Here is a 54352-nt window from a genome sequence, read left to right as displayed (position 1 = left end):
AGTCGGTATTGATTTAGGTTTGACTGACCTTGTTATTGCCTCCAACGGTTTCAAGTCTGGAAATCCCCGTCACACCAAGCGTTACGCTAGTAAACTAGCTAAGACTCAACGTGTGCTATCGAAGAAGAAGAAAGGTTCTTCTAACTTCCACAAAGCCAGAAAGAAAGTCGCTCGCGTTCAAGCAAAGATTGCTGATTGTCGTCACGACTTCACCCACAAACTGACTTCCCAATTGATAAACGATAATCAAGTGATTAGCTGTGAAAGTCTGAGCGTAAAAAACATGGTCAAGAATCGAAAACTTGCTAAAGCAATTAGCGATGCCAANAAACGATAATCAAGTGATTAGCTGTGAAAGTCTGAGCGTAAAAAACATGGTCAAGAATCGAAAACTTGCTAAAGCAATTAGCGATGCCAACTGGGGCGAGTTCGTGCGCCAACTTACCTACAAAGCTGAGTGGTACGGTCGAACTGTAGTTAAGATTGATAAGTGGTATCCAAGCTCTAAACGCTGTAATTGCTGCGGTCACGTTGTCGATTCCTTGCCGTTACATATCCGTAAATGGTCGTGTCCTCAATGCTCTAGCGAGCTAGACCGCGACATAAATGCGGCACTGAATATTAAAGCTGTCGGGCAGACAGTGTTAGCCTGTGGAGCGTAAGTAAGACTTTAGATTCTTTTGAATTTAAAGCGATACGCTATGAAACAGGAATCCCCCTCCTTTCCCGACTTGTCGGGCGCGAAGCGAGGTGGGGGAGGATGTCAATAAGCTGGTCTAAAACGATGGAAGTGGGAAAAAACGCTGCCGAAGACTGTGTTAAAGAAACACGCCAAACACAAGAAGTAGTTTCTCAGGTTCATCTTTCTATTAGCGATATTTCAGATATCACGAGCCAAATATCTACAGCTGCCGAAGAACAAAGCATGGTATCGCAAGAGATTAGCCGTAACATTTACAATATTAGTGAAACCTCAAGCGAAAACCTAACTCAAGCACAATTAGTAGAAGTTGAATCAGACTCTATTGATAAACGCTCAAAAATGCTTGCATCATTAGGGCTATCTTTCAAAGTAGATTAAAGGGCGGGTTAAAATTAGGATAGGAGCAGGTTTCAGGTATGAGGTATTAGGCAGAGATTAAGCCAAGCCCGGTGTTTAGGTTGTCCGTAGGGGGCTTTATGCCGCGCTTTGTAAAATAAAAAAGCTGCGCGAGGTAAACTCCCGCCTACAAGTTTAAGAGCAGGTTTTTGCCTTTAGATTTCAGGTAGAGATTAAACCAAGCTCGGTGTTTAGGCTGCCCGTAGGTGGGGTTTTATGCCGCGCTGGTTAAAATTAAAAACATTGCACAAGGTAAACACCTGCTTACAAGTTTAAGGGCATACTTTTGGCGTAACATGTCGGGTTTTAGGCAGAAATTAAACCAAACGCGATGTTTAAATTACTAACAGACGTGGCTTTATGTAGCGCTTGATAAAATTAAAGAAGCGCGGAGTGAGTTTTCGACTACAAGTTCGGTATTTTTTGTTTGTTTAGTATGGGTTTTAAAAGCGTAAAATGTTGAGAAACAACCTAAGGAATTTAAATGTTTTCTTGAGGAAAGAAAAATTGGGGCGATTGACGGGGCTTGAACCCGCGACAACCGGAATCACAATCCGGGGCTCTACCAACTGAGCTACAACCGCCACAACACACCTTGGTTGGTGTGAGGCGCATAATACATAAAGTATTAAAAGTTGTGAAGCAAAAAAGTGAAAAAAATTAAAAAAAGAGCGAAATAGCATGTTTAGTGTGTGTTTTGCACGAAAAGCAGTCAAGTTAACTAATGTTTTAATAAGTAACTGGATTAAAACTTATTTATGCAAACCCATTATGTAGTGAATCTAAAATGTAAATAATATATAATTTGCCAATAAAATCAGATGAACGACTTTCAGGGACCACAAAATGGAATCGGTACTCAATTGGCTTAATGAAAACTCAGGCCTAATCTTACACTATGGAATACAAGCGGTAATAGCGCTGGTTATCTTTTTATTAGGTGGGCGAATTGCAAAATTTTGTGCAAACTTAACCGAAAAAGCATTCGACAAAAAGAAAGTAGACAAAGCAGTAGGCTCATTTGTTTCTAGTATTGTATTTGCCATAGTATTTATGGCGACCGTTTTAATGGCGCTGTCGCAAATAGGGATCGAAACAACCTCATTTATTGCTATTTTAGGTGCTGCTGGTTTAGCTGTAGGTTTAGCACTACAAGGCTCGCTTTCTAACTTTGCATCAGGCGTGCTGATTATTTTACTACGCCCTTTTAAATCGGGTGACTACGTAGAGGCAGGTAATAAAGCCGGCACTATTAAAAAAATCGAAATATTTTCAACAGAGCTGCGCACCCCAGATAACAAAGTTATCATAATGCCAAATTCAAAAATCATGTCAGATGCAATCGTTAATTACTCACGAGAGTCAACACGCCGTATAGATTTAGTAATTCGTGTAGATTACGATGCCGATTTACGCAAAGCGAAAGAAGTGCTTAAATCAATACTCGATAGCGAGTCACGCATTTTAAAAGATCCGGCTTATAACGTATCAGTATCTGAGCTTGCTGAATCAAGCGTAAACTTTATAGTTCGCCCGTGGGTTGAGTCAGCCGATTATTGGCCTACGTACTGGAGTTTACTCGAAGAAATTAAAATTATATTTGATGAGCAAGGGATCAATATTCCAGCTCCTCAGATGGATGTACATTTACGCAAACAAGATTAATTTACTTACAGCTATACAAAGGTTATTTTTAAATGAAACTAAAGCTTTTATCAATTTTAGTTGCAGCAACAGCAGCAACTAACGCATTTGCAGACGACGCTGAGCAAAAAACCTGGGAAGTTACCAGTGAGCTAGGCGCTATTATTACCAGCGGTAACACCGAAACCACCACACTTAAAGGTGGTATTAAGGTATTGCATCATCTAGAACGTTGGAATAATGAGTACAAAATCGACGGTATTTATAAAGAAGACGAAGTAGAAAACGACGATGGTACAAAAGACAAACAGCGTACTAACGAAAAATACGCTATTTCTGCACAAGGCAATTACAAATTAAATGAAAAACACTCGCACCTATTCATTTATGGTTCACACGTTTCAGACTATTTTGGTGCCTATAGAAGTGAATCGGTAGTTTCTGCTGGTTATGGTTTACGTTTATTAAACGAAAAAACCATGTGGTTAAGTGCCGAAATTGGTCCTGGTTATAAGTACTTTAAGTATCCAGATGTAAGCACAGAAGTTGACGAAAATGGTAATTCACTTGCTGGTGAATACGAAGGCGAAATTATTGCCTTAGGTAAATTAGATTACAACTGGAAGATTTCTGATAACGCTCGTTTTACGCAATTAGTAACAGTAGAGTATGGTGACACCAACACCAAAACACGCTCAGAAACTGCACTACTTGCTAAAATAAATGGTTCATTACAAATGAAGGTTGCTTACAATATTATTAACAACTCAGATGTTGCTGATGACAAAGAAAGCACCGATACAGAGACCTCGCTAACACTGGTTTACAGTTTTTAACCAATAATACCAAGTTAATGACATTTAAATGACTAAAGGGGCAAAAGTCCCTTTTTTATTTGTTCAATAGTAATGTAGAATACACAGCAATTCTTGTTGTAGACCTAGGGAAATACCTACTCGTGAGCCTTTTTAAACACTTATTTAGTGCTTTAGTATTAATATGTAGCTTTAGTGCATTAGCATTCACCCCGAGTGCGTCGCAAATAGAGCAATTTAAAAAACTACCAAAGTCTCAGCAGCAGGCATTGGCAAAGCAGTACGGTGTTGACCTATCGGTAATAACTGGGTCAAGCCAATCAAGTAATCAACCTCAAGTTGAAGAACCCACAATCGGTCCTCGTTTAGTACAACAAGAGCAAGCAGCAAAAGCAGAACCAGCAAAACAAAACCCTAATACAGTTAAGCCATTTGGTTATGAACTTTTTGCCGGTGAACCGACTACATTTATGCCTAGCGAAACCGCAGCAGTGCCCGACACCTACTTAGTAGGGCGTGGCGATCAGCTACTAATTAACTTTTATGGTAAAGAAAGCGATAGATTTGAAGTGATCGTTGATCGCGAAGGGCGCATTAGCATCCCTAACTTAAGCCCAGTACAAGTTGCAGGTTTAACCTTCGCTGAGGTTAAAGAATTAATAAAAGTTAAAGTAGAACAAGAAATTATTGGCGTTAAAGTATTTGTGTCGCTTGGTCAGTTACGCAGCATGCGTATTTTAGTACTTGGCGAAGCATACAAGCCTGGTAGTTATAATGTATCGTCTTTAACTACTGTGTCGCATGCATTATTTGTAAGTGGTGGTGTATCTGATATTGCTTCATTGCGTAACATTCAAGTAAAGCGTGCGGGTAAAGTAGTTGCTAATTTTGATTTGTACGACTTACTTATTCATGGTGATAGCAGTAACGATATAACTTTAAAGCCCGGTGACGCCGTATTTGTACCTTCAGTTGGTGCACAAGTAAAAGTAGAAGGCTTAGTGAAACGCCCAGCTATATTCGAACTTAAAAAAGGCGAAACGGCGAAAGAATTACTAGCTATGGCTGGCGGCTTAAAACCAGGTGCCTATACAAAAAATGCAGTGGTAGAGCGTTTTAACAACAATCGTAAAGAAGTACTTACCGTAGACTTTTCTGCTAATAGCATAAACTATATTCCCCAAGACGGCGACCGCGTACGCTTTAATACCATAAGCTCACAATATAAAAATTCAGTTAATTTAGTCGGTGCCGTAGTACGCCCTGGTAGCTATCAATGGCACCAAGGTAAACGTATTTCCGATGTTCTAAAGTCGGTACGTGGCGATCTACTTCCCCAAGCTGATTTAAGCTATGGCTTATTAGTACGCGAAATAAACATAAATGGTGACATAGAAGTGCATCAGTTTGATGTAGCTTTAGCTATTATTAAAAATAGCGAAAACGACCTAGCCTTAAACGCCAACGACAAAATACTTGTATTTAGTGAGTTTGAAGAAAAACAAGATGAAAAGTTAACGTTAGCGGCAACTGGCTCAGGTACTAAAAAAGATACATCAATTGAGCAAGCTGCAACACAAGGTGAAAATAGTAACCAATTAAGTGCAGCAAGTTATACACCTTATAGCCGTAACAATTTATTAGCGCCAATCATTAAAAAGCTTAAACGCCAAGCATCGACCGAGCAAGCTATTCAGCTAGTAGAAGTTAACGGCAGTGTTACTTACCCAGGTGTTTACCCATTAACGATAGGTGGCGAAGTTGCTGACCTTGTGACGGCAGCGGGTGGCTTACTTGAATCGGCTTATACCAAACAAGCCGAAATTACCCGTATGGTTGATGGTGATGCTTCAAAAGTAGAGCATATAAAAATAGACTTTGATCAAGTAGTAAATGGTAATGAACAAAACCGTATTGCTTTACAAAGTAAAGACAGCCTGAATATTTTTGCAATTCCAAACTGGCAAGAAAACGTAAAAGTAACCTTAAAGGGGGAGCTATTATTCCCGGGAACTTACACAATTCGCCGTGGCGAAACATTAACTAATTTGTTAGAGCGCGCAGGTGGTTTTTCAGATTTTGCTGAGCAAAAGGCAGCGGTATTTATTCGCCAGTCAGTTAAGCAGCAAGAGCAACAGCAGTTAGCACGTTTGACTAACGAATTACGCCGCGATGTGGCATCTAAAAGCTTTCAAGACTCTATAAACAGCAGCACGCTTTCGTACGACGAAATGAACAAACTACTAAACGACCTAGCCGATGTAGAAGCAGTTGGGCGCTTAGTTATCGACCTGCCTTTAATTGTAAATAATCAGCAAAACTTAGTGCTACAAGATGGTGATACACTTTACGTGCCTAGTAAGCGCGACTCTATCAGCGTAGTGGGAGAGGTTAATTATGCAACTACTCACTTATATAAGGCGGGTATAAGCGTAGACGACTACCTTAAGCTAAGTGGAGGCCTTAAAGAGCGTGCCGATGACGACCGTATTTATATAATTAAAGCCAATGGCTCGGTAAAAATACCTAATACGGGTAGTTGGTTTGCAGTTAATAACTCAGAGCAACTAGAAGCAGGCGACACCATAGTAGTACCTATGGACACAGGGCACATGGATAAGCTAACGCTGTGGAGCACCGCAACACAAATACTGTATCAATTAGGTGTAGCAGTAGCTGCAATCGGTAGCCTTTAAGTAAAGTAATAAATTAAAAACTAAAACCAAAGTAATCCTTTGGTTTTAGTTAACATGTACAAAATAGTAAAAACAAAAATTAGCAATTAAATCAGTACGTAGGAACTGCAACCTAGGGGCGGAAGCGTGTCTGAATGACTTGAAAGTAAATGGTTTTACTTCCAAGTTGAAGCAAGACACCTCTGCGACGAACCGGACCGCAAGCCTGGCTGCAAGACTAATAAATAGCTTTAGCTATCAACCGAGATTTATATGAACAATAACCAAGCAAATATAAAAGAGAATAACGAATACGTGCAAAGCCATAACAATAACATCGCTGACGACGAAATCGATTTACGTGAGCTGTTTGCTGTAATTTGGCAAGGAAAATGGCTAATAATAGCAATTACAGCACTGTTCGCAGTTGCATCAGTTGTTTATGCAATTAACCAGCCTAATATCTATAAGTCAGAAGCATTGTTAGCGCCTGCAGAGCAAGAAGGTTCTGGTGGTTTGGCGGGCTTAGCTGGGCAGTTTGGTGGTTTAGCCAGCTTGGCGGGTGTTAATTTAGGTGGTGGTTCAAGTAATAAGGCACAATTAGCCATTGAGGTTTTAAAGTCACGCCAGTTTACCAGCGACTTTATTCAAAAGCATAATATCTTACCAGACTTAATGGCTGCTAAAACGTGGGATATGCAAACGAATACTGTTGTATATGATAGCGAAATGTACGATGCTCAAAACAATAAATGGATACGAGAGGTTAAAGCGCCTTTTAAGCCAGAGCCATCTATGCAGGAAGCGTTTAAGGTTTTTAGCAAAATAATAAGTGCAAGTACTGATAAAGAAAGCGGTATGGTTACCGTGTCGGTAGAGCATGTATCTCCTAGTGTTGCTCAGCAATGGGTTAGCTGGCTGATTGAAGATATAAATAAAAGCATGAAAGAACGAGATGTTTTAGAGGCAGTAAAAAGCACTGACTTTTTAACTCAGCAGCTAGAGCAAACTAAAATTGCTGATATACGTGCGGTACTTTACAAATTAGTTGAAGAGCAAACTAAAACAATTATGTTTGCAAAAGTACGCGACGAATATGTATTTAAAACGATTGATGCGGCATTAGTGCCAGAAGAAAAATTCAAGCCAAAACGCGCACTAATTGCAATACTTGGTACAATGCTAGGTGGTATGTTGAGTGTGATGCTTGTATTAGTTCGAAACTATATGAAATAGGTGGCCTATTGGGCACTTTTAAATAAAAGTATAAAAACAAGCAATTACAATGAGATAGTCTAAATTGACTGTCTCAATTTAGAAAAAAGTGTCTCTGTGGGTTGTAATAAAGCTGAGATACAAAATTGTAAAAATGCAATTAAGTCTTATTGTGTTGTCTGCAGATTTAGTGAGTTATGAAACTTTTTTATTTTTAATTTACGTGCACTTTTCTCTTGAGAAGGCTTAAAATAAAAAATTAAAGCACACTGGTAAAGGTGGCAGTTGAATAAGGTTATGATGTAATACTTACTTATGTACTAGCTATTACAGTTTGCTCAGAGGGTTGTGTCTTTAAATCATCTATATCAGTAGGTGGTGCATATATTTTTAAATTTAGATGAATATGGAAATAACATGTTAAACAATAAAACAGTTTTAATCACTGGTGGTACAGGTTCATTTGGTAAAAAGTTTATCGAAACTATTTTAGATAGATACCCAGATGTAAAAAAAATAATTATCTATTCTCGAGATGAGCTAAAACAATCTGTTATTAAACAGAAATATCCAGCGTACGATTTTCCTCAACTTCGCTTTTTTATAGGTGATGTACGTGATAAAGACCGCATGACACAAGCCTGTGAAGGTGTTGATGTTATTATTCATGCTGCTGCAATTAAACAAGTAGATACAGCTGAATACAATCCGACGGAATGTATTCGCACAAATATTGATGGTGCTGAAAATGTTATTCATGCTGCGCTTGCTTGTGGAGTTAAGGATGTTGTCGCATTATCAACAGATAAAGCATGTGCGCCAATTAATTTATATGGCGCAACAAAGCTAGCATCAGATAAATTATTTGCTGCTGCTAACAATATTCGCGGCTTTAAAGATATTAAATTTAGTGTTGTTCGTTATGGTAATGTAATGGGCTCTCGTGGCTCTGTTATTCCTTTCTTTTTAGAAAAACGAAAAGAAGGTATTTTACCAATCACACACAATGAAATGACTCGCTTTAATATATCGCTTCAAGACGGCGTTAATCTAGTCATGTTTGCCTTGGGCAACCATCTAGGTGGTGAGATATTTATCCCTAAAATACCGTCTTACAAAATATTAGATATTGCAGAAGCAGTTGCGCCTGAATGTAAAACGCGTGATGTAGGCATTCGCCCAGGTGAAAAGCTTCATGAAGAAATGATTACAGATACTGATTCATTAAATACGATTGATTTGGGTCCTTATTATGCAATTTTACCGTCTGTATCGTATACATATACTGAAGAAGAATATATTGCACACCACAAGGCTGTAAAAGTACCGTTCGGCTTTAAATATAACTCAGGAACAAATACTGAGTGGGAAACAATAGAAGGGTTACGTCAGCTTATAGTTGAACATGTTGATCCATCATTTGAAGTATAGAGATAATTAAATGATACCGTATGGAAAGCAAGATATAACCCAAGCAGATATTGATGCTGTAGTTAATGTATTAAAGTCAGACTTTTTAACGCAAGGGCCACAGGTCCCGGCGTTTGAGCATGCGCTTATGGATGCAACTAATGCCAATTATGCATTGGCGGTTAATAGTGCAACGTCAGCCTTACATATTGCCTGTTTGGCACTTGGGTTAGGTCAAGGTGACACGTTATGGACAACGCCTATAACATTCGTAGCTTCTGCGAACTGTGGATTATATTGCGGCGCATCAGTGGACTTTGTTGATATAGACCCAGCAACCTATAATCTATGCCCAATTGCATTAAAAGAAAAGCTAATACAGGCTAAACAACAAGGTACTTTACCTAAGGTCTTAGTGGCCGTGCATTTATGTGGCCAGCCGTGTGACATGAAAGTAATCCATGCGTTATCAATAGAATATGGATTTAAAGTCATTGAAGATGCCTCACATGCAATAGGCGGACGTTATTTAGAACAGCCTATTGGCTCATGTGAATACAGTGACATTACCGTATTTAGTTTCCACCCGGTTAAAATTGTTACCACTGCAGAAGGTGGCGCGGCATTAACTAATAGCAAAGACTTTGCTGATAGAATGGCACTTTACCGTAGTCACGGAATTACGCGTGATGAAGCATTAATGGAAAATGCATCGCATGGTGGTTGGTATTATGAGCAAGTGGATTTAGGCTTTAACTACCGCATGACAGAGCTGCAAGCCGCACTGGGTGTTTCGCAAATGAGCCGTTTGAGTGAGTTTGTATTTGCACGCCATGAATTAGCAGTACGTTATTATGACAAGCTTGCTAGTTTACCGATTATACTGCCTTATCAGTTACCTAATACTTATTCTGGCTTACATTTATATGTTATTCGTCTAAACCTAAATGAAATTAGCAGAACGCATAAAGAAGTGTTTGACGAGCTAAGAGAAAACGGTATTGGTGTAAACCTGCATTATATTCCTGTGCACCTACAGCCTTATTACCAAAAAATGGGCTTTAAACAAGGTGACTTTCCAAATGCAGAAAGTTATTACAGCAATGCTATTTCATTACCGATGTTTCATGGTATGACCCATGAGCAGCAAGACGAAGTTATCAGTAAGCTAACACAAATATTAGAAGCCTAATCATGAATATAGCAATCATCCCTGCACGTGGTGGAAGTAAGCGCATACCTCGCAAAAATATCAAAGAGTTTCACGGTAAGCCAATGATTGCTTATTCGATTGAGGCGGCTTTAGACAGCAAGTGTTTTGATAAAGTAATTGTCTCTACAGATGATGCTGAAATAGCAGATATTGCAATACAATATGGAGCAGAAGTACCATTTATGCGCCCTGCTAATATTGCGGATGATTATGCAACTACACTTGATGTAATAAAGCATGCTGTTGAGTATACCGAGTTACAGGAATGGGGTGTTGAAAATGTATGTTGTATATATGCAACCGCTCCTTTTTTAATACCTGAGTTTATCCAGCGCGGATTTATAGAGCTAACATCGAGTAATATAGATTATGCCTTCAGTGCAACAAGTTTTCCTTTTCCAATTCAAAGAGCTTTAAAGCTTAATAGTGCGCACTGTGTTGAAATGTTTCAGCCAGAACATTTAAATACTCGTTCGCAAGATCTCGAAGAAGCATATCATGATGCTGGACAGTTTTATTGGGGCACTGCCAAGGCATTTATAACAAAAAAAGCTATTTTTGGAACAAGGTCAAAGGCAGTTTTGTTACCACGTAAACGCGTTCAAGACATAGATACACCTGAAGATTGGGATTTGGCTGAAGCTTTATACCGAGCGATTGAATGTTAAAGGTTATAATTAGGGCCGATGCCTCTTCCTATATAGGTAGCGGACACATCATGCGTTGCTTAGTGTTGGCTGATGCGCTAAAGCGTTGTGGTCATGACGTTTTATTTGCTACTCGTCCGCAAAACGGTGATTTAGTTGCACTCATAAAGCAGCGTGGCTTTTCTATTTATGCATTGCAGCAGCCTGTGGATTGGTTAGTGCCAAGCACGACTGCTGACTATGCAGCTTGGTTGCAAGTCAGTGAGTATGATGATGCACAAGAGTGCGCAACTGCATTTGATAGCCCGGATTTAGTCATTACAGACCATTATGGTATTGGCGCGCAGTGGCATAAAGTAGTAAAAAAAGCATACAACTGTAAAATTATTGCAATCGACGACCTAGTAAGAGAGCACACTGCAGACTTAGTTATAGATCAAACGTTACTAAGAGAGTCAAGCGAGTATCATTTATTAAATCCTAAGACGACTGCCTTAACAGGTACGCAATACGCTATTGTAAATACTCATTTTTCACATCGTCATTCATTGCAGTTGGCAACTCTAAATACATTGGCGAATACACCGCGCGTATTATTGTCTATGGGAGGCATAGATGCCCCCAATGCAACGTTACACGTGCTTAACGTTTTAAAGAAAAGGGCTAACCCGCCAATAACAACCGTGTTGCTTAGCCCTAGAGCACCTCACTACAAAAGTGTTGCAGAGTTTGCTGCAGAGCATAGTGCGTGGTTGACTCATATTGATTTTGTAGATGACATGGCTGGTCTCATGTGTGAGCATGATATTGCCATAGGTGCGCCAGGCTCAACGTCATGGGAGCGTGCTTGTGTCGGGTTACCGAGTATTGTTATTGCACTTGCTGATAACCAGCAGACTATTTGTAAGAATTTAGAAGCCGTTGGTGCTGCAATTAGCGTTGAGTTAGAGGCGGTTGGTGAAAAGTTAATGAAGGTGTATGAGCAGTTAATTACAGACTATTCAAAAATGCGAAAAATAAACCTGCAGTTATGTGATGGGCAAGGTGTTAAGCGAATAATGAAGCATATTACTCAATTATTTAGCGGTTCACTAACCCTAAGGTTAGCGACACAGCTTGATGTTGAACAGGTGTACGCTTGGCAATGTAAACCCGAAACACGTCGTTATGCACTTAATAAAGACGTTCCGAGTTTGGCTGAGCATCGGGCTTGGATGACTAAAAAGCTAGCAAGTAAAAATGACTACTTTTATGTCATTGAGCTAACCAATAGCACAGATGAAAAAACGACTCCTGTAGGTGTGGTCAGGTTAGATATGACAGCCGTAGACACGTATACCATTTCCATCTTTATAGCACCAGAGCACTTTGGTAAAGGGGTTGCGAAACTCGCTTTAAAACAAGTAGATATATTACATCCTACAAAAGTTATACATGCTGTTGTACTAAAAGAAAATGCAGCATCACAAGCTTTGTTTAGCCGAGCTGGCTACCAACGAATTAATGAAGAGCAATTTACTCGACAACCTGTGGAGTGAGGGATTTATGAATAAATTTATTACTATCGATAACAGAAAAATTGGCCCTGACTATGCGCCGTATATCATTGCTGAAATGTCAGCGAATCATAACGGTGATATCGAAAATGCCTACAAAATAATGGAAATGGCAAAAGAGTGTGGTGCAGATGCAATGAAGCTGCAAACTTATCGCCCTGATACCATAACAATGAAAAGCGATAACCCTGAATTCTTAATTAAAGGTGGGTTGTGGGATGGTAAAACACTGTATGACTTATATGAAGAAGCGCACATGCCGTGGGAATGGCATAAACCTTTATTTGAAAAAGCCAAAGAGTTAGGTATCACTATTTTTAGCTCGCCGTTTGACTTTACTGCCGTTGATTTACTCGAAGAGCTTGATGCTCCTGCGTACAAAATAGCGTCATTTGAAGCCATCGATTTACCATTAATCGAGTATGTTGCGAAGACTGGTAAGCCAATGATTATCTCAACGGGCATGGCAAATGAAGAAGAAATTCGTGAAGCCGTAGAAACGGCTAAAAATGCTGGGTGTAGAGAGTTGGTCGTGCTTCACTGTGTAAGTGGTTACCCCGCACCTGCGAGTGACTATAACTTAAAAACGATTCCAGATATGGCAGAGCGTTTTAATGTACTTACGGGACTTTCTGATCACACTATCGACAATACGACTGCAATCACATCAGTATCACTGGGTGCATGTTTGATAGAGAAGCATGTCACGCTTGATAGAAATGGTGGTGGACCGGATGACAGCTTTTCGTTAGAAGAGCCCGAGTTAAAGCAGCTGTGTCAAGATAGTAAAACAGCATGGGCAGCGACAGGTAAAGTGAACTATGAGCGCAAAGAAAGCGAAAAAGGAAACATGATTTTCAGGCGTTCGCTTTATGTTGTCAAAGATATTGTAGAAGGGGAAGAGTTTACCCATGAGAATGTGCGGAGTATTAGACCTGGTTATGGACTTGCACCAAAATTTTTAAACGATGTACTTTCTCAGTGTGCAGTAGAAAATATATCTAAAGGTACAGCACTTACATTAGAACATTTTAATAAGCAAAACTAATGAAAATAAGAGACTTAATTACAAGTAATCCCGCATTCCGGACTTCAATTCAGGACTTTGAGTTATGTGTATACGGAAAAGTTTTTACTAACCGCTTGGAAAAAGAGGTTTTAGAAGACATTTCTTTATTTATTTCATCACCAGAATCATTTATTAAAGGTGACTTCTGTTTTTCATTAATTCACCATGATCTTGTATACTTGGGAAGTAGTAGGAGTGCAACTCATCCAATTTATTTCAGGAGGTTAGATGATAAATTAATATTTTCATTAAAGTTTAATGATGTTGTTGAATCTTCAAAGCATAATACTCTATCAGAAGAAGCTTCGTATCAGTTTTTGACTTATGAGTATGTGGCTGATCCATTAACTCTTGTCGATAATGTATATAAAGTACCATCAGCAAATGTATTAGTTGTCCAAAGTGATTTATCATTTTCACTAAAAGAGTTTGAACCCCAAATATCCTCTTGTAAAGAAACAGATGAAAGCCTAACTGTTTTTAAAGAATCTGTTTATAATGCGCATGAAAATAGAATCAGTAATACAAGTACAAATACTTTACTTTTAAGTGGCGGGGTTGATTCATGTGTAAGTGCTATTGTTTTAAAAGATGTTGTAAAAAATAGTAATGTAGATTGTTTTACATTTTCAACATTACATGCTGAGCAAGATGAGTTTTCTGAAGCTAAATTTACAGCCGATTATTTAGGTTTAAATGTCGAAAGAGTTATAGTAGATCCAAACCAAGCTGTTGATTTAGAAGAGCTTATTTATAACTCTAACTTTTTTTACCCTGGCGCAATTATGATTTCAGCTATTGCGCAACAGGCTGGTAGTAATACAAACTTTTTTGCCTGTCAAGATACTCGCTTGCATACACCTGCACTAAATCCGCTAGATAAGTTAGTATTTTCTTCATCGACATTTGAGCGTAATATTTTTTCAAAATTAATGAGCCTTTTTTCAAATAATATATCTTCTAATCCGATTGTGAATAAGGTTGTTACGAGAGGTAAGTTTTCCAATGATTTACCTAAGTATATAACTGAACTTTTTTTCCATAAACACGAATTAAATTTAGGCGATTATAAGAAAGACTTGAACTTTTCGACAGCACTAGATACATGTATACAAGATGTCTTTACCGGTTTTAAAGGTAACTCACGTCAGATCTATAATGAAATTGTAAAGCTGGCTTGGCATAGACAGTACTCCGACGATATCCAGTATTTAGTATCGACAACATCTCAGTTTAACTCTAAATGCCAAATGCCATGGTATGACGAAGAACTTGCATTTATTTCTGCGCAACTGCCGATGAGTCAGGCAACTAAATTCGTTAAAGGTCGTGCAGGGCATTCTAAAAAAAGTAAGAAAGTTAACAAATATATATTACGTAAAGCATTTGATGGCCAATTACCTAACGAAATTTTATTTAGGGATAAAGCTGTATGTGTTACTAATCACCTTTTTTTAAAAGGCGTCTACAAGCCCTATATTGAAGGAATGAGAATTAATTCATTACTATTCAATACGCGCGCAGGTCAACAATTATTACTTAAGAACTTATTTGAATCTCATTATAGTAATTATCAAAATTATCAAATTGCTGATTATAATGCTGTTGTTGAGATGCAAAACATAGTTGCACTTGAACTATATTGCAAAGTTTATAACTTAAGTTAAGGGACAAATTATGCAACTTAAAGTTTATTTAGAGCCTTTTACAGAATTACTGTTAACAAAAAGCAAGTTTAAATTTAAAATGATGAGATTTTTTGGTCGTTTTTCATTCATCAGAAAGCTCGGTTTTGATAAAAGCTATTTTGAAAATATATCAAATATAACTTTTTCTGAATTAGAGACAAAACTTTCAGCTAGTAAAATTGTAGATAATATTGAGGTAGACGGTTTTTGTGCTGGTATTCAAGCGAATAAGGAATTATTGACCTATTTGACTGAGATTGCTCAAAGCAATGACTTTATTGATCGGAAAACAGGTAAAGGTGCTCATAGATTTGATCTTAGCAACCTAAAAAATCCAAGTAATGGTTACATTTATAGTTTACTAAACCCTCATCAAACCAATGATAGGCTAATGTCGTTTGCCCTTAATGAAATAAAGCCTATTGCCGATGCTTATTTAGGGACTGATGCAATCATACATAACACTCAAATTTGGATCACTTTTCCTGATGAAGGCAATGCCTATAACCCTGATTTTGGTTTTCACTATGACTTAGACGATTATCGTTTTTTGAAATTATTTATTTATTTGACTGATATAGATGAAAATTCAGGCCCTCATCAAATAATAAAACAAAGTCATAAGTTTAATGGCTTTTATCGTTTCTTTAACCGACGATTACCTGACAATATTCCAAAAAAATATGAGCAAAATGTTCAAACGATGCTAGCTGAAAAAGGTGAAGGTTTTTTTGAAGACACTATGTGTTACCACAAAGGGACACGACCAATTAAACCCAGAGCAATTTTTCAATTACAATTTGCTATTACAAAATAAGTTACTTGTACCTAATGAAAATTTTCCCACTAATTACATTGTTTTTTCCGCCATCTAAACTAAAGAATAGACTGCTAAATTTATTTCCTAATGTATATGTAGATAAATCAGCCTATGTTGGTTTTTCTTATATTCGAGCTAAAAAAATAACAATACAAGCCAATGCTAAAATTAAACATTTTGTTAGAATCAAAGGTGTTCAGGAACTCTTGTTAAAAGAAAAAAGCTATATAGGTAATTTTAACTCATTATATTGCAACGAAGCTTTAGGGGATAAAGGGAACTTTGTTTTGGGGGAAATGAGTGAATTGGTCAGACAAAATGCTTTAGATTTAACCAATGATATTACTATTGGTGATAATGTGGTTATTGGAGGTTTTGGCTCACAATTTTGGACTCATGGTTTTGATGTTTACCGCAATCGAATTGAAGGCGAAATAGTTATTGCCAATAATGTATATATAGGCAGCAGTACTATTTTTAATTTAGGCATAACTATTTGTGATGATGTGATTGTTGGTGCTGGCTCTTTAGTGAGTCGAAATATTAAACAGACCGGCTTCTATGCAGGCTCACCAATTTCGAAGAAGGCCGACTATTGTGAGCTTTCTGCTTCAAACCGCACGAGTTTAAAATGCGAAAAGTTTGGTAGAAAATTTTATGTTAAGGAATTAGGCCTTGAATAAGCAAGTATGTTTTATCAGTAATTTTTATTTAACTGATTTTTACCTTGAAATTGCACGTTATTTAGCAAAAAAAAATATTGATATATATTGGATATGCCCGAATGTAGACGATTATCAGCGTTTAAAAAGTGAATGGGGTACTGCACGAGTACTTTATATCGGACTTACGGCTGTAATAGACGCAGATGTTAAAAAAGAAGATTTCCCTGCTGATTTAGAGTCTATTAAATCTAATGACCTGTTGATCCGTGATCGAATATTAAAGTTTAATGCCGTACAAGGTAGTGCGTATCTTACCAAGCTAAAATACGTGATATATAACTTTTTTCAGTCTAATAATATCACTCATGTTTTTGGTGAACTTACTTGGAGTCATGAGGTTGTTATTAATCGTATCTGTCGTTTTGTTGAGAGTTGTAATACTTCCTCTTATAATCCGCATACCTTAAGAATACCCCAGCAAACGTTTGGTTTTTTTCTAGATGAATTTCAAAGTAATCTGACTAAGCATAAGTCAGAATCTGATATAACAACATCGATCAAAGAGCGTTATGCAGCCTCAATGCTAGACAGCGACAAAGATATACCATTACCTGATTATCTTAAGCTAAATGATAAAATTATTGCAAAAAGCAATAAACTGGTCACCAAAATCACTCGCTTAATTAATGTTTTTTGGGGGCGTGTTGACAATGAAGACCCAACATTGGAAACATCAAAATTTCGCAGGATAACTGCAGGTATCAAAGTGTTTATCAATGCCAAATTTTATAGCATGGTTACTAAAGTATCATTAGAAAGTGTCGAGAAATTGCCTTTTTACCTATACCCTCTTCACAAACAACCTGAAGCATCAATTGATGTGATTGGTAAATATTATGACGATCAGCTTTTAAACATCAGGAATATTGCATCGCAATTAAAAGATGATGAATGTTTACTGGTTAAAGAGCATTCAAATGCCATAGGAGATAGAGGTTACAAGTTTTATAAGCAACTTAATCGCTACCCACGAGTGTTACTAGTTGATGAAAAAGTAAATACTAAAGTCTTGATGGAACTGAGCCTAGGTGTTTTTACGGTATCTGGAACCGCGGCGCTAGAAGCATCTTTAAAAGGTATTAACAGTTATTGTTTTTCAGCTGTTTATTTTAGGCATCTTAAGTTTTGTAACGTAGTAACGTTGAACGATTTTAACGAACAATCAAATTGTTTAAATAGGCAAACCGATGATACAACACGCTTATCCAACGAGCAATTTGTCAATACTATGCTGAAATCTGCCTGTGATGGCATTATTAGTAATCCAAGAAGCGATAGCCGTTGTGTTTCAGCTGATAATATAGTGTCTGTTGCTAGTGAATTTTATGACCTTATCAAACGATAAAGTGAATAATAGGTTGTGGTCAGTATATATATACTTATTTAGCATTTGTTACATTTCCGTATATATAGATTATCAATTAAGTCCTATTTTTGTATGGCCAATACTTTTTATATCATATTACTTGATTATTTTTAAAGGAAGGGTAGAGCCTGTTCTTTTTTTAATTCTAGGTTCAAAATTTATTACTGGTTTTGCTGTGCCAACTAATAATAATGCATTTGTTGTAGTGAATGTTTTAGTTAATTATTTACCCGTTATTATTGTATTGTCCCTACATACGTTAAGGGGACAGCATATAAATGTAATAAAAAAATATAAGTTCACTATATGCTATTTACTCTTAGCACTTGGTTATTCGTTACCATACCCAGAATTAGCACTCCAAATGATGGTAAAAGAGTACATACCCATTCTGTTCTTTCTATTGACTGCAGGGGTGTTCTATAAAAAAATGGATTATTCATTAATTATACCTTTTATTCGGGCGCTTTTAATCTCGAGCCTAGTCGTTTATTTAATACCTGAGCGCTTTGAAACTAATATAGTTTTAAACACTTTACCGCTGTTAAATCGCGTACCCTCGATAGAAACAATAGATTTTATTAGTCTTGACGTATTTAGGAATGCAGGTTTTTTTTGGGATACTCGTATTACGGGAATTATTTGTTACGTATTTATTTATATATGTTTGATTAAAAATGTACGGAATTTTAAATTTAATTTATTTATTGGCACGTTAGTTCTTCTATCAACATTATCAAGAGGGGCTATTGGTGTTGGTGTTCTTCTGCTACTCACTTACGTTTTTATAGGCATCATTAAAGGCCGTTTTTTGAACACTGTACTTTTGGGAGCAATAATTTCTTTTGTTGCTGTGGGCAGTGTGCTGTTTGAGTTTGTTGAGGTAGAAGACCATTTCTTTGATTCATTCTTATTAACCTCTGACAATAATGCGCTATCGCAACGTTCTGGCTTTAGGGAGTATTCATTAGATAACTTTTTTAATCATCCGTTTGGTACGGGAGTTGGTTCTCTTAAGGGAATTGGGCCAGTTAGAGATATAGCAATTAAAGGGGCCCATGTTCATACTGTTGGCGATTCATTTTTATTTTCTAAATTAGGTGAAATGGGCGTGGTAGGGTTTCTTTTATTTGTTTTATCACTAAGTGAAATTATTTTAAGTAGAAACTTGTATTCTTTAATATTTATGTTTGGGGTTTTTATACAATTAACGGGTACTGATCTACCTGATATGAAACAGTTTTATTTTATATTTTTAATATTAATATCAAATTTGAATTTAAAAAAAGATAAGCTTCATGCTAATAAAGTTTAAGGGAAAGATGAAAAAAATTAGAATTCTAGTTGATGGCCATGTACTCGATGGTAAGCATCAAGGAACCAGTTCCTATATCGCAGGTTTATATGCAGAGCTTGCTAAAAAAGAACAATGTGAAATTTTTGTTGCAACAGCAAAGCAAGAAAGTATCGTTAAATACTTTGGCAGTGACTCAAACATTCATTGGGTGCCATTAACTTCTACAAGTAAATATAAGCGCTTAGCGGTTGAGTTTGACCAAATTACTAAAGATATAAAACCAGATTATTCGCACTTTCAATACATCACCCCGTTGAGAAAGCGCAATAAGTGGATTAATACCATTCATGATATTTTGTTTTTAGACTTCCCTGAAGACTTTCCGTTAAGTTATCGTATTAAAAATTATTTATTGTTTAGGTTAGGGGCTATACGCAGTGATGTGTTACTCACAGTATCGCAATACTCAAAACAGCGTATCGGACATCATTTTAAAATTGCTAAAGAAGCTATCCTTGTAACACCCAATGCGATTGACGATATTGTTGCGGTAGAAGACAGCCCAATTAAACAATTAGAAAATAAAAAGTATTTTGTATATGTCAGCAGGTTTGAACCGAGGAAAAACCAACATAAATTGATTGAAGCTTTTTATCAAGCCAATTTAGGTGATGACATTAAATTAGTATTAGTTGGCGCACCTGCATTGACATATCCTGAACTTGACGCGCAATTAAAAAGTAACTGTAATAATCAATTACTGCATTTGCAAGGCATCGAAAAATCGGAACTGGTTTGGTTGTACAAAAATGCAGTGGCGGCGTTTTATCCATCAAAATGCGAGGGGTTTGGTATTCCACCCCTAGAAGCTGTTGCGCTTGGTTGTCCTTCGTATTGTGCCGATAATACCGCGTTGTCTGAATTAAAACAGTATGTCTCAGGAACCTTTGATAACGAGGTCAAAGCAATGTCTCAGTTAATGGAAAAAGTATTCTCTGAAATGGATAGTTTGGTAAAGCCTAACGCAGTTTTAAATTATTTTAATTGGAGCAATAGTGCTGATATATTGCTCGAGAAATTGCTAAAGGAAAATTAAAGTGGAATTAATTAACGGTTGGCATACATCTCTGATGGCTAGTATTTATATCGTATAGTCTTTGCTTTTTAATTGTAATTAGTCGCATTTATTTGTGATGTTTTGTATTAATATTTTGATAGGTTTAAAAATAAAATGGGATTTAGGTTAGATATAAATGGACTGAGAGCCATTGCTGTCATCGCAGTAGTTTTATTTCACTTTAATGAAAGTTGGTTACCAGGTGGTTATGCTGGCGTTGATGTTTTTTTCGTGATCTCAGGCTATTTAATGACCGGAATTGTTTTTAGCCGTTTACAAAAAAACAACTTATCCCTGATTGGGTTTTATGCTGCAAGAGCAAGGAGAATACTGCCAACACTTTCTATTTTATGCTTAGTACTACTTTTGTTAGCTTGGTTTTTTTTAAGTCCTCCAGATTATGAAACACTTGGTTTGCATGTTGCAAGCAGTGCCACATTTATTTCTAATGTGATCTTTTGGCGAGAATCTGGCTATTTTGATGCGGCAGCTCATGAAAAATGGCTATTACATACTTGGTCACTATCAGTCGAGTGGCAATTTTATATGCTCTATCCCATTATTTTACTTTTGTTCAGCAAAATTTTCAACTTAAAACAAATAAGTAGAATCGTTGCGGTAGGAACATTGTTGGGTTTTGTATTTTGTGTTTTTGCTAGCTACTATTGGCCAAATCCGTCGTTTTATTTATTACCCACTCGAGCTTGGGAAATGTTATTAGGGGGACTGGCTTTTCTATATCCCTTAAGTACTACTGATAGTAGAAAGAGCATTTTGGCTTGGTGTGGCTTTATTTTAATTATACTAAGTTACTTATTAATAGCGGACGGTGTAACTTGGCCAGGCTACTTAGCTCTATTTCCAGTGGCTGGTGCATTTTTAATCATTGTAGCGAATAAGCAGGATTTTATTGTAACTAATAATCTGCCATTTCAGTATATCGGCAAGGCATCATATTCAATTTACCTTTGGCATTGGCCAATTGTTGTATTTATTAATTATACGGGTGGATCTGGGAGTATATCTTTTGCACTCATTGGGATTGTTACTTCAATAGCTGTTGGTTTTATCAGTTACTATCTGATTGAAAACAACCTAAGTAAACTTAATTCTAAATATGTCAATAGAATCGTTTTTGTGCTGTTCAGTATTGTACTCAGCTCCTCTTTATTTATTAATGCCAATAAAGGTATCACTAATCGAGTTGATGATTCATATTTTCAGTTGATGGATAAATTGGTGATGCCCACGAGAGACAATGGCTATTGTTTCTATAGTTTTTTAATAAGCGAAGAAGTAGTAGGTGAAACAGAAGGTACTTCTTGTTTACTTGGTAATAAAAAAGCTAGTGCTAATACTATTTTGTTCGGTGATTCTTTTGGTGGGCATTATGAACCTTTTTGGGATGTTATTTTTTCTAAAAATAATTTATCAATAAAATCAATTACCACAAATTGGTGTTTCCCTTCATTGGAAAAATCATTTCCTGGCCCAGTTAATCATCCTGCGTATCATCAGTGTCAGATTAATAGAGCATATGTTGCCAGCAACATGGCTAGCTATAAAAATATTATCCTAGCGGGGTCATGGCGAAATATTTATGAAGAAGGATATACAAACGAAGTAATTGAATTTGCAAATTATTCAGTAGCTCAAGGGGCCAATGTTTTTATCATGGCCAGTCCAACAAGTTATGACACAAATGTACTCAAGCGGTTTTCTAATTCTTTATTTAACGAACAATTTGCATTTGATTTATCTCAGATGCCTAAATCTAAAGATATCTTAACCAGAGAAGTAAATTTTTTGCTAGCTGATTATGCCACTAGAACAAATCATGTATATTTTATCAAAAGACAGGAAATGTTTGAATCATCGGATTCTTTTGCTTTAAACGGAATGACAATACCTTACAGTCTTGATGGCGGGCATATTTCTCTTGAGGGTGCAAAGCAGGCGGCTAAATTATTTATGAGTAATAATACGGATGTATACCTTCAACTGCTGAAAGAAACGAAATAGAAGTGGCTGTTATTTATATGTATGAAGTGCTATATGCCTTTGATGATTTATAGAGTGAACTGTATTGAAAAAATTATTTAATTATTCATTTTTTTTATTTTTAGACAAAGGTTTAGCCTTTATTCTACCTTTGAGTATTTTGTATTTAACGAAAGATGAAGGCTTGTATGTAAATCTAGAAGCAGCATTGGCGTTTTCGATAATTTTGATCCCACTGCTTGATATGGGCATTAAGTATTATGTAGGTTATATGTATACCCGTAAAGGCAATGATTGCTTTGAGCAATTTGACTTGTTGTCCTTACAGCTATTAATTGTAAGTTTGATCATTGCTGTTCCTCTCTATTTTTACAGTGATTTTCTCTTTATTTATGTTATGGCTATTCTGCGTACATTGCATATTAACTTGTTCCAATATGTACAAATTAAAGGGCGACTAACTGAGAAGCTAATAACGCCGCTAATTATCAGTATTATCGCATCCGTTATTTCTATACTCTTAGCGATTGGTTTATTTTATCTTGGTGTTTCCAATAATACTGTTTTACTAGGTTATTTTATATTACCGCCCAGCATATTTTTGCTTTATCATTTAAGCCAATATAAACCTGCTAGCAGTAAACTACTGAGAGTCAATTTTCGCGACCCGTTTTATTACTCGATGCTAAAATTTTCAATTCCTGTAATCATGAATAGTTTATTGGTTGTAGGATTTGCTAATTTAACTAAAATTTATGTGCTTAACTCATTTGGCCAAACAGAAATGGTAAAGTATTCGTTTGATTTTAGAGTTGCTATGGGCATACAACTTATTCATATGGCGATAGTTGGTTATTTAACGAAATTTTTTTTAATATCACATGATTTCGTAAAAATGATCAAAATTTATTTTTATTATATTGGCTCGTTAGTTGGTTGTGCAGTATTAACGTTAATATTAATTCATTTCTTTGGCGCATTAATAGATCCTAAACTACTTGTTGTTGACTCGTTAATATTAATTATTTTCGGTTATGTTATTTTATGGTGTTTCTCTGCTTTTTTTGATGTGCTTTATATGAGAATGAATAAGACCTCTTTAGTGTTAATTAACTCTACTGTGTTTTTTAGTAGTTATGTTCTCTTTTATTTTTTTCATGGTATTGCAAGCTCGGTTGATGCGGCATTAGGGTTGTTATGTTCTGCTGGAATGATGCTAGCATCTAACATTTTTTTAATTTTTTATAATTTTAAGTATTTAAAGGTAAGCGAAGTAAATGATTAGTATTATTGGAACAGTAGGTGTTCCTGCTTGTTATGGCGGTTTTGAAACGTTAGTTGAAAATTTACTAGACGAAAATGATACGCATTATGACATCACTGTATATTGTTCATCTAAGAGTTACTCTGAACAGCCTTACAAATATAAAAATGCTGTTTTGAAATATATTCCACTAAATGCAAATGGCGCTCAAAGCGTATTTTATGATATATGGTCTTTATTTCATGCAGTATATAAACGCACCGACACTATTTTACTTTTAGGTGTTTCCGGTGCTATTTGCCTTCCTTTTATACGACTTTTTAGTAAAGCAAAGATAGTGACTAATATCGATGGTTTGGAATGGCGTAGAGATAAGTGGGGGAAATTAGCTAAAAAGTTTTTAAAGTTTTCTGAAAAAATTGCCGTAAAGTATTCCGACGTAGTTGTGGCTGACAATAAAGGCATAGCAGATTATGTGCTTGAAGAATATGACCTGGAAGCTGAAGTTATTGCTTATGGTGGTGATCATGCTGTAATTGACTCTTTATCACCTTCTGATGATGGTTATGCTTTGGCGTTATGTCGTATAGAACCTGAAAATAATGTAGAAATGATTCTAGAGAGTTTTAGCAAAACCAATAAGAGGCTTAAATTTATTGGTAATTGGGATAACAGCGAATTTGGTTGTCGTATGAAAGCTACATATGAAGGATATGAAAATATTGAAATAATGGCACCTGTGTATGAACTTAGCGTGTTATTTTTAATTCGACAGAAGTGTTCTTTTTATGTACATGGTCATTCAGCTGGAGGAACGAACCCTTCATTAGTTGAAATGATGCACTTTAATAAAAATATTTTAGCTTTCGACTGTAATTATAATAGAGCTTCTACAGAAGACCGTGCTGAATATTTTGTAAATTCTAATGAGTTAGTTAACCATATAGAAAATGCGTCAATATTGAATAATTCGGATAAAATGACGGAGATTGCTAAGCGTTGCTACACATGGAAAGTCGTTAAACAGCAATATTTTGATTTGTTTTAAACTTTCTTTTTATTAACACTTATACATTTTTTTATTAGTAGGCCTTTATGATATTACCTATAATTATGGCTGGCGGATCTGGTTCGCGTTTATGGCCTTTATCTCGTCAACAATTTCCTAAGCAGTTTTTAACCTTACATGGTGAAAGCTCAATGTTGCAAGCAACAGCTTTAAGGTTGTCTGGTCTAGATCACCAAGCTCCTATGGTTATTTGCAATGAAGAGCATCGCTTTGCTGTCGCAGAACAATTCAGAGCTAATAAAATAGCTAATAGCGGTATTATTCTAGAACCCGTTGGTCGTAATACGGCCCCTGCAATTGCACTAGCAGCATTTAAAGCATTACAAGAAGGCAGTGATCCGATGCTGTTAGTATTAGCTGCTGATCATGTAATTCAAGACGAAGTATCATTTTGCCAATCGGTTAATTTGGCTAGTGAACATGCCAACACAGGAAAATTAGTGACCTTTGGTATTGTTCCAACAGCGCCAGAAACCGGTTATGGTTATATTAAGCGCGGTGAGTTGATAAATGATACCGGGTTTACTGTTGCAGACTTTGTTGAGAAACCCGATTTAGCTACGGCGGAAAACTATCTTGAAAGTGGAAATTATTACTGGAATAGCGGTATGTTTTTATTTAAAGCGAGCCGTTATCTAGATGAGTTAAAATCACATCAGCCTGATATTTATCACGCTTGTGAGAGAGCTATGGCCGATATTCAATCTGATGTTGATTTTGTTCGGGTAAATAAAGCAGCGTTTGAACTTTGTCCTGACGACTCTATCGATTATGCAGTGATGGAGAAAACCGCTCAAGCGGTGGTTGTACCTATGGATTGTGGTTGGAGTGATGTAGGTAGCTGGTCGGCACTTTGGGAAATAGAAAATAAAGATGCAAGTGGCAATGTATGTAGAGGCGATGTAATCAGTATTGATACTTCTAATTCATATATTAACGCTCAAGAAAAATTAGTGGCTGTTATAGGCTTAGCTGACGTAGTTGTGGTTGAAACTAAAGATGCTATTTTAGTGTCGAAAAAGTCGGATGTGCAAAAGGTAAAAGATATTGTTAACCAGCTAAAAACCGAAGATAGAAGCGAATTCAAGTCTCACCGTGAAGTCTATCGCCCTTGGGGGAAATACGACTCTGTTGATAGTGGTGAGCGTTTTCAAGTTAAGCGCATCACGGTAAAACCTGGCGCTAAGTTATCAGTACAAATGCATCATCACCGTGCAGAGCATTGGGTGGTTGTTTCAGGTACAGCAAAAGTGACCAATGGCGATAAAACTATTTTATTAACTGAAAACCAGTCCACTTATATTCCTATTGGTGTAATACATGCACTAGAAAACCCAGGGAAAGTAGAGTTAGAGTTAATTGAAGTTCAGTCTGGTTCTTATTTGGGGGAGGACGATATTGTTCGCTTCGAAGATAAGTACGGGAGAGCTTAACAATGCCAGCAACTATAAGCAGTAGTAAAGCTAAGCTTACTTGTTTCAAAGCTTATGATATTCGAGGGCAATTGGGCGAAGAATTAAATAATGATATCGCCTATCGTATTGGCCGCGCTTATGGTGAGTTTTTGCATAGCGATGAAAGTAAAGCCAAAACGGTCGTCGTTGGTGGTGATATTCGTTTAACTTCAGAAGAGCTAAAACTTGCCTTAGCTGATGGTCTGATGGATGCAGGTGTAAATGTTATTGATTTAGGGATGACAGGTACCGAAGAAATTTACTTTGCTACATCGCATTTGAGTGTTGATGGCGGTGTTGAAGTTACCGCTAGCCACAATCCTATGGATTATAATGGTATGAAGTTGGTGAAGAACGAATCAAAACCAATTAGCGGTGATAGCGGCTTATTTGATATTCAAACACTTGCTGAAACTCAAGCTTTTACTGAAAAAGCATTATTAAGGGGCACTTACAAATTAAGTTCTACTCTCGATGCTTATGTGCAACATTTATTAACTTACATTAATGTAAATAATATTAAGCCTTTAAAGTTAGTGGTTAATTCAGGTAACGGAGCTGCTGGGCATGTTATTGATGCCCTTGAAGCACAATTTACTAAGCTGAATGTTCCTGTTGAGTTTATTAAGGTTAATCATGAGGCTGATGGTCATTTTCCTAATGGTATTCCTAATCCGCTGTTAACTGAAAGTAGACAAGATACGATAGATGCAGTATTAGCAAACAATGCGGATATGGGCATAGCATGGGATGGTGACTTTGACCGTTGTTTCTTGTTTGATGAAAAAGGCCAATTTGTAGAAGGTTACTACATTGTAGGTTTATTAGCTGAAGCATTTTTGCAAAAAAATGCCGGAGCTAAAATTATTCATGATCCTCGTTTAACCTGGAATACCATTGATGTAGTTAACGCAGCGGGAGGTAAACCTGTAGTATGCAAAACAGGACATGCTTTTATAAAAGAGCGTATGCGTAGCGAAGATGCTGTTTACGGTGGTGAAATGTCTGCCCATCATTATTTTCGTGATTTTATGTATTGTGATTCAGGAATGATCCCTTGGTTGTTAGTTGCTGAGTTGCTCTGTGTTAAAAAATTAAAGTTGTCAGATGCAGTTTCACGACGAATTGCCGCTTATCCATCTTCTGGTGAGATTAATTCTAAACTAGAAAATCCTCAATTAGCGATTACACGGGTGTTAGAAAAATATCAAGCTGATGCTGTGTTGGTTGATCATACTGATGGTATATCACTTGAGTTTAGCGATGCTAACGGGGAGTGGCGTTTTAATTTGCGTAGTTCAAATACTGAGCCTGTCGTTAGATTAAATGTTGAATCTAAAATGAACATATCTTTAATGAAAACTAAAACTGATGAGATACTTGCAATACTGAATGCATAGTATTTCATAGATATAAATTATTAAAAAGGTCGTTTTGAATGAGAAAAGGAATTATTTTAGCCGGTGGAAGCGGTACCCGTTTATACCCATTAACAAAAGTAGTAAGTAAGCAGTTGATGCCAGTTTACGATAAACCAATGGTTTATTATCCACTTGCAACATTAATGCAGACAGGTATCAGGGAGATACTTATTATATCTACCCCAGAAGAAATTCATCGTTTTGAAAACTTACTTGGTAATGGCGAAAACTTTGGTATATCTATTTCTTATAAAGTACAACCTAGCCCAGACGGTTTAGCACAAGCATTTATACTGGCAGAAGAGTTTTTAAATGGCGCCCCTGCAGCATTAATACTCGGTGATAACATGTTTTATGGTCATGATTTAGTGAAGTCACTAAAGGCAGCAAATGCACAACAAAGTGGTGGTACGGTTTTCGGTTATCATGTTGCAAACCCTAATGCCTATGGTGTAGTTGAATTTGATGATTCAGGCACTGCTATATCTATCGAAGAAAAGCCAGTTGAACCAAAATCTAATTATGCTGTGCCAGGTTTATACTTTTTTGACTCACGTGTGGTTGAATTTGCTAAAAATGTTAAACCATCCCCTCGTGGTGAGTTAGAAATAACAGATGTTATTGACCAATATTTGCAAGCCGGAGAATTAAAAGTTGAAATAATGGGCCGTGGTACCGCGTGGCTTGATACAGGTACACATGATGATTTACTCGCAGCAGCGCAATTTATTGCCACTATTGATAAGCGCCAAGGCTTAAAAGTCAACTGCCCTGAAGAGGTTGCTTACCGTAATGGCTGGTTGAGTGAGGCGAAGCTGCGTGAAATAGCGCAACCTTTACTCAAAAGTGGTTATGGTGAATACTTGATCAAATTAATTGAAGAGCGAGTTTTTTAATGCGCTATATTGATACAGCTATCCCTGACGTAAAAACTATTGAACCAAAAGTATTTGGTGATGAGCGCGGTTTTTTTATGGAAACCTTTCGTGATGATTGGTTTCGTGAACATGTTGCTGATGTAACCTTTGTGCAAGATAACCACAGTAAATCAGGCCAGGGTATTTTACGCGGACTGCATTACCAAACCCAACAAACACAAGGCAAGCTTGTGCGTGTAATAGCCGGTGAAGTTTACGATGTTGCGGTTGATATGCGTAAAGACAGTCCTACTTTTGGTCAGCATGTTGGTGTATTACTCAGTGATGATAATAAGCGTCAACTTTGGGTGCCAGCAGGCTTTGCTCATGGTTTTTATGTGACCAGTGACAGTGCTGAATTTGTGTATAAGTGCACAGACTATTATGCACCACAGTTTGAGCAAAGCGTGTTGTGGAATGACCCTGCATTAAATATTCAGTGGCCTCTTGTTGACGGTAAATTACCGTTATTATCAGCGAAAGATAAAGCTGGTTTATTACATGCCGATGCACCCGCTTTTTAAGAGAGTAAAATAATGAGTAAAACAATATTTTTAACAGGTGGAGCAGGGTTTATTGGCTCGGCCTTAGTGCGTTTTCTAATTAATGAAACAGAGCACACCGTGGTTAATTTTGATAAATTGACCTATGCAGGCAACCAGGAGTCATTGCGTTCAGTTGAAAATTCAGCTCGTTATCATTTTATACAAGGCGATATTTGCGACCGTGAGGCGGTATCAGCTGTATTCGCTCAGTATCAGCCTGATTTTATTATGCACTTAGCGGCAGAGAGCCATGTTGACCGCTCAATTGATGGCCCCGGTGAATTTATTCAAACAAACGTGGTAGGTACATACGAATTATTAGAGGCCGCACGTTGTTATTATGCAACCCTTGCTGATGATAAAAAAGTAGGCTTTCGCTTCCATCATATTTCAACCGATGAAGTGTATGGTGACTTAGGCGAAACTGGGTTGTTTACTGAAGAAACACCGTACGAGCCAAGTTCTCCTTATTCAGCCTCAAAAGCGGCATCAGACCATCTAGTGCGTGCATGGCATCGTACTTATCAATTGCCAGTGGTCTTAACTAACTGCTCAAATAATTATGGGCCGTATCATTTCCCTGAAAAACTTATTCCACTTATTATTTTAAATGCTCTTGAAGGTAAACAGTTGCCTGTTTATGGCGATGGTAAACAAGTACGTGACTGGTTATTTGTAGAAGACCACGCACGTGCACTGTACAAAGTAGTAAGTGAAGGTAAATTAGGTGATACTTACAATATTGGTGGCTTTAACGAAAAGCAAAATATTGAAGTGGTGACCACGATTTGTAATCACCTAAATGACCTCATTAAAGATAAACCAGCCAACCTTACTGATTTTAAAGAGCTGATTACCTATGTAACTGATCGCCCAGGTCACGACGTACGCTATGCTATTGATGCGACTAAAATCAATAAAGAACTAGGCTGGCACCCAGAAGAGACTTTTGAATCAGGTATTTTAAAAACCATTCAATGGTATTTAGATAATCAAGCATGGTGTAAAAACGTGCAAGATGGCAGTTACCAACGTGAACGCTTAGGCAGTCATTAATATGAATGTACTAATCATTGGTAAAAATGGTCAAGTAGCGTGGGAGTTACAGCAAACCTGCCCAAGCCATATTACAGCATATGCTTACGGACGTAATGAGATAAACATTACGGATACGCAAAGTATTGAGCAAGTTATTACAAAATTAAACCCAGCAGTCATTATTAATGCGTCAGCCTATACCGCTGTTGATAAAGCTGAGTCTGAGCAAGAAGAAGCGTACCTAATTAATGCAACCGCGGTTGAGCTCTTAGCCAAAGCAGCGACTAAACATGGCCTTCGTTTATTACACATTTCGACAGACTTTGTATTTGATGGCACAAAGAATACGCCTTACAAAGTGAATGATAAAACAAACCCAGTCAATGTGTATGGTGCATCTAAATTAGCGGGCGAGCAGGCTATTAAAGCTTATTGCACAGTTGGCTCAGCAATTGTACGTACATCGTGGGTGTATTCGAGCCATGGTAATAACTTTGTAAAAACTATGTTGCGTTTAATGGCCGAAAAAGAACAGCTGAGTGTGGTGAGCGACCAAATAGGCTGCCCAACACATGCAAAGGGGCTGGCTGAGTTCTTATGGCAACTAGCAGAGCAAGAAACGTTAGATCCTATTTATCATTATAGTGATTTAGGTGTGGCAAGCTGGTACGACTTTGCGGTAGCGATTCAGGAAATCGCTTATGAGCAAGCTAAACTTACAAAAAAAATACCTGTAAAGCCAATCCCAAGCCGTGATTATCCAACGCCGGCAGTTCGTCCTAAATACAATGTTATGGATAAAGCCTGTAAAGTAAACACTTTACCAGAACAGAACTTAATACATTGGCGAGAACAGTTGAGAAATATGATGTTAGCTCTATAGTTTGAGTTTATTTATTATCAGTTCAAAAATTAATTTTCGTTTTCACTTTTAGCTAAAGTAATAGTTAATTGGTTGTATACAAAATAGGACTTTTCATGATCATTGATTTGTTGCTCACTTTTTTTATTGCTTTTGCTATTTTATTTTTAATGCGGAAAGTTGCGCGTAGAGTAGGTTTAGTAGATAAGCCATCTGGGCGAAAGTTACATTCTGGAAATATTCCGCTTGTGGGCGGAATTGCAATATGTATTACCATAGTAAATTATATCTATTCGCATCCAGGTATGATTAATCATGCCAATTTATATATGTTGTGTATATGTGGTTTAACAGCAGTGGGAGCACTAGACGATCGCTTTGATTTAAGTGTTAAAATACGTATGTTAGTACAAGTATTGATATCTGTAGCTATGATTTATTTTGCTAACGCAGAGTTGCATAGCTTAGGAAACCTATTAGGCTTTGGTATTATTGAGTTAGGCATACTTGGTGGCTTAGTCACTGTGTTTGCTGTAATAGGCTGTATTAATGCCTTTAATATGGTTGATGGTATTGATGGTCTATTAGGCGGCTTATCAATAGTAACCTTTGGCAGTGTGGGTATATTGTTGTTGCTTGCTGGCGAGCAAAGCCTTAGCTACTTATGTTTGTTATTAGTTGTTTGCATGATCCCTTATATTTTAATGAACTTAGGTTTAGTAGGGCATAAACGAAAAGTATTTATGGGTGATGCCGGCAGTATGATGATAGGTTTTACTGTTATTTGGTTACTAATTGGTGCAAGCCAAACAGAAGGTAACCCGATGATTCGCCCTGTAACTGCATTATGGCTCATAGCAGTGCCACTTATGGATATGGTTTCAATAATGATACGTAGGGTTAAACAAGGGAAATCTCCTTTTAAACCCGACCGTGATCATTTACATCATATTTGTCAGCGTTTAGGTTTATCGTCATTACAAACGTTAGGTTTAATTTGCTTTATTGCCTCAGTGTTTGCCGGTATTGGTATTTTGGGCGAAATACTTTTACTTCCAGAATACATTATGTTTTATGGCTTTATAGTCGCCTTTATTAGTTACTTAGCAATACTTGTAAATCACTGTAAAGTTATTAACTTTTGTAGATGTAAACTAGGTTTACCAGAGAAAAATTATTCATAAAAGCTAATATATATGTTTATTCTTAAATAAGATAAAACACCTAGTTTAATGAACCTGTAGCACAGGAAGATGTAAGTAAATACGGTATTGCTGATATTAACGGTGTAGAACTAACCCCAGGTGAAAGCGCCGCTATTAATGCCATGGTTGAAAAGCCAGCTGTTGATGTTGCTCCTTCAAACCTCGCGGTTGTTGGCCGTTATGTATTAAGTAAAAATATTTGGCCGTTACTAGCCAAAACACACGTTGGCGCGGGTGGCGAAATTCAACTTACAGATGCGATTGATGCGCTAATAGCACAGGAAACAGTAGAAGCGTTTCATATGAGCGGCCGTTCGCATGACTGTGGTGATAAGCTCGGTTACTTAAAAGCCATTGTAGAATACAGTATGCGCCATGAAAGTTTAGGTGATGAGTTTACTGAGCATTTAAAATCGCTTGTAAATTAATATTGGCTGTAAACAAAATAATTGCAGCCACTCTTTATAGTTCAAAAAACAGCCGTTTAACTACTAAAAACTATAAGGCATAAATCATATCAGCCCGCTACTTAACGGGCTGATATGATATTCACTTACCTAAATTAAACCTCGCCAAATAGCCATTTAACATTAATCGTCGTTGCCACGAGGAACAGCAAAATCCTCACACTCACCGTTATCTAAATCAATAAAGGTAATAGGCTGCTCACTCTCCATAGTATTAATGTAATTTTTAATAAACGGAATAACAAACAGCTGCCTAAGCCTATCGTCACACATGAACTCTGTTGAATTAGTGCTCGTCACGTTATAGTCATCCGACATATCATTGCGTATTAATAGCGGATTGTTCTCAGGCTTTTTAAGCCAATTTTCTAATTGGCCTAATGCGCTACCTCCCCAATTACCGCTAAACGGGATAGGGGTTGAAATAAGCTCAATGTTAATCTCATTAGCAACAAGATTATGTGAGCGACAGTAGTTTAATTGTCGGTTCATGACCGACTGCACACATTCATCGACTGTATATGTTTGCTTATCGGCCCAATCAAAACGACTTATGCCAAATTTATAAATAACCTCCCTAGTACCTTCGGTTTGAATAATACCGCTCCATACATAAAAAATAATATGGGTATGCGAAAAAGGGCCATAAGCCGGCACGCTTTTTATTTTCTTATCAGCTGTTGGCAGTAGTAATGTAGGCTGGTCGACCCCCGGATAGTTTGAAAAATTCCTCACGTAGTCAGTTTCACCATTTGTGTATGTAATGTGAGCATGAATGCGCTGCTTACCTGTGCCTTCTTTTTCACCACGCTCTACCTGTACCGACCATATAGGGTATAGTTTAAACTTATTTGAAATTCGGTATAAGTCGTTAATAATTTTTGCATCACTGCTTATCATGTCACACACCTTTCCACCGTCTTGTCTTTTTCTAAGTGAAGACAATGTTGTGCGTGCTATAAAGTAATCGGCAATGACAATATCAATGATGTACTTATCTTTTTGTTTAAAATAGTTTTTAAAGTCAGGACGTTGATACTCAGGAACATAATCAGATGTGTATACCTTAATATCAGTAACATGCGCTGCATCACTAAATTTTTGTAGCTCTTTTTTCACGCTTGCTTTAAATGTTTTAATTTTTTGAGGTGTGTTCATGTCTTCAAGGTCATAAGACACCGCCTGTATATTTTTTGCATATTTGAGTAACTTAGTGGATGTCTCGGCTATGCGCTTTTCAATTTTATTTCTTGCCTCTGAAAATTCAGCGATTAAGGTATAGCGATAATCGTGTTTTGAGTGAACATAATTCACTTCAACAGTTAACGATAATAAGTTTTGATCTGCGACTCTTCTATTATCAAGTATGTTATCTAATTTATTCTGTAACGTTGTTTGAAGTTGCACTGCATGGTTTGTTTTTTGCGCTATTAAGGCACAAGGGCACAGCGTAATATTGCCCTCTTTAGTAATATACTGAGATAAATAGCTCAACATTCGCCGACGCGGCTTTGATGGCTTTTTGGTATACCCTAAAAATTGTGTAATGTGTTTTTGACACGCTCGCTTATGGCTAGAGGCAGAGTAAGGAATGGTGCACTCGTACTGTTTAAACAAACCAATAATAGGCTGAAACATCATCCTGTTACTAAATTCATCATACCATTGGCTTTTGTTGAACTGCTTTAATGGCATATCCATTAGCTTAGCAAACGCAGTTTGAGCTACGTTTAAATCTATCTCAAACTCTTTAGTTAATGGGTACGCCAACGTATTACTTGGGCATTGTTTGCAAATCATAAGTAACCTCTTTTGGGTTAGTAGTAAATTAAATGCGCATAAGCGCGGTATGAGTATTAAATGTTATAGGTGTGGGATGCGTTTGTTTGGCGTTAAGCAATCAAACGCATAGCCATTACCTGTGTGTGCTTTATGCAATCCCGCGTTCAATCATCATTTCATTAAACGCAAAGCCATCTTGCCTTGACGCATTGGCAACATAGGGTGCGTATACGTCAAACAATAAACGTGTGTCGCTGTGGCCCAACATGTGCGAAATGTACAGCGGGTTTTCATGCGCTGCGATATGCAGTACAGCAGCGGTATGGCGTGTTTCGTAGGGGCGGCGACGTGCAAGCCCCGCTTTATTAAGTGTGGGGTACCACAGTTGAGTGCTTACAAAGTGGGTATCAAGCGGTTTGCCTTTGTGAGTAAACACAAATTCACTGGTTGTTTGTTTTTGTAAGCGTTTAAATAGCGAAAAGAGTGTATTACACATTTTTAAGTCGCGGCGCGACTTAGGTGTTTTTACATCCCCCAATTCACCATTAACCCAATTGTGGCGAATACGAATAAGGCGGTGATTAAAGTCGATATCTTCCCAGCGCAGACCGTGTATTTCACAGCTACGCATACCGGTCCAAAAACGCACCGTAAAATAATCGCGCCACTGTGTAGGGGTGCATTCTAAAAAGCGTTGTACTTCATCTGCGGTTAGTGGCAGTGAATTAGCGCGTTCTTCTTTTAAGGTTTTATAGCGGCGTAATGGGTAAGTAAAGTCATGCTCTTCGGCGGCTAAACTTAAAATAGCCACAAACGGCCATAAAATACCGTTAATGCGTTTATTAGAGAGTTTACGGACCCTTTTGGTATCGCACACCATTAAGCTTTCGCGAAAATAGTCCACATTAGCCAGCTTGATCTCATTAACTAATATATTGCCAAACTCAGGAATAAGGTAACGGTCGAGCGTATTACGTACCACGCTTTGGTAACTGCTTTTCCATTTTGCTTTTTGGCGATCGAACCATTCATTCGAGTAATCGTTAAAAAATGGATAAAGGTGATCGGGATCTTTAGCGCGTTGCAAAGCTTCAAACTTAGCCACTTTTTTACTTTCAGGAAAATAATCACGGTACTGAAATGTATCTAAATCAATTTCAGCATTGATTTTTTTAAGCGTAGCATTGGCTTTTTTAATATTAACAGGGGTTGCCATGAGCTTAGTGCCTTCACGAAAGCGCTGCCCATAAATGTGTAAATCAAATTGAATACGCCCATTGGGGCGAATGCGAATGTGAGCCATAAAGGCCTCCATCAGTTAATGGATCTATAAATAGATCTATCCCTCACCGATGGAATTCGTTAGAATTGGATCATCGGCTGGGTCAGGTTAAACTCAGCGCAGCCGGTACGGGGTAGGGAGGTTGCCGCCTCTTTACCCCAACTGCTTATTTATTTCTTCAATCGTGCTAATACCACTATGCTGTTACGCTTAAGGTATTAGAACCACAATTGTTCAAAATTTCACTAATCAATATAGCAAATGCTGTATGCTTGTCCAGTGTTTTGTTATTGATTTGTCGATTTTGAAATTTTTGCAAACAATGTGAGTGAGTAACGCTAATGCGCCCAACATAAACACATTAGCGTTAGTAGATAATTTAAACATCATCAAACCCCACACCAGGAAGTTGTGGATCACTAAAGTCTTCCCCACGTTTCCCAAGTTTTTTCTCCAATGCTTTTTTAGCTTCTATTACCTTGTTCATTTTTTCAGGTGCAAGTTCAATATCATCAATACATTGATATGGATTGACAGAGTCTGTATCGCTATAAAAACCGAGACTACGTTTTCCATCTTCATCTAGTAACATTTGCAACTTGATTTGCTTAGCTGATGTGATATCACTAATTTTCACTTTTGAAAGTGCACTTAAGTTAATGCGGTAAATCGTAGGCGGTGTTTCATTGATTTCCTGTGTGGATAAAAAACAATTACCGCCAGTTTCTTCCGTTAATCCAGCGAGCATCACGCAATTACTTTCTATGTACAATAGTGCTTCGTTTGCTTTTTTTACTATGCCCATATTACGATAGATTTTAATTTCATCTTTTAAGGTATAGATACTGATAACAAGCTTTTGCTCAACGATGTAGTTTATTTCTTTTTTATTAGCATAATCTCGCAAAGAAAGTAACGAGTTGGATATTACGTTATAACCATCACTAAATATCGCCCGTTCATCATCAGTATATATAGTCACTGTTTTAGATTTAGTTGATTCACAGAGATTTTTTAAGTTTTCAACGCCATCCTTATTCAATAATAAGTCAAATTTTGGTGTAAACCCTTTAGGAACATCAAATGGGATAATTCTGTTGTCACGTTCGATGCGAATTTTCGATTCTGCTTTATTCGTTTCAAATGAATCGTAAGGCGTATATGAATTTGCGATATTGGCCATTTCTATTGCTGAGGTTGTCAGCATTGTGTGCTTCTTTGCTTGTTCAACAAACATTAAAAAATCAAGGTGTTCTGCCACTATCTCTTTAGCTAGAATATATATACGTGACTCGCCTTTTGTTAGGGTGTCAACGTGTGGGTAGGGGTTTTTGGAAGTGTACTCGATATCGACTTCAATATTGGTCTGTTGTAAATGGAGGCTCAAACACTGCTTAAAGCTACTTGCTGATAGACTCCACTGTCCATCTTTTAATAACCAATCTTTTTCAACATCTAGACTGATTATTTGCATGCTATCACCTGTCCCCATAATTATTTTGCATGTTTTATCATTGATAATAAATGAAATCCGAGCTTCAGCATCTAATTTTATTACGCTCTTTAAAAAATCACTTATCGAAGTTTGCTCTTTTGGTTTAAGAACTATTTTTGCCATCATTAGTTACCCTTATTTTAAGGTTATATTTAAAAAGTATTGTTCCAACGTTTGCGCTAGCAATGTCGAAGGAATGAGTGTTTTCAGTGTGATAATTAATTGAGTGTTCCCACCTGGCGTTTTATGCCAGTTTAAATTATCGTCTTTACGTAAAAACTGGTTCTTAACCATATTTAATTTATTACTGTTAAGACTTTTTCTATTTTGGATTAGTAAAAAAGTAGCCGTGTAATGCTTTAATGGCCCTTTGTGGCAAAGGGCTTTAAAAGCTTGCAATGTCTTTTGGTTGCATTTACACGAAAATTGAATATCAAGGGTTTCGATATTTGATCTATCCTTTGGTGTGTGAAGAATTACTTTAGGTTTACCCAATGCTTTAAGCGCTTTTAGCTCTTTAGAGGCAAAGTTAAAATATTGTCCTTTTGCTAATTGACGCCACTGAATATTGGCTGTTTTAAAGTCTAAGGTTTTATTATTTAGTGCTTCAAATACTTTTTTACAAAAGTAATTAAACGTATTCGTATTTTTATCGATAAAATCTTCAGGTAACGAGCTCTTCCATATAGTTTTAAAATCACATTTATTAAATGTAGAAGGCTGTTTATTGGTCGTAGTAACTTTACCTCCCATGAGGGGATTTAATTTCAGTTTTTTTATAATTTGGCTCTCTGGTAGCTCAGGCTGAAACTTCTTTTTATCCTCACTACTAAGTAATGAGTACTCTTGGCTAAGTGAGTTTAAAATACGCGAAATATCATTTGAATCTACAGGGATATCAAATATATAGCGAAGCTCTGCTCGTGAGTATTGACGATAAGCAGGTTTGAGTAATGTAATTGTTTTTTCCATACCATGAAGGTAATGACGACGAGTCGTTGCGTAGCTAGAGTGTCCCAGCTCCTTTGCTATAGTGTCTAATAATAACCCGGTATTCATTTCGTCAAATGGTCGGCCTTCTAACCAAAAGTCAAAACGTGCTAAACAGCTTTCTTTAGATAGCATTGCCTCTGTTGCTTCATCTTGAAGGATATTTGATAAGTGACAGCCTTGACGTTGATAAGCGAGATGTAATCCCTGTAAGTAAAGTAATTCAGCACCACCATGACGCAAATGATGGAAACGTACTTTAGGACCGAATAGTGCTTTTAGTGCTTGAGTTACAGGGTAGATATAATAGGTTGAACGCAAGCCTATAGATTCGTGTTCAAAAGCGAGTAAAGGCTTCGTGTCATCGCAGCCTGTTTTGATTTCTAATAATATTCCTATAAGTTTGGCTGCCGGCTCTGGCATAAATACAGTAATTATTCTCGGCTTTTTACTTTTAGTCGTCCCCTCTGGCGTATTTCTTATAGCGATACTAAAAAGCTGCTTTTTTTGTGGGTTTATAATAGTAATGTCACCTAAGCAAAGCCTTAAAACTTCGCCTCTTCGCATAGCTCCGTAATACCCTAAGATGACTGCTATGCTGGCAAATAGTCGTTGCATAGCATGCCCATTTTTTGAAGAAAGTAATAGCTCTACGGTGCTGTTTATCTGAGACACATTTAAGCAAAATGGATCAACAAGAGAAGGCAGCTCAGGGCGCTCGAACTGTTCTAGATCTAACTCATCAGTGAGCTCTTGATGTGCAGCACTGCGAAGGAAATTATATAAATGCCACGGTGTTGTTTTTTCATCTAAACGTTCGAACTCTTTATGTGCCCAACAATGTAACGCTTCTGGGTTCGTGGCATCGTCAAAGCTTAATGGGTTTAAGCTTTTATAAAAGTTTGTATAGCGGTCAATACTTTGAGAAAGGAGTGTCTTTTTGTGAACTCCACCTTCATTAAATAGCTCATCAGTAAAATGAAAAAACAGTTTAGGTATTACATTGTCGTCATCCCAAGTTGGCGCAGTAGGCCTCATAACATTTTTTTGGGATGATAATTTATAGTATTTAATAAGTTTTTTATGAGGCCATGCATCGGCGAGTGCTTTTTTTTCTGCCCCTGCAACCGCTTTATTCATCGGGGGAATGAATAATACATTTTCTTTTGCCGTATCAATTGTATGAGATTTTGTGGATTCAAGTGGCGATACATGACGCATAGGATCACTTAAGTTACGTAATAATCTTGGTGGCACAGCATAGTGGTGGTGCCAGAATGATTGAAAAGTACGCAACCATTCTGCGGGGCTCATTGCAGCGAAGTAATATGGCTCAGTATCTACCCAACGATTAATAGCATCCAATAATGATTTTGTTGTTAACGCCTCCTCAGGGAGATAGTTATAAAAGTTTTGCAAAACCCTTAAAGGGAAAGCTGGCAGTGGGTAACGTGTGAAGCTCGTGTTGCTTTCATCTGCATATGAAGCAATAGGTTTAGGGTGTGACACTTTGAGTGTAAATTGCCCTTCGAAAAACTCAATACAGGTAGGTGTTGATAATATTCTTTGCCAGTACGATAAATGCAGCGGTGCCACTTCAAAGTTCAACACAAGCAATACCCAACCTAAGTCATGCCATCGCTTAACTATAAAAGATTCACGTTGTGACTCATATCGGGAAAAACATTGACTAGCTCGTAGATTTTTTTTATGTATGTTAAGTAGCCATATCATTGAGTCATCTGTAAAAGCTTGCTCTTTTACCTCTGGTAAATGCCAATTACATATTTCTTTCAAATAAAATAAAACGTGATCAAGTGCGTTTAAAAGCACTCGTTGTTTACCTGTGGGTATACTTTTAATTCGTTTATTAATTTCGTTGAGCTGCTCTTTCGATAGTGCTCGTTCATTAATATTCAAAGAGTTAATTAGATCACATACCCACTGAAGGTTACTAGTTTCCTCGCAATCCATACCTAGCTCTACACGGTAGGTAATAATAGTCTGAGCCGTTAGTGCTTTTTTAGCCATGATTTACTCCTTTTACCTCAGCTAAATTTAAAAACTCAGGGATTTTATTTAAAAAAGAGCAAAACTTATTTAGTGCGATAGGAAATAGCTCATCGCTTCCTAGTTGTTCTCCATAATTTGCATGCCCCATAAGTCGACTTATGTCTTGAGACGTGAGCGTAGAGGATAATGATGTTAATGCATGCTGGGCAAAAAAGTGTCGTAGATGATAAGGTACTATTTTTACTTCCCCTGGATTAGCTTTTGACCACCACTTAGCCATAAACGGTCGCAAAATTTTTGCTGATAATGGCTTTACCTCTAAATTTTCATCAATCAAAAACCACATTAATGGAGAGTCAAAAGTAGTTGATGAATGACGTTGCAAGTTTTGCAGTAAAAACTCGTAGCGTAATAATGCAAGACGAAAATATTCACATAACCAAATAGTACGATAACGACCTTTATCAAAAATGATGACAGAGTGCTTATCGAAGCAATATTCTTTTTTAAATGTAATTTCGTGTGTTGGACGTGTACTTGTTAATACGATATATAATAATGCAAGTTCATATACTCTAAAGTTATACAGTTCCTGTAAGCTTTCTAGCGTATGTTTACTTTGCTCAAGCTTTTGGCCTTGTAAGTGAAGTTCATGAAAAAAGCGACGTACTGAATCAACATTTACATACCGTATTGAACCTATAAAAATAGGCGGGGTGTTTATATAGTCTCGTTTTACTGTCGATATATCATAGTATAAAGAAGGTATTTTCCCTGCTGTACTACATAGGTAGTCTTGTTGTTTGGTCGTATAGCGAATGATTTGAGAGTCGTTATGCAAAATAGGCTTTGCAGCGCTAAACAGCTTTAATAGCTCAGGCTCATAGATAGCTTGCGATAGTCGATCTAAGTAATATGTTTGGGCAATAAAAATATCAGATCTTATTTGGTCACTGCTGCGTCTTTGATAATGAAAAGCACTAGAATGATGTAAGTTATCAACTCCAAGTAAAACTGCTTTTGCTGGTGTCGTTAGACTAGGATCGCATTGAACCATTTTTTTGAAGTAATTAAACAAAACATCCTTACGAACTAGGTATTTTCCTTTTAATACAGAAGGAGTTCGCCATTTGTCATTAATAAAACATAAGAATACCTCTTTCTCAGCTTGGCTCATCACCCAGCAATTATTAGCTTGCTTCGTTTTTGTTATTGCATCAGAGAACCAGTGATTTAAACCATTTGGAATAGGTTGCCATTGCCAGTTAATACCGCCTTTAGTTGGGTAAGCAATAGCATATTCTACCCATGAAGGGTTATTTCTACGGACACTCCTTAAACTGTGTTGTTGACAAGGATTATTACCACTAACAATGGTGATATCTGGAATATCTTTGATTGTTCTACATGACGTGAGAGCATCAGACAGCCATAGGTATAAGAAGTTAAAAAGTGCGCGATCATATGCTGTTACTTTTGTACTTGGTGATGGTTTATATAGTTTTTTTAATCTTATTACAGCTGTCAATAACTTAAGAGCATAATGCCTAGCATTGGGGAATGGGGCTCCACTGTTTTTATATCTTTCTTTTGATTTTATGGCTTCATTACTCATCGTTTATACACTTCTCGTCTGGTTGTTCGTTATTGAAATTGGTTAACTTTAAAGCTAAATAGTAGGCCTACCTCAGCACACTAGTGACGCTTAAAAACATGAATAAATCCCATGGTATTTATTCAAAAAATTATGCAAATGAATTCAGTTTTTATCAGGTTCATTTACCTCCTCTAATACTTGACGGAGATACTTGAGCTAAATGACTAAGCTGTTTTTTACTGGGTACAGCTAAATTAAGTGACTTAGCGTTGTTATGCCGGCTGTGTAATTGCTGCGGTAAAGATTTTAATTCAGGTGCAAGTAGCGCCGGCTTTATAAGTGCATGGGTAGAAATTATTGGCTCAGATTCATCATAAATAATCAGCGATACATTCAACTTGAAAGCTGCATCATGACTGAGGATAACGTTAATTAGAGGCATAGCGGCTAATGCAACATACAGCCCTTCTTTTTCACTCTTAAGTACAGGTATAGGGCTAGAATCAAGCAAACATTGAAGCTGTTCAATTGAAAGAAACTGGATGTCGGGTAGTTTTTTCTGCGTAAATTTCTCGTCTGATACCAAAGCAGTCAGCGTTGGGTGCTGTTGCAATTCAAGCGCGTTTAACGGTAGTTTTTTAATCTTTGGCACAACAATAGCTCCCTATATAATTTAATTTTATGATTATCGATATGTTCATTTTGTTATTAATTAATATTGCTCTGAGCTTTACTAAAAATAGAAAAAGTGCACTTTAAAGGATGTAAATCTAATAACGTTTGTATTACCTCAATGGGTAACTCACTAATGCACTGGTTTACTTTTAAATCCGCGATATCATCTTTAATCAGCTCTCCTAATAGTGGGTGAGTTTGTAATTTTGCCTTAGCAAGCGGAATAGCTTTTTGTTTGTGTTTCATTATTTTCCCGTAAATTTAATCTAAACTGGCAACCTGTTTTAGGTTGCTTCTTTGTTATGCTCAAATTTGAAACTACACTTATAAGCACTTTTCTGAATCAAAAAACTGCATTTTGGTCATTTAAATGGACATTTTTTTTCAAAAGGTGCTTTTTTTGTATTATTTAAAGTTAAATAAACCTTTTTTGTAATATAAAAAACAATGCTTAAATATTGTTTTTTGTTTTCTTACTGGTTTATTTGTATTACTCATTAATATATGGAAGAAGCTCTTAAAAAAAGGAGAAAGTGATTATTTCGACAAATAGTTCACAAGCATGCTCAAATAGCCCACCCCTTTTTTTACATTATTCAAAGTTAAAGAAACCTTTTCTGTACTTCATAAATTTACCTTTTCAATTTTTATTGATTAACGTGTTCACGCTTAAATCATGGTAAAGCTATTCTCTTTCCGCTGTGGCGATTAACTCCTGCTTTGTAGACCTACTTATTTGAAGTGCTGAATATAAACATCTAAAAACGTTCAAAATGAGCAAATAGCTAAAATGTGAATAAGAGGAATCGTAAAGGGATTTTTTGAATGGGTCTAAAATTAGAGCACCCCTTTTTGTACTCTCTAAATTTCGCATTTAAAAAAATCGCTTTTCTATTGAGTAATTTAATTACATTTCAATTGGTTAGTTTTTTATTGTTTTTTAATAAAAAACTGTTTTTTTTATTTTTTTAGAGTTAACGACACCGTTTCGCTTTTTTAAAAGCAGATTAGGTCTTTTTTATATGTAAACGCGGATCAATAAATCTATAAATGAGCCTTCTCAGTTATTAGTTAATGCAATAACCGAGAAGGCATTCACGGATCAATATGTCTACTATTTAAAAAACACGTCAGCTTTAGAAAACATCGCCATCATAGAAAGGCTGGCCATGGTAAATAGTGTTATCACCTGCGTAGATAGCATTTTGATCACTCATTGCTTTCACAGTATTAAAATTCAAATGGCAACTCTCTATTATTGGCCAACCCAGTTCATGGCTAACAATCATGAGCTGAACATCACTTTTCTCTTGAAGTTCAGTACGAATAACACCAAAAAAGTGCTTCATGTTAATACTGTCCGCGCAAGCCAATATGTGAACACTCTCAGATGCAAAAGCTGCTTTAAGGTATTCAATAAGTGGGGGATGGCTGCTAACAATGTTTATCATAAAATGCGACGCATCACTGTTAGTGAGGCAATGTTCTATGGCTGTTTTTACACCTACTTTTTCTAATTCAATATTCATTTTAAAACTCTCTATTTGCTTAATTGAATATTCAAAATATCAAAGACAGATATCCTTTCAGAAAAAGTACTAGTTAGTTAAGCTGCTGTTTTAAAAATTATTTTGTTTTTTAATGAGTGAAAAAAGTTTTTTAAGGGATAAGGTAACAAAGTAAAAAAGCCCTGCAGCAAAAGACCGGATCATATTGACTATTGCTTTATACGAAGCAGTCTGAGCTAGGTGCTTGGACACAGGGGAGGGCTCTCGCGGGCATAAAAAAAACGGTGGTTTTGTAGTTTAATAGGCTGGTTTAATGTTACAACTGAAGAGCAAGGTAGTTCTATTAATGATAATTTTTCTAAAGTACGTCTGAACCAGAGCCAAGCAGGCCGACATTGTAGCGTTACACAGCTGTCACTATAATCAATGATAGCTCTATAAATTGAGGTAAGTTACAGATGAGAACAACTAACCAAAATAGGGGGCAAAACCCAGACTTTATCGCTGTTGTTACATGTGGGAAGTTAACCATTCGCTCAAACCCGCTTGCGGAAATTGAAATAGCGCAAACCGGTCTCACAACAGCGGGTCTTCGTGCATTTGCTAACTTGATGGGCTGGAATATGAGTGATATTGCAAAAGCAACAGGGACAACCGAGCGGACGTTAATTCGCAATAAAGAAAAGCCATTAAATAAACAGATCAGTGAACATGCATTAGAGATAGCTAGACTATCTGGGGTCGGGGTGGCTTATTTTGGTGATGTTAAACGCTGGAGCCAGTGGCTAGATACGCCTCATATGCAGTTTGATAATCACCCTCCGCGCGCGATGATAGATACAATTCGCGGCCGTGAATTGATACACCGTGTCATTACCGGACTGCAATATGGGTTTACTGCGTAATGGGTGGAACTGGTGGTTAGTGACCTCAGGCTAACCGGTTATATCTACTACTTTTAGTTATATACAGCTAGAAGTAGTAAGCATGAGGGTGTAAGTATCTTTGTGTAGTTTATGTAGGCTAATGTCCGTATTCACACCTACACTAAGTAGAGCCGTTACATTGAACGCCCTTAGCGCTCAATAAGAGCAAATAAAGTTTGGAGCCAATCGGCTAAGATAATTGTAGTGAAGCCGGCCAAGTTAATTGACGCTAGATAGTGTGTTTAAAATGCTCACGTGCCTAAGAAGCCCTTATTTTATAAGCATATTGCCAAATGTTTAGTCGATCGACAACAGCATCTTTGCTTACTTTTTACTTAACCCACAGCTATCCATGAACTGACTAAAATGCACTTTACAGTGATCATAAAATGTCTGAGTCAGCCTATTCATGGGGGCTGATGTAGAAGTAATAAAACCATAAACAATTTCTATTTCAGGCTTAAAAGGGATAAGTTTTAAGTCATCATTTTGAAACTGTTGTGCTATCAGCTTGTTTACAATCGAAATCCCCACCCCATGTTTAGCCAATGTACAGGCAGTGGGTACAGTATGTGTTTCCACTCTTACTTTTAAGCGAACATTGCTTTGTAAAAATGCATGCTCAATTCTCCTACGCGAATGTCGTCCTTGTCCAAGTAATACTAAGCTTTCATCACGTAAATCTTCAGGCTGAAGTTCTCGAGCATTAGCAAAAGGATGGCTACTTGATACCGCGCACACTAGATTACTACTAATTATAGGTTCACAAAGTAAATTATCATGATTTTCAGGAAGCTGTATAAAACCACAATCGAATGCTTTATTTGCAACTAACTCACAAGCCCTAGCAGGACTGTGACTATCTAAGTTAATTTTTACATTTGGGTGATCTTTTAAAAATGATGCAACGGCTTCGGCCAAAGGTCCCGCAACAAAACTGCTAGGAGCAACAATATTGAGATGGCCTACATGCGATTGATGGATATTTTTTGCTAGTTGTTCCACTCGGTACACACTTGCTAACGACGTTTCTACTTGTTTATGTAAGGCAACTGCTTCATCAGTAGGAAATAAACGTGCTTTCTCTCGATAAAATAAAGAAAAACCAACTTTACTTTCAAGCTGTGCAATAAGTCGACTAATACCAGGTTGAGTTAAGCCTAATAATTTAGCAGCCCCTGTTGCAGAGCCTGTTTTTATTACTGCGTCAAACGCTTCCAAGCTGTTCAAAGTAATTTTTTGTTGGTTCTGTTGCATATCATTCATAACGAATTGTTATAGCCTAATGATTAAAAGGTATAATATTGCATACACTTTAGTAAATAGTAAAGTCTAGGTTAATAAAATGATAACCTAAACTTTTGGAGCTCAACCTATGGAACGTTTAATGTTTAAGCAATCCGTAATATCACTCGCCATTGCTACAGCATGCCTAACTGCGAGTCATACTGTATCTGCCGAAGACGTAACGGCAGAAAAAAGTGTCGAAAGAATCGCAGTAACTGGTTCGCGTATTAAACGCCAATCTGCGACAGCAAGTCCAATACAAAATATTGATTTAGAGGCATTAAATGCTAATGGTTCGCTCTCATTAGGTGATGCATTACAAGAACTTCCTTCAGTTGGCTCCAGCTTAAATGGTAATGGCTCAGCAGGCTCTAGTCACGGTTCATCTAGTTTGAATTTACGTAATTTGGGTGCTAACCGTTCCTTAGTGCTTGTTAACGGTCATCGCTGGGTGAATGGTGCCGGTTCACGAGGCTTTCGTGATTTCGTTGATATGAATACGATTCCTCAAGCAATTATTAAACGCGTAGAAGTACTTCAAGATGGTGCTACAGCTATTTATGGTGCAGACGCTATTGCCGGTGTAGTGAACCTGTATACCTATGATGACTATGAAGGCCTTGAAGTAAAAACTACCTATGGTGAAACAACTAAAAGCGACAGAGAAACGTTCAATATTGATATTTTATCTGGTGTCAATATTAACGATGCCAACTTAATGTTCGCTGCAAGCCATGTTGATCAAAAGCCTATTTATACACAAGATAGAAATATAACCGCGGTTCCATTAAATGGATTAACGTCGGCGACACCGCAAGGGCTTTTTTTCGAAGATAATTTAGCGACCGTAAACGGCCTTACTCCTTCATCAGGGGGGATCACTCGCAATCCAGGCAAGGACGGTAATAATATTGATAACTGGCGTAAAGTGAATAGCGATGATACCTATAATCGTTATTACAATAACTATGTAACAGGTCCTAGCGAGCGTTCTTCATTATATACACAATTGGTTATGCCAATAGGCTCAGTAAACTTTAAAGCTGAAGCGCTGTATAATTCACGTGAATCAGATCAACAGTTTTCACCCGCACTATCTCCGATCCGAGGAAGTCGCGGCTTTGTTATTGCTGATGACGCAAGGGTAAACCCTTTTGGGGTTGAGTTCTCTGGTAGCGACTTCAAACATAACGCTTTCTTTATGAATAATGGCTATCGAGTCAACGAGCAAAAAGTTGAAACAACACGATTTGCTATTGGATTAGACGGTGAACTGTCTAATGACTGGTCATGGGATAGCTTTGCATCATGGGCAAGTAATAAAGGCGAATTTACTTCTAATAACCAAATGAATTTAGATAAGCTAGCATTAGGCTTACGTGCATGTGATACGACAGGCATTGATGCCGATGTGACAGACTTAGTTTCAGGTTGTGTGCCAGTAAATATTTTTGCCCCACTGACCGACGACATGGTTAACTATATAAACTTTACTGGCCATGATAAAAATGAAGCTAGCCAACTAGACTTTACCGCAAATATTACCGGCTCTTTATATGAACTACCCGCAGGCTATATTGGTGCAGCTTTTGGTATTGAATACCGTAAAGAAAAGGGCGAAGACACACCCGACAGTATCATCAACTCAGATCCACGTATTAACACTTATAGAACAACCACATCTTCACCTCGTGAAGGGACTACCGGTGAATACGACTTAAAAGAAGCTTATGCAGAGTTTAGCATTCCTCTTCTTGATGATAAGCCTCTCGCTGAATATTTAGAGCTGAGTTTAGCGGTACGTTACTCAGATTACAGTACGTTTGGTTCGACTACCAATAGCAAAGTTGGCTTACTTTATACACCCTTTGAGCAACTTACTTTACGAGCAAACTGGGCTGAAGGCTTCAGAGCGCCTTCAATTTTAGAACTTTTTGAAGGTGAACGCTTAACTTATAAAGCAGTTAATGATCCTTGCTCTACTGATAATAATTTAGCAGGTTGCAGCGGTGTGCCAACCGATTATTCGCAGCCATTTAGCAACGTACAAGTAACAACAGGCGGTAACCGTCAGTTAGTACCTGAAACTTCAAAGAACAAAACCGTAGGCTTGATTTACGAATCTAACCTTATTGAAAACCTAAGCTTTACTTTAGATTGGTATGAGATCGAAATAAATAACACTATAAGTGAGTTTGGTGCGCAAAATAACCTTGATTTATGTGCTTATCAAAACAAAAATTGCGACACCATTACGCGAGATAGTAGCGGTGAAATCATAGATATTTTAGATGGCCCGGTTAATCTTAATGCGACACGTGTTTCAGGCATTGATTTTGTCTCATATTACACGTTGCAAACAGACTTTGGTGACTGGTCGTTCAATGCAAATGTATCAAAATTAAACACTTTAACTGAATACACGACCCTGTCTGATGGCTCAATAGAGCAGGAAGATTTAGTAGGCACTGCAGCATCACGTGAATCTTACCCTGAATGGCGCGGTACTTTCTCAAGTACGTGGAAATATAATGGATGGACAGCTAATTATAACCTTCGTCATATCGACTCTACGACTGAGCAATTTCTAGGAGAGCCTCGCGGTATAGGCTCTGTGACCTATCACAATATCTCTGGTGGTTATCAGTTTGCAAACAACCTTGGTGTTAAATTAGGGGTTAATAACCTTGGCGATAAGCAGCCACCTGCTTCGTTAACTAATTTAAATATTAACTTTGATCAAAATACCTATAATCCAGTTGGCCGTTATATGTATTTGCAACTCACTTACTCACTTTAATGAAAGTCGTTAAGCCTGCTTTTGGGCAGGCTATGTTTATATAACTAGGAGATAAATTTATGAAGTCGGCTTTCAGTTTGTTAACCCCAATTGAGTCAGAAGAAATACCCTTGGTGTTCGATTCACCACACAGCGGGATTCATTGCCCCGATGATTTTAATGCACAAGTACCCTTAGAGTTTATAAAGTCGGGGTGGGATGCCTTTATAGACGATATTTGGCAACCCATTACTGGAAAGGGAGGTTACTTATTGCATGCAAATTTCTCACGTATGTATATAGATCCAAATCGTGCACCAGATGATATTGATCCCGCATTATTAGATGAGTCATGGGATCGATGTAAACCGACTAAATACAGCGACCGTGGCATGGGCTTAATTCGTCGTTACGCCTTACCCGGAAAAGCCATGTATGATAGAAAGTTAACGCGAGAAGAAGTAACCCATCGTATTGATCATTACTATTCGCCATACCATACCCAACTGCAGACTTTATTAGATGATTTATACACTCGACACCAAGGTGTATGGCATGTTGATTGTCACTCTATGAAGTCAGTAGGGAATGGCATGAACATCGATGCAGGTATAGCACGTCCTGATATAATTTTGGGTGATAAAGATGGCCAATCAGCAGATCCTGAATTTGTAAATGTGATTGCCCAAGCATTCACTCATAAAGGCTATAAAGTGGTAAAAAATACACCCTATAAAGGCGGGTATTTGGTGAGTAATTACGGTAATGTTGCTGCAAATCGCCACTCTGTACAAATAGAAGTAAATCGTGCTTTATATATGAATGAGAAAAAATTCGAAAAAAATGAAAATTATGAGCAATTTAAGCGTGATACTTCCTTTGTGGCTCAACAATTAGCTGCTTATGTGTCTGCTCAAGTAGGTAAATAATAATGAGCGAAAAAAATTATAGTAATGAAAAGAAGGGCTTGAACCCTATTATCATACTGTTAGGTATCTTGTTTTTAGCTACGCTACTTACTTATATTGTTGACTCTGGAGTATATGAAAGAGACGGCAATATGGTAGTTGCCAACAGTTATAATATTATTGATAAAGATAAGTCGTTATCAAACCTATTCAATTATCAAGATGCGGATTTAGTAAAAGCCGAACCGGTGAGTATTATTGGTACATTTATGGCGATCCCTTCAGGCCTTGAACAAGGCTCAGGGTTAATATTTATGGTACTTATCATTGGTGGTATGTTTGGTATTCTTACAAAGGCGGGTACGATAGATGCAGGGCTTGAAAGGTTACTGAGCTTAGTACAGGGTAATATTTATGTGCTCGTTATTCTGCTCATGATCGTATTCTCCGCAGGCAGTACGTTTTTAGGTTTAGCATCTGAATATTTACTTATAATCCCACTCATGGTTGGCATGGCCAACCGATTAGGGTTACCTAATATTATAGGCTTCGCTATTGTATGTGTTGCAGTAAAGGCAGGGTATTTGTCATCGGTAACAAACCCATTACCTTTAACTATTGCTCAACCTCTACTCGGGCTACAGATTTTCAGTGGAGCAAGTGTACGGTTTTTCTTTTATCTAGCATTTTTAGCTGTCGGCATTGGCTTTGTACTTTTTATGATTAAGCGCCAAGGTTTTAAAAATGAGCAAGTACATTTTCATAGCGAAAAACTATCAACACGCCATGTCATCATATTGCTTACTCTTACTAGTGGTATTGCTTTATTAGTTTATGCATCAACACAATGGCATTGGAAACACCATGCACTAAGCGCCTATTATATCGCACTTAGTATGGTGCTTGCTGCTATTTCAGGTCTCAGTGCAAACCAAGCCGCGCAAGCGTTTGTTGACGGAATGAAAAAAGTGTTACTTGCTAGCATACTCATTGGCGTAGCAACTGCAGTTGCTGTGGTGCTAAAGCAAGGCATGGTTTTAGATTCAATTGTACATTTTTTAATGTCATTTATAGGTGAAGGTAATGCTTACTTCGCTGCGACAGGCATGTTTGTATCACAATTAATGTTAGATTTTCTAATTCCTTCAACGTCAGGGCAAGCAGCCGTAAGCATGCCTATCTTAGGGCCAATTGGTAATTTAGCAGGCGTATCTGAACAAACAACTATAGTCGCATTTTTGTTTGGTAATGGTATAACCAATATTCTTACCCCTACTTCAGGCACTTTATTAGCCTACCTAGCGACTGCACGGGTTGGATGGGGCGAATGGGCTAAATTTATTTTTCCACTTTGGCTAATCTATATCGTGCTTGCTATTGTATTATTGCAAGTGTCGGTGTTCATCAACTTTTAAAATAACACGCGCTAAACATTCAACTATTTTTGATAATGGTTGAATGTTTAGCTTAATGAACGTGTGATTTATAGGCTCGATTTTTAATTGCTAGGTGATTTTTAAAAGTTTAAAACTATTCAGCTCAGTTATGTTTACAGAGCAAGTCGAACTTCTCAAAGAACCGAGTTACGTTATTCAAAGTAAGGGGTTATTTGATTTAAATTTCAACCATACCGCCTTAATAAGAAGCTAAAAAATAGTTGCTTATACTTTAGCGACGTAGGGTTAGGAGGCATTTTTTGTCTTTCTTAATTGACTTGATATGTTTTTGATACCAGAATATATTAAATATTGGTATTGGAGGTTGGCATGGCGAAAAATACAAGTGTTACATTAGGTGAGCATTTTGACTCATTTATTAGTCAGCAATTAGAGACTGGTAGGTATGGATCTGCAAGTGAAGTTCTAAGAGCTGGATTAAGAGCCTTAGAAGATCAAGAATTGAAAATGAACAATCTAAGGAATATGTTGGTTGAGGGAGAAAACAGCGGAATAGCTGACTATTCATATGACACACTATTGAGTGACTTAGATAAAGAAAATCATTGATATGAAATTTCATATATCTAAAAAAGCTAAATCAGATTTAATAAAAATCGCTCGTTACACGTAACTTAACTGGGGCAGGCAGCAGAGAAATGACTATTTAAAATTACTTGATAGCGTTTTTCATCAAATTGCAGAAGAACCAGAGCTAGGTTATATTTGTGATTACATTAGAGAAGGCTATAGAAAGCGACCGCAAGGGAGTCATGTCATCTATTACAAAGAATTCGGCAAGAAAGAAGTTGTAATTATTCGAGTTCTTCATAAAAGCATGGATATACACCGGGCTCTCTGAAAACGTAACTGGCCAACAATACTGTCTCAGATAGACTCAAGTGGATCTATACGCGTTCGCCATTGGCGTTTATTAGACAATGGCTGCTCATCCAGTTTATCAATGCGCCTTGCTGAACGTTCAGAAATACCTGCTTTCGCAGCCGCGATAACTTGGCTATTACGCTTTCTATGTTTCATATAAATAGTGACCTGCTGATCAGTGATTCGTGTTCCCGGCACAGTGAACTCCTCCGTTCTGCTGTACCGAACCTTATCAGATAAACCGGCCAAGATAATTGTCGCTAGACCGGCCACCGTAATTGTCGCTTAATAACTTGGGCAACCGGCATCTAAAAGTAGCGTTGGCAGATTTTTGAGCCTTTTGGCTATTTCTTGAAGGTATGCAATCAATTCATTTGGATCACACATAGGTGAGAGTTGCTCGGCTACTTGCAAAAAGTTTACCTTGCCTCCACGTTCAAAACCGTCACCCCACTTAAACAATCGCGTTACCATTTCAGGATCTGCTTTCATTGGCGCAAAGTCATAAATAGGCGCAAACGAAATCTTATTCTCTTTTTTGTTGAAGTACCCCTTGATAAATCAAGGGGATTCTTGTCGTCAACGGTTTAAGCATTGTGATACTAGATCACTTTAGACTTCTAAAACCTCTTACAAGCATTTAATGTGTCGGTACTACCTACCGCCACAAATTATTTAAGCTATTAGCCTTAATCTCTCATTATGGATATTAATAGCGTAAGCGCACTGTTTAAATGCTCGCTTACAAACAATTGAAATATTAGACTCATGACCATCCCAGGAAGAATACTTCCGAAAATTACAATTTTTATGATTAAAAGGGAAGTAAACTTCTGTTTTGTGGGAATATCGTACGAGGTGTCAGAAATATATTTTAACTTGTACTCTGGTATAAATTTAATACAATCAGTAAATCAATATATAAATACAGGGTCGTTATGGGTACTATAAGTTTTCGTGTCGATGATGATGTGAAAAAGCGTTCTTACGCTGCACTAGAAAAATTAGGTATAACTCCGTCAGAGCTACTAAGGCAGACACTAGAATACGTTGCACAAAGAGAGGCGTTGCCGTTTAAATCCGCGCTACTGACAAGTGAGGATGAAGCGTTAATTACTGTAGCAAAAGCGCGTTTAGCTGCTCCCAAAGTAGGTGTCAAAACCTCGCTAGATACCCTATGAACATTACGCAAATTTAATGCTCGATATCTAATGAACCACCTTTAAATAATCATATGGTAAATATTAATGAATTACTAAGAGAAGAGTAGCTACTTTGATTTGGCTCTAATTTGCCAGTAGTGTTACTTTTCTTCTTACTAAGTATTTTTTAAAATTTAAAAGAGGGCAGTTACACCAGGCTCATTATAAACTTGAGGAAATCGACTTCACCCCATTTTGGCGTTTTATACACCATAATTATTAATTGCTGATAACTATATATTCCCCAAGCCGTCTAAGCCACTACCTAATTCAGCATAATTAACCTATCACTATGAACCTGATTAATAACACTAGCCATAATTTTAATATCGCAACAAATTCATATAGCTTTGGTATTTTTTAATATTGATAGTTCATGGATATTTTTAAAATATAGCCACAGGTAAATTGCTATACAAAGGGGCGCAAACATGAATAACATATCACGAAAATTAGCAGATTCGCTTGAGCAATTACAGCAGCTTCAGGCGTCAACCGCATTATCATGATAATACGATTGCTGAATTTTTTGCCACGATTAAAAAGCGAATAATTAAGTGTAAGAGATACCCACACGATAAGATGCGAAAGCTGGGAAGCCCAAACCAACCTCAAAAACTAAATATTCTGTCGACGCTTGCTGTAAAAAGTATACTGATATATCCTAATCAGGCTCCAAGATGTCAAATAAAAGTTAACTAAATGTTTTTATTTAGGGGTGTTTCATTATTGATAAAAGGGAATATTTATCATTTGAGCCGAAAAACTCCGTCCTAAAGGTCGGGGATGTAAGGTTTTAGCGCAACGCGCTAACAATAGAGCTTGAATCTTACGAAAACACTGTATATCTTGTAAGGCATGAAAGAGATAGCGGTTAAACAACGGTTCTACCCAACACCTGAGCAAGTAACCTTACTTGAACAGACGTTTGGCTGTACGCGTTTTGTTTACAACTCTATTCTTCGTTGGCGTACTGATGCTTACTACA

Annotated in this window: 46 protein-coding genes, 1 tRNA gene and 2 pseudogenes; 37 read left to right on the top strand and 12 right to left on the bottom strand. The window is 37.2% G+C overall.

Annotated elements, in window-relative coordinates:
- Nucleotides 1–19: 19 nt before the first annotated feature.
- From I6E78_RS17100 to I6E78_RS17090, 3 genes are all read left to right on the top strand, one after another.
- A complete protein-coding gene (locus I6E78_RS17100) occupies nucleotides 20–337 on the top strand; it encodes an RNA-guided endonuclease InsQ/TnpB family protein (RefSeq protein WP_442960316.1) in 318 nt (105 codons plus the stop codon).
- 37 nt (nucleotides 338–374) lie between these two features.
- The gene (locus I6E78_RS17095) at nucleotides 375–662 is read left to right on the top strand and encodes a transposase (RefSeq protein ID WP_231618033.1); all 288 of its coding nucleotides are present in this window, start codon (nucleotides 375–377) and stop codon (nucleotides 660–662) included.
- 98 nt (nucleotides 663–760) lie between these two features.
- Complete coding sequence (locus I6E78_RS17090; RefSeq protein ID WP_231618032.1) at nucleotides 761–1081, top strand: methyl-accepting chemotaxis protein; 321 nt, start codon at nucleotides 761–763, stop codon at nucleotides 1079–1081.
- 526 nt (nucleotides 1082–1607) lie between these two features.
- On the opposite strand, the gene I6E78_RS17085 is transcribed toward I6E78_RS17090, so the two are convergent.
- Nucleotides 1608–1683: transfer RNA gene (locus tag I6E78_RS17085), tRNA-His, on the bottom strand.
- A 262-nt stretch (nucleotides 1684–1945) separates the two neighbouring features.
- Here I6E78_RS17085 and I6E78_RS17080 point away from each other — a divergent pair.
- The 26 genes and pseudogenes from I6E78_RS17080 to I6E78_RS16955 form a co-directional block, all read left to right on the top strand.
- A complete protein-coding gene (locus I6E78_RS17080) occupies nucleotides 1946–2764 on the top strand; it encodes a mechanosensitive ion channel family protein (protein WP_011327107.1) in 819 nt (272 codons plus the stop codon).
- Nucleotides 2765–2796: 32 nt separating this feature from the next.
- On the top strand, nucleotides 2797–3579 hold the full coding sequence (locus I6E78_RS17075; protein WP_089367703.1) for a DUF481 domain-containing protein: 783 nt from the start codon (nucleotides 2797–2799) through the stop codon (nucleotides 3577–3579).
- A 122-nt stretch (nucleotides 3580–3701) separates the two neighbouring features.
- Nucleotides 3702–6254, top strand: coding sequence for an SLBB domain-containing protein (locus tag I6E78_RS17070; RefSeq protein ID WP_089367704.1), 2553 nt, complete (start codon nucleotides 3702–3704; stop codon nucleotides 6252–6254).
- Nucleotides 6255–6506: 252 nt separating this feature from the next.
- Nucleotides 6507–7469 (top strand): Wzz/FepE/Etk N-terminal domain-containing protein, encoded by a 963-nt coding sequence (locus I6E78_RS17065; protein WP_089367705.1) that lies wholly within the window; start codon nucleotides 6507–6509, stop codon nucleotides 7467–7469.
- A 396-nt stretch (nucleotides 7470–7865) separates the two neighbouring features.
- On the top strand, nucleotides 7866–8879 hold the full coding sequence (gene pseB / locus I6E78_RS17060) for a UDP-N-acetylglucosamine 4,6-dehydratase (inverting) (RefSeq protein ID WP_197182981.1): 1014 nt from the start codon (nucleotides 7866–7868) through the stop codon (nucleotides 8877–8879).
- Nucleotides 8880–8889: 10 nt separating this feature from the next.
- Nucleotides 8890–10050 (top strand): UDP-4-amino-4,6-dideoxy-N-acetyl-beta-L-altrosamine transaminase, encoded by a 1161-nt coding sequence (gene pseC, locus I6E78_RS17055; RefSeq protein WP_197182980.1) that lies wholly within the window; start codon nucleotides 8890–8892, stop codon nucleotides 10048–10050.
- 2 nt (nucleotides 10051–10052) lie between these two features.
- The gene (pseF, locus tag I6E78_RS17050) at nucleotides 10053–10739 is read left to right on the top strand and encodes a pseudaminic acid cytidylyltransferase (RefSeq protein ID WP_197182979.1); all 687 of its coding nucleotides are present in this window, start codon (nucleotides 10053–10055) and stop codon (nucleotides 10737–10739) included.
- Nucleotides 10733–12256: a UDP-2,4-diacetamido-2,4,6-trideoxy-beta-L-altropyranose hydrolase gene (gene pseG / locus I6E78_RS17045; protein WP_197182978.1), complete on the top strand. Its 1524-nt coding sequence runs from the start codon at nucleotides 10733–10735 to the stop codon at nucleotides 12254–12256. The genes pseF and pseG overlap by 7 nt, the downstream gene beginning before the upstream one ends.
- 7 nt (nucleotides 12257–12263) lie before the next feature.
- On the top strand, nucleotides 12264–13322 hold the full coding sequence (pseI, locus tag I6E78_RS17040; RefSeq protein ID WP_197182977.1) for a pseudaminic acid synthase: 1059 nt from the start codon (nucleotides 12264–12266) through the stop codon (nucleotides 13320–13322).
- Nucleotides 13322–15010, top strand: coding sequence for an asparagine synthase-related protein (locus tag I6E78_RS17035; RefSeq protein WP_197182976.1), 1689 nt, complete (start codon nucleotides 13322–13324; stop codon nucleotides 15008–15010). Before pseI ends, I6E78_RS17035 begins: the two co-directional genes overlap by 1 nt.
- Nucleotides 15011–15020: 10 nt before the next feature.
- Entirely contained in the window at nucleotides 15021–15848 is an 828-nt protein-coding gene (locus tag I6E78_RS17030; protein ID WP_197182975.1) for a hypothetical protein, read from the top strand.
- Nucleotides 15849–15862: 14 nt separating this feature from the next.
- Nucleotides 15863–16534: an acyltransferase gene (locus I6E78_RS17025; RefSeq protein ID WP_197182974.1), complete on the top strand. Its 672-nt coding sequence runs from the start codon at nucleotides 15863–15865 to the stop codon at nucleotides 16532–16534.
- Nucleotides 16527–17921 carry a hypothetical protein gene (locus I6E78_RS17020; protein ID WP_197182973.1) on the top strand — a complete coding sequence of 465 codons (1395 nt, stop codon included), beginning with the start codon at nucleotides 16527–16529 and terminating at the stop codon, nucleotides 17919–17921. The genes I6E78_RS17025 and I6E78_RS17020 overlap by 8 nt, the downstream gene beginning before the upstream one ends.
- Nucleotides 17902–19257 (top strand): O-antigen ligase family protein, encoded by a 1356-nt coding sequence (locus I6E78_RS17015; RefSeq protein WP_197182972.1) that lies wholly within the window; start codon nucleotides 17902–17904, stop codon nucleotides 19255–19257. Before I6E78_RS17020 ends, I6E78_RS17015 begins: the two co-directional genes overlap by 20 nt.
- Nucleotides 19258–19264: 7 nt before the next feature.
- Nucleotides 19265–20335 (top strand): glycosyltransferase family 4 protein, encoded by a 1071-nt coding sequence (locus I6E78_RS17010; protein WP_197182971.1) that lies wholly within the window; start codon nucleotides 19265–19267, stop codon nucleotides 20333–20335.
- 135 nt (nucleotides 20336–20470) lie between these two features.
- The gene (locus I6E78_RS17005) at nucleotides 20471–22378 is read left to right on the top strand and encodes an acyltransferase family protein (protein WP_197182970.1); all 1908 of its coding nucleotides are present in this window, start codon (nucleotides 20471–20473) and stop codon (nucleotides 22376–22378) included.
- 64 nt (nucleotides 22379–22442) lie between these two features.
- Complete coding sequence (locus I6E78_RS17000) at nucleotides 22443–23642, top strand: hypothetical protein (protein ID WP_197182969.1); 1200 nt, start codon at nucleotides 22443–22445, stop codon at nucleotides 23640–23642.
- Complete coding sequence (locus tag I6E78_RS16995; protein WP_197182968.1) at nucleotides 23635–24669, top strand: DUF1972 domain-containing protein; 1035 nt, start codon at nucleotides 23635–23637, stop codon at nucleotides 24667–24669. The genes I6E78_RS17000 and I6E78_RS16995 overlap by 8 nt, the downstream gene beginning before the upstream one ends.
- Before the next feature lie 47 nt (nucleotides 24670–24716).
- Nucleotides 24717–26123, top strand: coding sequence for a mannose-1-phosphate guanylyltransferase/mannose-6-phosphate isomerase (locus I6E78_RS16990; RefSeq protein ID WP_197182967.1), 1407 nt, complete (start codon nucleotides 24717–24719; stop codon nucleotides 26121–26123).
- Between the two features lie 2 nt (nucleotides 26124–26125).
- Nucleotides 26126–27544 carry a phosphomannomutase CpsG gene (locus I6E78_RS16985; protein WP_197182966.1) on the top strand — a complete coding sequence of 473 codons (1419 nt, stop codon included), beginning with the start codon at nucleotides 26126–26128 and terminating at the stop codon, nucleotides 27542–27544.
- 38 nt (nucleotides 27545–27582) lie between these two features.
- Nucleotides 27583–28461, top strand: coding sequence for a glucose-1-phosphate thymidylyltransferase RfbA (rfbA, locus tag I6E78_RS16980; protein ID WP_197182965.1), 879 nt, complete (start codon nucleotides 27583–27585; stop codon nucleotides 28459–28461).
- On the top strand, nucleotides 28461–29006 hold the full coding sequence (rfbC, locus tag I6E78_RS16975) for a dTDP-4-dehydrorhamnose 3,5-epimerase (protein ID WP_197182964.1): 546 nt from the start codon (nucleotides 28461–28463) through the stop codon (nucleotides 29004–29006). The genes rfbA and rfbC overlap by 1 nt, the downstream gene beginning before the upstream one ends.
- Before the next feature lie 12 nt (nucleotides 29007–29018).
- Complete coding sequence (rfbB, locus tag I6E78_RS16970; protein WP_197182963.1) at nucleotides 29019–30083, top strand: dTDP-glucose 4,6-dehydratase; 1065 nt, start codon at nucleotides 29019–29021, stop codon at nucleotides 30081–30083.
- A 1-nt stretch (nucleotide 30084) separates the two neighbouring features.
- The gene (gene rfbD / locus I6E78_RS16965; RefSeq protein ID WP_197182962.1) at nucleotides 30085–30948 is read left to right on the top strand and encodes a dTDP-4-dehydrorhamnose reductase; all 864 of its coding nucleotides are present in this window, start codon (nucleotides 30085–30087) and stop codon (nucleotides 30946–30948) included.
- Nucleotides 30949–31043: 95 nt separating this feature from the next.
- The gene (gene wecA, locus I6E78_RS16960; RefSeq protein WP_197182961.1) at nucleotides 31044–32111 is read left to right on the top strand and encodes a UDP-N-acetylglucosamine--undecaprenyl-phosphate N-acetylglucosaminephosphotransferase; all 1068 of its coding nucleotides are present in this window, start codon (nucleotides 31044–31046) and stop codon (nucleotides 32109–32111) included.
- 50 nt (nucleotides 32112–32161) lie between these two features.
- Nucleotides 32162–32560, top strand: a pseudogene (locus tag I6E78_RS16955) (sugar phosphate nucleotidyltransferase); the annotation flags it as partial.
- A 162-nt stretch (nucleotides 32561–32722) separates the two neighbouring features.
- On the opposite strand, the gene I6E78_RS16950 reads toward I6E78_RS16955, so the two are convergent.
- The 8 genes from I6E78_RS16950 to I6E78_RS16915 form a co-directional block, all read right to left on the bottom strand.
- Complete coding sequence (locus I6E78_RS16950) at nucleotides 32723–34399, bottom strand: hypothetical protein (RefSeq protein ID WP_197182960.1); 1677 nt, start codon at nucleotides 34397–34399, stop codon at nucleotides 32723–32725.
- A 130-nt stretch (nucleotides 34400–34529) separates the two neighbouring features.
- Nucleotides 34530–35684 carry a site-specific integrase gene (locus I6E78_RS16945; protein ID WP_197182959.1) on the bottom strand — a complete coding sequence of 385 codons (1155 nt, stop codon included), beginning with the start codon at nucleotides 35682–35684 and terminating at the stop codon, nucleotides 34530–34532.
- Between the two features lie 358 nt (nucleotides 35685–36042).
- Nucleotides 36043–37284 carry a hypothetical protein gene (locus I6E78_RS16940; protein WP_197182958.1) on the bottom strand — a complete coding sequence of 414 codons (1242 nt, stop codon included), beginning with the start codon at nucleotides 37282–37284 and terminating at the stop codon, nucleotides 36043–36045.
- Nucleotides 37285–37293: 9 nt separating this feature from the next.
- The gene (locus I6E78_RS16935; RefSeq protein ID WP_197182957.1) at nucleotides 37294–40179 is read right to left on the bottom strand and encodes a site-specific integrase; all 2886 of its coding nucleotides are present in this window, start codon (nucleotides 40177–40179) and stop codon (nucleotides 37294–37296) included.
- Nucleotides 40172–41776, bottom strand: a complete 1605-nt coding sequence (locus I6E78_RS16930; protein ID WP_197108478.1) for a site-specific integrase — start codon at nucleotides 41774–41776, stop codon at nucleotides 40172–40174. Before I6E78_RS16930 ends, I6E78_RS16935 begins: the two co-directional genes overlap by 8 nt.
- 160 nt (nucleotides 41777–41936) lie before the next feature.
- A complete protein-coding gene (locus I6E78_RS16925) occupies nucleotides 41937–42410 on the bottom strand; it encodes a hypothetical protein (RefSeq protein ID WP_197182956.1) in 474 nt (157 codons plus the stop codon).
- Between the two features lie 56 nt (nucleotides 42411–42466).
- Nucleotides 42467–42679, bottom strand: coding sequence for a hypothetical protein (locus tag I6E78_RS16920; protein WP_197182955.1), 213 nt, complete (start codon nucleotides 42677–42679; stop codon nucleotides 42467–42469).
- 890 nt (nucleotides 42680–43569) lie between these two features.
- Nucleotides 43570–43962, bottom strand: a complete 393-nt coding sequence (locus I6E78_RS16915) for a hypothetical protein (RefSeq protein WP_197108480.1) — start codon at nucleotides 43960–43962, stop codon at nucleotides 43570–43572.
- A 437-nt stretch (nucleotides 43963–44399) separates the two neighbouring features.
- Between I6E78_RS16915 and I6E78_RS16910 the strand changes: the two genes are divergently transcribed.
- Nucleotides 44400–44846 (top strand): antitoxin Xre/MbcA/ParS toxin-binding domain-containing protein, encoded by a 447-nt coding sequence (locus I6E78_RS16910; protein WP_197182954.1) that lies wholly within the window; start codon nucleotides 44400–44402, stop codon nucleotides 44844–44846.
- 345 nt (nucleotides 44847–45191) lie between these two features.
- On the opposite strand, the gene I6E78_RS16905 is transcribed toward I6E78_RS16910, so the two are convergent.
- Complete coding sequence (locus I6E78_RS16905) at nucleotides 45192–46133, bottom strand: LysR family transcriptional regulator (protein WP_231618031.1); 942 nt, start codon at nucleotides 46131–46133, stop codon at nucleotides 45192–45194.
- Between the two features lie 121 nt (nucleotides 46134–46254).
- On the opposite strand from I6E78_RS16905, the gene I6E78_RS16900 reads away from it, so the two are divergent.
- The 5 genes and pseudogenes from I6E78_RS16900 to I6E78_RS16880 form a co-directional block, all read left to right on the top strand.
- Nucleotides 46255–48954, top strand: coding sequence for a TonB-dependent receptor domain-containing protein (locus I6E78_RS16900; RefSeq protein ID WP_231618030.1), 2700 nt, complete (start codon nucleotides 46255–46257; stop codon nucleotides 48952–48954).
- Nucleotides 48955–49013: 59 nt separating this feature from the next.
- Nucleotides 49014–49862, top strand: coding sequence for an N-formylglutamate amidohydrolase (locus tag I6E78_RS16895; RefSeq protein ID WP_197182952.1), 849 nt, complete (start codon nucleotides 49014–49016; stop codon nucleotides 49860–49862).
- A gap of 2 nt (nucleotides 49863–49864) precedes the next feature.
- A complete protein-coding gene (locus I6E78_RS16890) occupies nucleotides 49865–51256 on the top strand; it encodes a YfcC family protein (protein WP_197182951.1) in 1392 nt (463 codons plus the stop codon).
- Nucleotides 51257–51607: 351 nt separating this feature from the next.
- The gene (locus tag I6E78_RS16885; protein ID WP_008113998.1) at nucleotides 51608–51847 is read left to right on the top strand and encodes a type II toxin-antitoxin system ParD family antitoxin; all 240 of its coding nucleotides are present in this window, start codon (nucleotides 51608–51610) and stop codon (nucleotides 51845–51847) included.
- A gap of 79 nt (nucleotides 51848–51926) precedes the next feature.
- Nucleotides 51927–52139: pseudogene (locus I6E78_RS16880) on the top strand (type II toxin-antitoxin system RelE/ParE family toxin); the annotation flags it as partial.
- Nucleotides 52140–52165: 26 nt separating this feature from the next.
- On the opposite strand, the gene I6E78_RS16875 reads toward I6E78_RS16880, so the two are convergent.
- Together I6E78_RS16875 and I6E78_RS16870 are read right to left on the bottom strand one after the other, a co-directional pair.
- Entirely contained in the window at nucleotides 52166–52360 is a 195-nt protein-coding gene (locus I6E78_RS16875) for a hypothetical protein (RefSeq protein ID WP_427569807.1), read from the bottom strand.
- Between the two features lie 87 nt (nucleotides 52361–52447).
- Entirely contained in the window at nucleotides 52448–52654 is a 207-nt protein-coding gene (locus I6E78_RS16870; RefSeq protein ID WP_024606882.1) for a hypothetical protein, read from the bottom strand.
- A 446-nt stretch (nucleotides 52655–53100) separates the two neighbouring features.
- Here I6E78_RS16870 and I6E78_RS16865 point away from each other — a divergent pair, with 446 nt between their 5' ends.
- Complete coding sequence (locus I6E78_RS16865) at nucleotides 53101–53343, top strand: type II toxin-antitoxin system RelB/DinJ family antitoxin (RefSeq protein ID WP_008114006.1); 243 nt, start codon at nucleotides 53101–53103, stop codon at nucleotides 53341–53343.
- Between the two features lie 879 nt (nucleotides 53344–54222).
- Nucleotides 54223–54352, top strand: a 130-nt coding sequence (locus tag I6E78_RS16860) for a helix-turn-helix domain-containing protein (RefSeq protein ID WP_193039197.1), incomplete at its 3' end; no start/stop codon positions are given.

Source organism: Pseudoalteromonas sp. NZS127 (assembly GCF_015864805.1).
In the GTDB taxonomy this organism is placed as follows: Bacteria; Pseudomonadota; Gammaproteobacteria; order Enterobacterales; family Alteromonadaceae; genus Pseudoalteromonas; species Pseudoalteromonas nigrifaciens.
The sequence above is the reverse complement of the archived record's forward strand: the minus strand, read 5'-3'. Positions and strand labels throughout refer to the sequence as shown.

Bases quoted from the DNA above. Each gene is read 5' to 3' on its own strand.
- wecA (WP_197182961.1), top strand. From the start codon at position 31,044: ATGATCATTGATTTGTTGCTCACTTTTTTTATTGCTTTTGCTATTTTA.
- pseG (WP_197182978.1), top strand. From the start codon at position 10,733: ATGTTAAAGGTTATAATTAGGGCCGATGCCTCTTCCTATATAGGTAGC.
- I6E78_RS16995 (WP_197182968.1), top strand. From the start codon at position 23,635: ATGATTAGTATTATTGGAACAGTAGGTGTTCCTGCTTGTTATGGCGGT.
- pseI (WP_197182977.1), top strand. From the start codon at position 12,264: ATGAATAAATTTATTACTATCGATAACAGAAAAATTGGCCCTGACTAT.
- I6E78_RS17035 (WP_197182976.1), top strand. From the start codon at position 13,322: ATGAAAATAAGAGACTTAATTACAAGTAATCCCGCATTCCGGACTTCA.
- rfbC (WP_197182964.1), top strand. From the start codon at position 28,461: ATGCGCTATATTGATACAGCTATCCCTGACGTAAAAACTATTGAACCA.
- I6E78_RS16885 (WP_008113998.1), top strand. From the start codon at position 51,608: ATGGCGAAAAATACAAGTGTTACATTAGGTGAGCATTTTGACTCATTT.
- I6E78_RS16945 (WP_197182959.1), bottom strand. From the start codon at position 35,684: ATGGCTCACATTCGCATTCGCCCCAATGGGCGTATTCAATTTGATTTA.
- I6E78_RS17010 (WP_197182971.1), top strand. From the start codon at position 19,265: ATGAAAAAAATTAGAATTCTAGTTGATGGCCATGTACTCGATGGTAAG.
- rfbD (WP_197182962.1), top strand. From the start codon at position 30,085: ATGAATGTACTAATCATTGGTAAAAATGGTCAAGTAGCGTGGGAGTTA.
- I6E78_RS16920 (WP_197182955.1), bottom strand. From the start codon at position 42,679: ATGAAACACAAACAAAAAGCTATTCCGCTTGCTAAGGCAAAATTACAA.
- rfbB (WP_197182963.1), top strand. From the start codon at position 29,019: ATGAGTAAAACAATATTTTTAACAGGTGGAGCAGGGTTTATTGGCTCG.
- I6E78_RS16940 (WP_197182958.1), bottom strand. From the start codon at position 37,284: ATGATGGCAAAAATAGTTCTTAAACCAAAAGAGCAAACTTCGATAAGT.
- I6E78_RS16915 (WP_197108480.1), bottom strand. From the start codon at position 43,962: ATGAATATTGAATTAGAAAAAGTAGGTGTAAAAACAGCCATAGAACAT.
- pseC (WP_197182980.1), top strand. From the start codon at position 8,890: ATGATACCGTATGGAAAGCAAGATATAACCCAAGCAGATATTGATGCT.
- I6E78_RS16910 (WP_197182954.1), top strand. From the start codon at position 44,400: ATGAGAACAACTAACCAAAATAGGGGGCAAAACCCAGACTTTATCGCT.
- I6E78_RS17090 (WP_231618032.1), top strand. From the start codon at position 761: ATGTCAATAAGCTGGTCTAAAACGATGGAAGTGGGAAAAAACGCTGCC.
- I6E78_RS16935 (WP_197182957.1), bottom strand. From the start codon at position 40,179: ATGGCTAAAAAAGCACTAACGGCTCAGACTATTATTACCTACCGTGTA.
- pseB (WP_197182981.1), top strand. From the start codon at position 7,866: ATGTTAAACAATAAAACAGTTTTAATCACTGGTGGTACAGGTTCATTT.
- I6E78_RS17075 (WP_089367703.1), top strand. From the start codon at position 2,797: ATGAAACTAAAGCTTTTATCAATTTTAGTTGCAGCAACAGCAGCAACT.
- I6E78_RS17030 (WP_197182975.1), top strand. From the start codon at position 15,021: ATGCAACTTAAAGTTTATTTAGAGCCTTTTACAGAATTACTGTTAACA.
- I6E78_RS17065 (WP_089367705.1), top strand. From the start codon at position 6,507: ATGAACAATAACCAAGCAAATATAAAAGAGAATAACGAATACGTGCAA.
- I6E78_RS16870 (WP_024606882.1), bottom strand. From the start codon at position 52,654: ATGAAAGCAGATCCTGAAATGGTAACGCGATTGTTTAAGTGGGGTGAC.
- I6E78_RS16985 (WP_197182966.1), top strand. From the start codon at position 26,126: ATGCCAGCAACTATAAGCAGTAGTAAAGCTAAGCTTACTTGTTTCAAA.
- I6E78_RS16865 (WP_008114006.1), top strand. From the start codon at position 53,101: ATGGGTACTATAAGTTTTCGTGTCGATGATGATGTGAAAAAGCGTTCT.
- I6E78_RS17080 (WP_011327107.1), top strand. From the start codon at position 1,946: ATGGAATCGGTACTCAATTGGCTTAATGAAAACTCAGGCCTAATCTTA.
- I6E78_RS17005 (WP_197182970.1), top strand. From the start codon at position 20,471: ATGGGATTTAGGTTAGATATAAATGGACTGAGAGCCATTGCTGTCATC.
- I6E78_RS16900 (WP_231618030.1), top strand. From the start codon at position 46,255: ATGTTTAAGCAATCCGTAATATCACTCGCCATTGCTACAGCATGCCTA.
- I6E78_RS17025 (WP_197182974.1), top strand. From the start codon at position 15,863: ATGAAAATTTTCCCACTAATTACATTGTTTTTTCCGCCATCTAAACTA.
- I6E78_RS16990 (WP_197182967.1), top strand. From the start codon at position 24,717: ATGATATTACCTATAATTATGGCTGGCGGATCTGGTTCGCGTTTATGG.
- I6E78_RS16895 (WP_197182952.1), top strand. From the start codon at position 49,014: ATGAAGTCGGCTTTCAGTTTGTTAACCCCAATTGAGTCAGAAGAAATA.
- pseF (WP_197182979.1), top strand. From the start codon at position 10,053: ATGAATATAGCAATCATCCCTGCACGTGGTGGAAGTAAGCGCATACCT.
- I6E78_RS16930 (WP_197108478.1), bottom strand. From the start codon at position 41,776: ATGAGTAATGAAGCCATAAAATCAAAAGAAAGATATAAAAACAGTGGA.
- I6E78_RS16890 (WP_197182951.1), top strand. From the start codon at position 49,865: ATGAGCGAAAAAAATTATAGTAATGAAAAGAAGGGCTTGAACCCTATT.
- rfbA (WP_197182965.1), top strand. From the start codon at position 27,583: ATGAGAAAAGGAATTATTTTAGCCGGTGGAAGCGGTACCCGTTTATAC.
- I6E78_RS16950 (WP_197182960.1), bottom strand. From the start codon at position 34,399: ATGATTTGCAAACAATGCCCAAGTAATACGTTGGCGTACCCATTAACT.
- I6E78_RS17095 (WP_231618033.1), top strand. From the start codon at position 375: ATGGTCAAGAATCGAAAACTTGCTAAAGCAATTAGCGATGCCAACTGG.
- I6E78_RS17015 (WP_197182972.1), top strand. From the start codon at position 17,902: ATGACCTTATCAAACGATAAAGTGAATAATAGGTTGTGGTCAGTATAT.
- I6E78_RS16905 (WP_231618031.1), bottom strand. From the start codon at position 46,133: ATGAATGATATGCAACAGAACCAACAAAAAATTACTTTGAACAGCTTG.